The organism is Bacillota bacterium (genome assembly GCA_040757085.1).
Lineage (GTDB): Bacteria > Bacillota > Sulfobacillia > JACIYH01 > JACIYH01 > JACIYH01.
This window is the reverse complement of record JBFLXJ010000001.1, coordinates 1-57,671: the sequence shown is the minus strand read 5'-3', so window position 1 is coordinate 57,671 and position 57,671 is coordinate 1. Positions and strand designations below refer to the sequence as shown.

Genomic DNA, 57,671 nt, shown 5'->3' with positions numbered 1-57,671 from the left:
GTTGGTCAAGCTACCGGCCAGGGCGGCCAGCCCCACCGCCCCGGCGCGGACTGACAGCACCTTCCACACCACGGCAGCCACCACGGCGCCCGTCGCCAGCCCCACCCCCAGAGCGGCTGCACCGTCCAGCATTTCGTAGCGGAACATGGCCTGGTAGCAGGTGTGGGCCACCACGCCTCCGAAGGCGGCCGCAAACAGGCTGCGGGCACCCCTACCGGTGGTCACAGTTGCCCCCCGCTGACAGAACCAGAACACCGTCCAGGCCACCACCCCGATCAGAATCCGCGGCAAAAACGCGATCAGCGGGTCGGTGAACATCATGCGTGCCACGGGATTGGCCTGGGTCTGCGCCCGGTAGAAGGAGAAGGACCCGAAGATTACCCCCACCGCGGCTCCTACGGCGGGCCCTTCCACCACTCCGGCGATGATCGCCGGGATGTGCATGGTGGTGGCGCTACCTGCCGGGGTGGGCACGGGGACAAACCCCAGCGGGGTCAGCCCCAGGGCGATGGTGAGGGCGCCCAGCAGCCCGGCCACCGCCACCTGCCGCGTAGACACTTTGACTAGAGTCATGTCAGAACCCCCCTCGAGCCACCGCGGCGAGCATGGGACCCGCGACCCGACGCCCAAGGCAGGGGTTCGCGAGCCGGCGTACAAGGCAGCGGCCGCACTTGGCCACCCGCTCAGGCGCCCCCGAGCACAAAAAGAGCCTCCTGCCCGTCACAGGCAGAAAGGCCCGGTTTTTGTCCGCCTGTCCCGGTCCTTGCGGATCCAAGCAGCCTCTTTCCCGTACTCGCTCGCTCACGGTGTAGCTCCTCCGTGATCAGGATGCTACCCGTCAGCATCATACACCGGCCGCGTGCCCGGCGTCAATCCACCGGTGCCTCCCCAACTACTCCGGGGGAAGCACCTCCAGCAGCGCTTCGACCCGGGGGGGAATGGTGGGGGCATCGCCACCGGCCGACTGGAGCGCCATTTCAGTATCTTTGAGCCCGCTCCCCGTGAGCACCGCAATCACGCTATCGCCCGGCGCGAACATCCCGCGGGCGGCCAGCTTCTTGACGCCCGCAACCGCTGCTGCGGCCGAAGGTTCCGCGAACACGCCCGCCCGGCGCGCCAGATCGCGCTGAGCATCCAGCATTTCTGTGTCACTCACCGTCACGCCTAGGCCCGCCGTCTGGCGCATGGCCTGCAGGCACTGGCGGGCATTGAGGGTGAGGGTCTGGGAAATGCCACCCGCGATGGAATTCTGAGGACCCGGTACGCCTTCTTCCTTTCCTTCCTCCCAGGCCTTCACAAGGGAAGGAGACCCTTCCGGCTGTACCGCCACCAGCCTGGGCAGGCGGGAAATGAAACCGGCCTCCAGGAGGTCAAGGTATCCCTTCCAGTGCCCCACGAAATTGCAGCCGTACCCCACCGGGATAACCACCCAGTCGGGCGCGCGGTCTCTGCGCGCGCCCAGCTGATACCACTCCTCGTAGGCCATGGTCTTGGCCCCGTAAGACCCGTACGGACAAAGGGGAGAAGTGGCGGTGAACCATCCCAGGCGCCGGGCCGCTTCCAGACACAGATTCAGGCGGTCCGTCTCAGTGGGGCCTACCCGCACCACGTCCGCCCCGTACATCTTGATCTGAGCCACCTTGGCCACGCTGGTCTCCGGTGCCACCACCGCCGTGACCCGCAAACCCGCCACCGCCGCCAGGGAAGCCACCCCCGCCGCCATGTTACCGGAAGACGAAAGGATCAGCCGGCCTGCCCCCGCCTCGAGGGCCTTGGCCACCACCATGGCAGCCACCCGGTCTTTGAAAGAGCCGGTGGGATTGAAGGCTTCGTTTTTCAGATAGAGGTCGACTCCCAACTCCTCCCCCAGCCGCCATGCCCGCAGGAGCGGCGTGTCACCTTCACCTCCGGTGAGCACCTCACCGCCGCAGTTCCTGGGCACCCTCTCCACGGGGAGCATCTCTCCGAAGCGCCATATCCCCCACTCACGCGGAGATCGGGCCAACATCCTTTCCCACATGCCGCGATCCAGTCCGCTTTCCTGCCTCACTTCCAGGATGCTGGGGGATTCCGGACCCCCATCACACACCGGGCAGGTAGTGGCCGCCGGATCGGCCGGGTAAACCTCTCCGCAACGCGTACAGCGCAAAGAAAAACCCAATTTCTCTCCCTTCCCCTCAGCGGAGCACGCGACAGCCTGATCTTAGCACGGTTCAGCAACTGCCTGCAATCACTGCCCCCCTCACTGCCTCGCCGCCTGCCTGTCCCCGCAAGCGCGAAAGCGCTCTCCGGCCAGGCGTTAGCCGAAGTACTGGGCCCTCCAGCAGGCATCAGGGCCCCTCACCGGGCAACCAGCCAGTCCTTCATGCTCTCCAGGGTTTTGGGTCCGATGCCAGGAACCCTGGTGAGGTCTTCCACTCGAGCAAAGGGGCCGTTGGCCTTGCGGAAAGCCACAATGCGTTGCGCCAGAGCAGGACCGATTCCGGGAACGGTATCCAGCTCCTGGACGGAAGCGTGGTTGATATCAACCGGCCGCAGGGGTCCGGTCCCACCGGAGGCGACCGGAGACGCTTGTTGCCAGTTGGTCCCGGCCCCGGACCCCGCCACCTCCTGCCGGGTGGGCACGTAGATGCGATCTCCGTCCAGAACCCGCGCGGCGAGATTCAGGACCCAGGCGGCACCTTCGTCCCTTTCCCCGCCCGCCGCCCGGATGGCGTCCACCACCCGGGCGCCCGCGGGCAGGGTATACACCCCCGGATCTCTTACCGCCCCCGCCACGTGCACAACCAGTCCCCCGTCCGGGCCGCCCGCATCCACACCCCGATAGGGCTCGGGCGCGCTAACCCCCTGCCCCGGCTGAAGACCGTCACCCCCTCCGTGATGCTCTCCCCCCGGCTGAGAGTCGTCACCTGCTCCTGGTGGTTCGGACCCGCCCCCCGTTCCTGGCAGTCGATCGCTGCGGGACGGCGCAGCAGGCTCCGCACGACCATAATCATGCACTCCCAACAGCCCGCTACCCAGGGCACCATGACGCCACAGGGTAACCGGTACCGCCAGCAGGGCCAGGCTGAGCAGCACTACCGTGGCCAGACGCTCAGGCGAAGACACTGCCCCCGCACCTCCCCCCTGCAGCTCAGGCCAGTACAGGTCAGCATAGGCAGACGGCTCCCTCAGCGGGAGCCGCCCCTTTACTGTTTCGCCATCACGCTACCCAGTTCCTTCCACCAGGAAACATGGTCCCCGGCGGGCTGTTCCGGGCCCCGTTCCACCTCAAGGAGAACGGCTACTCCTGTCAGCCAGAGGGACGGTGGCGATGCTCACCAGCTTGCCGGGGACGGTCACCACGCGGGCCACCTCCCTGCCAGCCAGGAACTGCCGCACCCGCGGTGCCGCCAGCGCCTGAGCCTCCAGGTCCTCGGGGGTGGCATCGGCCGGGGCCTGGAAGCGATGACGCACCCGCCCGTCGACCTGCACCACCACGGTCACTTCCTCGACCGCCACCAGGGCAGGATCGTAGGCAGGCCACGGCTGCCTGTGCACGCTCCCGTCCCCTCCCAGGTGGTGCCACATTTCTTCCGCCAGGAAGGGCGCAAACGGCGCCAGAAGACGGGCCAGGCTGTGAAGGGCCTCGGCCACCACCTCCGGGTCGCCACCGGTGCGATCCTCGCCCACGTACGCATACAGGCCGTTGACCATCTCCATGAGGGCGGCCAGAGCCGTGTTCATCATGTAGCGGTCCCGCACGTCCTCCGTGACCTTCTTGATGGTGCGGTGTACCAGGCGCCGTACCTCCCTCCCGGCGCTGTCTACCTCACTCCCGGGCTCACCGGAAACCTGACGGAAGAGGCCGTGCCGCACCTCGCCCAGGCGCCACACCCGCATCAGGAAGCGGAAGGCGCCTTCCACGCCCCGCTCCGACCAATCGATCTCCTTCTCGGGCGGGGCAGCAAACAGCACGAATATGCGGGCGGTATCGGCACCGTACTTTTCCACGATGGGTCCCGGCTCCACCACGTTGCCCCGCGACTTGGACATGGCCGCCCCGTCCTTGAGCACCATCCCCTGGGTGAGCAGGCGGCGGAAGGGTTCCGGCTCGGGGACCAGCCCGGCGTCGTACAGCACCTTGGTGAAGAACCGGGAATACAGGAGGTGCAGCACTGCGTGCTCTATGCCGCCCGTGTACTGGTCAACGGGCAGCCAGTAGAAGGCCGCCTCCTTCTGGAAGGGCCCCGCCGTGTAGCGGGGAGAGACGAAGCGCATGTAGTACCAGGAGGAGCACACAAAGGTATCCATGGTATCCGTCTCCCGCCGGGCCGGCCCCCGGCAGGTGGGGCAGGTGGTCTCCACGAACTCCCGGGACGTGGCCAGGGGAGACATGCCCCTGGGCGAGAAATCCACCACCTCGGGCAGCAGCACGGGCAGATCTTCCTCGGGGACGGGCACGATGCCGCACTTTTCGCAGTAGACCACGGGGATGGGTGCACCCCAGTACCTCTGGCGGGATACCAACCAGTCGCGCAGCCGGTACTGGACGGCGGGCCGCGCCCAACCCTGCTCCTGACCCCAGGCCGTAACGCGGGCCCTGCCCTCTTCGCTGGGAGTCCCGTCGAAGGGGCCCGAGTTCACCATGACGCCGGGCCCGTCGTAGGCCATGGACATGGTCTCCCCATCCAGGTTCCCTCCAGGGGGCTGGATGACCACCCGCACGGGCAGCCCGTGCTGGCGGGCGAACTCGAAGTCGCGCTGGTCGTGGGCGGGAACCCCCATCACCGCCCCCGTCCCGTACTCCATGAGCACGTAATCGGCCACCCAGATGGGCATCCGTTCGCCGGTGGCCGGATTGCGGCAGTATGAGCCCAGGAAAATCCCCTCTTTGGGGCGTTCGGCCACCGCTTCATCCGGTTGCTGCTGCCGCCGGGTGGCCTCGGCCACGAACTCCAGCACCCGAGCCTCATGGGGCTTACCCGCCACCAACCGCTTGACCAGGGGGTGTTCTGGGGCCAGGACCATGAAGGTCGCGCCGTACAGCGTGTCCTGCCGGGTGGTGAACACGGTGATGTCCTCGCCAAGTTCTTCCACCGGGAAGCGGATTTCTGCTCCCTCGGAGCGCCCAATCCAGTTGGCCTGCATTACCTTCACCCGCTCCGGCCACCCATCCAGCAGCTTGAGATCTTCCAGCAGCCGGTCGGCATAGGCGGTGATGCGGAAGAACCATTGCTCCAGTTCCTTCCTCACCACCGGGGTGTGGCAGCGCCAGCATCCCCCCTGCACCACCTGTTCATTGGCCAGCACGGTGGCGCAGCGGGGGCACCAGTTGACGGGAGCACGGGCGCGGTAGGTAAGCCCGCGGCGGTGCAGGAACAGGAACATCCACTGGGTCCACCGATAGTAATCCGGGTGGCAGGTGGATATCTCCCGCTCCCAGTCGTAGGAATACCCCATGCGGCGGAACCAGTAGCGCAGCTTGTCGATATTCCCCCATGTCCACCGGGCGGGATGCATGCCCCGCAGGATAGCTGCATTCTCCGCGGGAAGACCGAAGGCGTCGTACCCCATGGGGTGGAGCACGTTATACCCGTTCATGCGGCGGAAGCGGGCCAGTACGTCCCCGATGGTGTAGTTGCGCGAGTGACCCATGTGAAAGTCGCCCGACGGGTAGGGGAACATCTCCAGACAGTAATACTTGGGCCGGGAAGGATCCTGCTCGGCCCGGTAGAGGTCCCACTCTTCCCAGCGGTCGAGCCAGTAAAGTTCGCGGCTGTGAGGCTCGTAACCCGTGGCCAACTCACTACCTCCCCTGATGGAGGGCACCCCGGGAAAACCGCCCTGGCTACGAAAAATTCCCGTCCCCCATGGGGACGGGAATCCTCCCGCGGTACCACCCCGCTTGATAAAGCAAGAAAAACTCTGGTGGAGCCGATGGGAGTCGAACCCACGACCTCATGAATGCCATTCATGCGCTCTCCCAACTGAGCTACGGCCCCACGCTTTATCCACTCATGGCTGTAACGGGCATCGACCCGGTTGCAGCTACCCGAGCCCTCCCGCATCCCCGCGTGAGGCAACCTGGTGAACTGGAAGCCAGCTCATTCCCTCACGCACCCGACGGGCCCTTCGCTGCATCGGCTCCGGGGTGAGTTCGGCCTGCCGCTCGACCGGTTTGCACCACCCACCGGCTCTCTGACCGGGCAGCCACGGCCTACTGCTCCCCATCACGGCCGTTCGCGTTAATGCAGTTCAAGCCGTATTATATGACGGACCGTCGCAGCCGTCAAGGAAAACGCAAGTCCACTAAATTTGGAATCGCGGCACCGGCTACGCGGGCTAGGGAAGGTGGCCGACGCGGGCTGCCTCTTCCAGCACCTTCTCGAAGCGGGCCAGCGCCTCGTTGCGACCCGCCACCACCAGCACGTCGCCTTCGTTCACCACTTCGTCCGCCAGAGGCAGATATGTGGCCTCCTGGCCCTTTTTTATCATGAGGACGTTGACCCCGTACCGAGCGCGCAGGCTGAGCTGGCGTAAGGTCTTGCCGGCCATTTCTTTGCCGGCGGTGAGTTCCACGAGGCTGAACTCGGGGGACACTTCCAGGTGGTCCACCACCCGGAAGGCGGTGAGATTGCGGGCCACCCGCACCCCCATGTCACGCTCGGGGAACACCACCCGGTCCGCTCCCAGCTTGCGGAGCACTTTTCCGTGGATCTCCGAGGCGGCCTTGGCGATGACGTACTTGGTGCCCATCTCTTTGAGGAGGATGGTGGTAAGCAGGCTGACCTGCAGGTTGCCCATGGCCACCACGACCGCGTCGTACTCCCAGATGGCCAGCGCCCGCAGCGCCTCCTCGTCGGTGACGTCGGCCCGCACCGCCCGTGAGCAACACTGGCTGATGGCAGCCACCTTCGCCTCGTCGGTGTCCACGCCCAGCACGAAATGTCCCTGTTCGAACAGGGCCTTGGCCACTGCACTCCCGAAGCGTCCCAACCCCAGCACAGCGAACTCTCTCATGCGCTCATCCCTGCCCGCCTTCAAATATTATCGCTTTCCTTGCGACTCGGGCAGCCCCCCGCGGTCACCCTGGAGATTTTCAACCCACGGCCACTTTCTCCTCCAGGTAGTGCAGGGGCGGCAGGGGACGGGCACGCTTGGCGAGCGCGATCGCCAGCGTGAGAGGACCCACCCGCCCCGCGAACATGGTCAGGATGATGAGCAGGCGTCCCGGCACGGAAAGGTCAGGCGTCACCCCGGTGGACAACCCCACGGTGCCGAATGCCGACGTGGCTTCAAAGAGCAGGGGGAGGTACTCGCCCCCTTCGGTCAGACTCAGTGCCATGCTCACGGCCATCACCAGGGCGAGGGAAATGAAGGTGATGGCCAGTGCCCTCTGCACCACGTCCCAGGGCAACCTGCGCTCATGCACCGTTATTTCCGGGTACCCCCGCACCGTGGCCCAAACGGCCAGCACCAGGGAAGCAACGGTGGTGGTCTTGGCTCCCCCGCCGGTGCCTCCCGGCGAAGCTCCCACGAACATGAAGATGATGGTCAGCAGCAGGGTGGGGACGGTTAGCCCCCCCACCGGGACCACACTGAAGCCGGCCGTACGGGGGGTGACTGCCTGGAACAGCGCAGCCAGGATTTTCCCCTTCAAGGAAAGCGGGCCCAGGGTGAGGGGATTGTTCCACTCCAGCACCAGGATGAACAGGGTGCCAAACAGAATGAGGAGGGCGGTAACCCTGAGCACCAGGAAGGTGTGCAGGGTGGGCCGCCAGTGACCCCTCCGGATACCCCACAAGTCAGCCAGAACCACGAATCCCAGGCCTCCCAGAATGATAAGAGCAGCGACCACCAGCACCACCCCGGCATCGTCCACGAACGGCTGCAGGCTCACCGAGAACAGGTCGAATCCCGCATTGTTGAAGGCCGAGATGCTGTGGAAGGCCGCCAGGGCGAGGGCACGCGGGGCCGGATACCGCCCCACCAACTGGGAAAACAGCAGCAGGGTGCCCAGGCCTTCACAGAGGGCGGTGGTCAGCAGGACCAGGCGCACGAGGCGGACGATACCGGCCGCGGTAAACCGTCCCAGTGCCTCCTGCATCACCAGCCTCTCCCGCAGAGTAATTCGCTTGCCTATGAGCAGGGCAAAGAACGTGGACATGGTCATGATGCCCAGCCCTCCCACCTGGATGAGGCAGGCGATGATCACGTGCCCCAACCAGGACCAGTGGGTGGCCGTGTCCACCACCACCAGTCCCGTCACGCAGGTGGCAGAGGTGGCGGTAAAAAGCGCGGTGAGGAAGTCCGTGCGCCGCCCGGGCGCAGTAGCAGCGGGAATCATCAAAAGCAGGGTGCCGACCGCAATCACGGCGGCAAAACCGACCACCAGCACCCGGGCCGGACTGTCCTGGATGACACGTAAGGGGCGCACCGTCAATTCCCGCTCTCTACCGCCAGCGCCGGGCTGCCGGCACTGTATACAACCGGGGCGTCACCCCACAGGCGCTCGAGGGCATAGAACTTTCGCTCTTCCTCACACAGGACATGGACGACCACGTCACCGTAGTCCAGCAGCACCCATCGACCACGCTCGTACCCTTCCCGGTGGAGCAAACGGGCCCCCCGCCGGGAGGCTTCGTCCTCCACATGGTCAGCAATGGCGCGCACCTGTATGGGGGTACGCCCGCTGGCCAGCACAAAGTAGTCTGTCACCGTAGTGAGTTCTCGCATCTCCATGACCATGACGTCCCTGGCCTTCCTGTCCTCCGCGGCTCGTGCCGCCAGCAGGGCCAGTTCGAGAGCTTCCAAGTTACGGCTCACTCCCCTGCGCCGTTATGGTTCACTCCCCGGTGCCGCTACATCGTCGCCCAGGATCACGGTAAGCTGGGCGGTTCCGCTGCCGTCCCGGGAGGGTGTGCCCTGTTCGCCACCCTGCCCACCGGCCTGACTGCGACCCTGTCCTCCGGCCTCACCATTGGCCTCACTGGGTAACCTCTGCACGGCGGGCCGGCTCACCATGCCCGACAATGCGGCTGCCACCGCATCGGCCTCCAGATCACCGGCCCCGCGCACCTGGATTACGGTACGGCGGTGCTCCCCGCTGGCGTTACCGATGCGCACTACGGAGAACCCCTGCTTACGCAGGATGTCGCCGGCTCGAGCTGCCAGACCAGGTCGTCCGCTGCCGTTTAACACCTCCACCAGTACGGGGTACTCGATCCCGTACAGTACCTGTCGTACGGTGCGGGCCAGCCCCACCTGGTCCAGGATCCAGTAACTCACTCCCCCGATGTCCCGGGGCACCCCGGGAGCGGTACCCATCCGTATGGCATCCGGGTCCAGACTCAATCCCAGCCGGGCCAGGGCCAGGACCCTGCCCGCCGGCACGTTGGTTTCCACACAGGCCAGCACATCATCCACCAGGAAAGGTAACCGGGCCAGCGTGACCACGGAAAGGGCCTTCCTGGCCGCCGCCATCACGAAGGCCTGTTGCACGCGGATGCGCTCTATGTCCCCATCCGGGTACTGCCGGAAGCGAAGGAGTTTCACTGCCGCTTCCCCGTCAAGCACCTGCCGCCCCGCCTTGAGATGGATGTACAGGTTCTGGTAGGGATCCTCGTAATGCATGTCCCGGGGCACATCGAATTCCACCCCGCCCAGCAGGTCCACCAGGCGGGCCACACCATCGAAACTGGTGCGCACGTAGTAATGAACGGGGACCCCCGTGAGTTCCTCCACCGTGCGCATGGCCAGGCCTGGCCCCCCGTAGACGTGGGCGGCGTTGAGCTTTTCGGAACCGTGGCCGGGAATCTCCACGCGGGAGTCGCGGGGCAAGGAAAGTACACCCACTTCCCTGCGTTCCAGGTCAAAACTGACCAGCATAATCGTGTCAGCACGCCCACGGGATCGCCGCCAGTCCGTGATGGGTTTGCCATGGGCATCCAACTGGAAATCCAGGCCCAGCACAAGCACGTTCACGCGGGATCCCGGTTCCACCAGGGGAGGCGCCACCTCACCCTCCCCCGTACCCAGCCCCTGGCGCAGGCCGGCGTACGTCATATAGCCGGCCCACCCCACCCAGCCGGCCAGCAGCATCAGCACCCCCAGCAGTACCCACTTCCACGGCCGGCGGCCCGGCTTATTCCTTTTCCGTCCGAGTCTCGTTGCTGCCCGCGTGGGCTCGATCATGACACCGGGCATCCTGAGCCCCGCCTCCCCAGGGACGCCACCGACCCTCCTTGACCAACCTGGACAACAGGAAGTTGCGACCCTCCAGCGTCGCCGGGTGGGCAGGCAGGCCCTCCCGGAACAGGTACGTCAGTGTCTTTTCCATGGTCCAAAGTGCCGCCAGTTCCGGGTCCCTGCGTGCCGTCTGCCGCACTTCCTCCACCCCGGGGAAATCCCGGTTCGGCTCTATGAAGTCGGCCAGATACAACAGAAGCGAAAGCGGGCGCAACCCCGCCCCGCCTACCGTGTGCCGCGCCACGGCATCCAGGATTTCCGGGTCGTCCACACCCAACTCCCGTCGTGCCAGTTCCGCCCCCACCGGCCCGTGGAGGAGTTCGGGCGCCTCCCGTTCCACCGTGTCAACCAGTATACCAAAACACCCTGCCAGCGACAACAGTTCTCCCGCGGGCAGGTCACGGGCGATGTCGTGCACCAGCCCGGCGATCCACGCTTTGGCAGGATCAGCTCCCAACCGGGGAGCGAGTTCCCGCGCCACGGTAGCAGTTCCCAAACTGTGGGCCCACCTGTGGGCGGGAAGCCGCCTCGCCACAGCCGCTTCCAGGTACTCCGTCCGGGAATCCCTCCTCGCCGCAAAACGAAGCCTCCCTTGGGGCCTGGCAAGAGAGGCATTCGTTTCTGGGTGCGATAGGTCTCAGTACTTGTTCTGCCGCGGTCTGGCCTCGTTGACCACAATCTCCCGGCCGCCGATAATGGCGCCGTTCATCGCGTGTACGGCCTTCTCCACGTCGCCCTCATCTACCTCCACGAACCCGAAACCACGGGAACGTCCGGTTTCACGATCGGTGATGATGCGGCAACCGCGAACTTCCACATAGGCCGAGAACGCGCGGGCGAGTTCCTCCTCCGTGGTAGCCCACGGCAGGTTTCCCACGTACAGGGTCCTAACCATCCTCTTCACCTGCCTTTCCTGTCAAGATGGGCCCTTCTATGTGAACCACGCCCCAATCAGCAGCCGCCCGGCGCTCTCGGGGCCTGCGGTACAACCCGTGCTTATGGATGTATTCTTCCACAGCCTGGGGTACCAGGTACCTGATGGACTTCCCTTCAGCCACCTGTCTGCGCAGGTCGCTCGAGGACACGGCCAGCGCAGGTACCTCCAGGGGGACAATGCGGCAGAAAAGTTCTTCCCCCACTACATCCGCGAGCCGGCTCAAACCGGCCAGGTCGTAGCCGGGCCTGGTGGCCGCCACGACCCGGCACATAGAGAGCAGGCGGTGACAGTTGTGCCAGGAACAGATCTCCAGTACCGCATCGGCACCCGTAATGAAATACAGGTTGCTGTCCGGATACTGCTCCCTGAAGTACGCCACCGTATCCACGCTGTAAGAAGGGCCTTCCCGGTCGATCTCGATGCGGTCTACATAGAAATCGGGGTGGGAGATGGTGGCCAGCACGGTCATCAGGTACCGGTCTCCCGCCTCCGTAATCACCCGTCCTTCTTTGTGAGGCGGCCTGCCCGCGGGCACGAAGATAACCTTGCGCAAATGAAAAGCCTGGCGAGCTGTCTCTGCAGTCACCAGGTGCCCCAGGTGGATGGGGTCGAAGGTCCCACCCATGATACCGATATTATCCGGAACGGATTGGCTCACTCGATCAACCTGCCGAAACGGTAGTCTACAGAAGCGATTATATCATGGCCGCTCACGCCCGGCAAGAACGCGCGCCACTTCGACGATCATCTCGGGAATCCCTTCTCCGGTGAGGGCGGACACCGCATGCACGTGCCCCAACCGCTCCCTCAGTTCCCGCAATCTCTCCCGCGCCCCCGGCAGATCCACCTTATTGGCTACCACCACCTGGGGACGCCGGGCCAGGTCGGGGTGATACTGCTCGAGTTCCCGGTTGATCGTGAGGTAATCCCGATACAACTCCCGTTCCGGGGGAGCGCCCAGATCCAGCACGTGCACCAGTACGCGGGTGCGCTCGATGTGGCGCAGGAACCGGTGCCCCAGGCCCTTTCCCGCATGGGCCCCCTCGATGAGTCCGGGAATGTCGGCCAGGACGAAGCTGCCGCCTCCCGGAACGGCCACCACCCCCAGCGAGGGCTCCAGGGTGGTGAAGGGGTAATCGGCCACTTTGGGCCGCGCAGCCGATACCCTGGCGAGGATGCTGGACTTGCCCGCGTTGGGCAGACCCACCAGCCCCGCATCGGCCAGCAGCTTCAGTTCCAGCCGTAACCAGCGAGCCTCTCCGGGCTGCCCCGGCTCTGCCCGGCGCGGCGCACGGTTGCGAGGCGAGGCAAAGCGCGCGTTGCCCCATCCCCCCCGGCCTCCCCGCGCCACCACCAGCTCCTGGCCTGGTTCCACCAGGTCACCGAGCACCTCCCCGGTGCTTCCGTCCCTCACCACGGTCCCCACGGGAACGGGGATCAGGACGTCTTCCCCATCCGCTCCCGTGCGGTTTCCTCCCGACCCGTGTTCCCCCCGGCCCGCGCGGAAATGGCGGCGGTAGTGGAAGTCCAGCAAAGTAGAAAGCCCCGGGTCGGCTCGCAGGCGCACGTCACCACCGCGCCCGCCGTCTCCGCCCGCAGGGCCTCCCCTGGGCACGAACTTTTCGCGCCGGAAGGCAACACACCCGTTGCCTCCCGCGCCACCCTCCACGTATATGCGGGCCTCGTCTACGAACATCCCGTCCGGCACGGGAGTTACGCCTGGAGTCCCGCCTCGGGCTGGAACACCCCTACCACCTTGCGATCGCCCCGGGACCCGAACCTGACCACCCCGTCGGCCAGGGCGAACAGGGTGTCATCCCGGCCCACACCTACGTTAACTCCCGGCACCACCCGGGTGCCCCGCTGGCGCACGATGATGCTCCCGGCCGAGACCCACTGGCCGTCGGAAGCCTTCACTCCCAGCCTCTTGGACCGGGAGTCACGACCGTTACGGGAGCTTCCCACGCCCTTCTTGTGGGCGAACAACTGGATATCGATAACCCGCATGGTATTCACCTCCTGTCACCGGCCACCGACCCTTCATGCACGGTCGGGCGCCGTTTTTCGTCACACCCTCTCAGCATTGCCTGCCTGCGCCGGTGTCTTCTTCATCCACCTGCGACATCCGCACGCGACCGGGCTGCGCCTGCGCCACCCCCTGCAATCCCAGCACCATGGTGGCCAGGATGGCCTGTGCGCGCGGGTCTTCCTCCTCACCGGGAGCAAGCTGGCAATCCAGTCGCCCTTGCTCAATGAGAACCCGGGGACGCAGGCCCAGGTGTTCTTCCAGCCCGGCCACGGCCGCCTGGGTGAGGGCAGAGACAGCCGCACATACGATATCTTTGCCGCGCGGGGCAGCCCCAGCGTGCCCGCGCACACTGAACCCCGCCACCCTGCCCGCCCGCCGGCGCACCTCGACGATGATCACGGCCCGTAGACCCGAACCCCGATTACGACGCGGGCTGGATGCTTTCCACCCGCAGGCGGGTGTGCTGCTGACGGTGCCCCGTCTTGCGGCGGTAGTTGACCTTGGCGCGGTACTTGAAGACGATGATCTTGCGGCCTTTGACGTGATCCAGCACGCGGGCCACAACCCGCGCCCCGGGGTCCGTTACCACCTGACCGTCTTTCACAAGGGCCACCACCGGCAACTCTACCTGCTCGCCCGGTTGAGCCGCCAGCTTTTCCACCACCAGCACCTGGCCTTCTTCGGCCCGGTACTGCTTCCCGCCAGTCTGCACTATAGCATACACGCGGATAACCCCCGGGTGGCTATTCTACCATGCCCCCACCTGCCTGTCAAAAACATGGCACCTGCCAGCCTGCGACCGGCGCCCGCCCGCCGGCGATGGGATGTCGCTCCCCCCGGCGGCATCTATGTGCCGAGTCTTGACCAGAAGATCAGCAGATCACAGGAACGTTGAACGGCCGCGCAATATGGGTTATCCTTCGTAAAGTACACGGGGACTTCAGCATTTTTGGTGAGCGCGAGGGGATGCACAGTTGGGAAGTGCGGGGGACAGCGCAGGTGCCGGGGGGTCCGTTGATCGAGCGGCGACCGCTGCCCGTTGCTCGCTAATAGCCTTCCGGCAGCGAACCAGTGAGGTTATAGGGCAGCAGTTGAAGCCGTTGTTGGGCGAAAGGGTGGCTATCGACTGCTTTTCGTTCGAAAAGGGGTTGCCGCATCTCGGGGGATACGACCTGGTACTGGTATCGTCCGTGGAACTGACCAGCGAGGTGGCCAGGCACGTGCAGCCCGGTACGGACATACTGCTGGTTAGACGGACGATCCGTAAAGATTCCTGGGTAGAACTGATGGCACTCCCGCCCGGCACGAAGGCTATGCTCGTGAATGACGATCAGGAGTCGGCAGCAGATACCGTGGCACTGCTGTACGAACTCGGTGCCAAGCACCTGGAACTGGTGCCGGTATATCCCCAGATGCCGCAGCCGCCTTGTCTGGAGATGGCCATCACGCCCGGCGAAGCGCACCTTGTCCCCCCGGGCGTGAAGAAGATTCTCGATATCGGCGACCGCGTCGTAGACGGCAGCACGGTGGTGGACATCCTGAGCAAGTTCGGCCTGTTCGACGAAGCAGCAAACAAAATGGTGTCGCGGTACATGTCGGAGACCATTCCCCGTAGCCCCGGCATGATGGCGGCCCTGGGCCGCCTGGCCGAGATGCGGACACAAATCGAGCAGGTGGTTAGCCTGGTCCGTGACGGGGTGGTGGCATTCGACGCGGAGGGCAGGGTTACACTCCTCAACCGGCGAGCCGAAGCAATTGTGGGCCGGCAGGCATGGGCAGCGCTGGGGCTGCCCGTGGGCGAACTCCTCCCGGGCGTGGAGCTGGAAGAAGTCCTGAACCAAGGTGTATCTGTCCATGACATCCTGGTGAGGCAGGCAGGGAAAAACCTGGTGGTAAGCAAAGCTCCCCTGTCCAGGGAAGGCAATGTCGTAGGCGGGGTGATCACGCTCCGCGAGGCGAGTGAAATTGAGCAGCTGGAAGCTCGTTTACGGGCCGAACTCCGCGGTAAAGGCCACGTGGCCAAGTACTCATTTACCGATATCGTGGGCAACAGCCCGGCGATGAGGGCCGTGCTGGAGCAGGCGCGGAAGATGGCTGCTGGCTCCTCTGCTGTTCTGATTCTGGGAGAAAGCGGCACGGGCAAGGAACTGCTTGCCCACGCCATACACAACGCCTCGGCGCGCCGGAGTTTTCCATTTGTGCCCGTGAACTGTGCAGCCCTTCCCGAAACCTTACTTGAGAGCGAGCTGTTCGGGTACGAGGAGGGGGCTTTTACCGGTGCTCGGCGGGGCGGGAAGGCTGGTTTCTTCGAAGAGGCTCACCGGGGAACGATCTTCCTGGACGAAATCGGAGACATGCCTCTTCGCCTCCAGGCCCGGTTGCTGCGGGTATTGCAGGAGAAAGAGATCGTACGGGTGGGGGGCACCCGCGTCATCCCGGTGGACGTGCGGGTCATCGCGGCCAGCAACCGCGACCTGAGCAGGCTGGTGGAAGAAGGGCAATTTCGGTCGGACCTGTACTACCGTCTGAACGTTCTACCCCTATACGTGCCCCCGCTCCGGGAAAGAAAGGAGGACATCATCCTCCTGGCCCAGCACTTCTTGCGCGCCCGGCGCTCGCGCATGCGCCTGACGGAACAGGTGCTCCAGGCCTTCTTGCGCTACCACTGGCCGGGGAACGTCCGGGAACTGGAAAACTGCATCGAGTACCTGATCAATGTCGTGGAAGGGGATCCCACTATTCAGGATTTGCCCGTGCACATCAGGGGCTCGGTAGCCCGCTCTGCGTCCCCGGGCGCTCTGGTGAGGGATCCGCAGGCACTCGCGCTCCTGCAGAGGCTCGGGGAAGCAGAGCACGGAGGCCGCCGGCTGGGGAGGCGCAGCCTGGCCCGCTCCGGGCTGGGGCTCAGTGAGCACGAAGTGCGCGTTCTGCTCAAGAAGCTGGAGTCTGCGGGACTGGTGCGCATCGGCCGCGGGCGTAGCGGGACGCATCTCACGCCTGCAGGAAAAGAACTTCTGGCTGTGCCACCTGCCGGAGGAACGGGTGCAGAGGGATTAACGGGCGGCTCCCGATAGGCATATGCATCCTCTCTCCCCTGCCGAAAGCGTTGGATGTATGCTGGCCAGGAATGTCACCGCCGATTGGCACGGGGTTTGCTCCTACGCTCCGGCAAGGGGTGGAACGTGTTGGTGCCCGAAGACCTGGTCAGAGAAGCGTATGAACTGCTGCCGCTGCTGACGGCGTGGCGGCGTGACTTTCACCGACACCCGGAACTGGGGCTGGAGTGCCACCGCACAGGAGCAAAAGTCCTGGAACATTTGCAGACGCTGGGTTGGGAGGCGAGCGGGGGATGGGCCCAGACGGGGGTGGTGGGCGTCCTGTACCCTCCCCGTGAGCGCGGTGGGCGGGCAGTAGCACTCAGGGTTGACATGGACGGTCTTCCCCTCCAGGAGGCAACCGGTGCTCCTTATGCTTCCGTCAATCCTGGCGTCGCTCACGCCTGCGGGCATGACGGACACCTGGCCGTGGGTTTGGGTGTGGCGGAGCTGCTGTCCAGGCACCGGGACAAACTGGCGTGCCCGGTGAAGCTCATATTCCAGCCAGGGGAAGAACACCCGGGCGGTGCCGCTCCCATGATCGAGCAAGGGGTGCTGGACAACCCGCAGGTGGATGCTGTCTTCGGGTTTCACCTGTTTCCTGACCTTCCCGCGGGGCATTTCGGCCTGCGGTACGGGGTTATGACGGCCGGGAGCACGGATTTCAGCATCGTGCTCAGAGGAAAGGGCGGACACGCAGGCCACCCCCACCTTTCCGTGGATCCGGTCCCGGCACTGGCCGCCTTCGTGGACGCCGTGCAGTTGCTGGTGTCGCGGGCCACGGGTCCCCTGGTACCGCTGGTTATAAGTTTCGGGCGTATTTACGGGGGTGCGGTGCTAAATGCAATTCCGGAGGAAGTTTGCCTGGAAGGCACGGTGCGTGCCCTTTCGGAGGAAATCGCCCGGTTCGCTGTCGGCCGTATGAGGGAGATCCTTGCCGGTCTGCGCCTCACTCACGGGGTGGAGGGGGAATTCCGAGAGCTCGGGAGTGAGCCCGCCATGTTCTGCGACCCTGCGGTTACTTCCTTTGCGGAAGAGTGCCTTGTGGCCATGTGGGGGCGCGACCGGGTCATCCGCATCACCGAACCGTCCATGGGGTCTGAAGACTTTGCCCGCTTTGCCCGCGCGGCTCCCGCCACCTACATCAGGATTGGCATCAGGGACGCACAACAGGGGTTCCTCCATCCTCTCCATCATCCTGCCTTCGATTTCGACGAGGGGGCGTTACCGCCGGCCGTAGCGGGCATGGCATTTCTGCTCTTGCAGTGGGGAAGGAGGTGATGGGATTGCGTGCGGCCAGGACCGATCCGACGAGGCGATGAGTCTGCGCGGTCAAGCGGAGGGAGGCTGGTTCCGTTGACCAAAGAAGATGTCCTGCGGCTGGTGAAAGAGAATGACGTGTTGCTGGTGAGGTTCCTGTACGTCGACTGTGACGGGGTGACCCGGGGGTACACTTGCCACCGGGACCAGCTTGAGAGCGACATGGCGTCAGGGCACGCCTTTGCGGCGTGCATGCCGTTCTTCAGCGCCCTCGACACGCTGGTTTCCGGGACCAGGTTCGGATGCGTGGGAGAAATCCGGGGGATTCCCGACCCGGAGACGTTCCACCTGTTGCCGTACGCGCACCGCCAGGCGGCCATGATATGCGACTTCGTCGATACCAGGCATCAACCCACGGGGACGTGCCCGCGCACCGCTCTCAAGAACGTGCTCGCCGGTATAGAGTACGAAGTTAAAGCTTGTTTCGAGAACGAATTTTACCTGATGCGGCGTACCGACCAGGGGTATGTGCCATTCGATCGCAGCGTGTGCTTTGCCACGTCCGGCATGAACGGTGCGCAAGACGTGGTCCTGGACATAGTAGAAGCTCTAACCCAAGTGGGCCTCGTCGTCGAGAAGTATTATCCGGAGTACGGACCGGGACAGCAGGAGGTCATCATCAAGTACGACACCGGGCTGAAGGCGGCCGACCACCAGGTCATTTTCAAGGAGACAGTCAAGGGCGTGGCGGCCAGGCACGGGCTGGTGGCTTCCTTCATGCCCAAACCCTTCGGGGGCCTGGCCGGGAGCGGGGCACACCTGCACATAAGCCTGTGGAAGGAAGGGCGCAACCTGTTTTATGACGGAGACGACCCCCTGGGTATCTCCCCGCTGGCCAGGCAGTTCATTGCAGGTGTCCTGCACCACCTGCCCGCGATCCTGCCTTTCACTGCGGCCTGTGTCACGTCTTACAAGCGCATCGTACCCCACAGTTGGGCATCGGCATACGCGTGCTACGGCCCTGACAACCGGGAGGCGGCGATCCGGGTGGTGTCGGGCCAAAAGGGCCGGGAAGCCGAGACCACCAACCTGGAGTTCAAGCCTGTGGACGGCTCCGCCAACCCCTATCTCGCGATGGCAGCCGTGCTGGCGGCGGGAATGGACGGCATTCGCAGGGGCATGGACCCGGGGGACCCGGTGCTCCAGGACCCCCACGACCTGCCGCCCGAGGAACGCAGCCGCAAAGGAATCAGGCGGCTCCCGCGTAACCTGGGCGAGGCGGCAGATCACCTCGAGCGAAGCACCTTCTTCCGAGAGGTATTCGGATCCACCATGCACGACGAGTACGTGCTACTGAAGCGGTTCCAGTGGGAGGAGTACCACCGGCAGGTATCCGCGTGGGAGATCGAGCATTTCGCAGACCTGTTCTAAGGAGGGCGTCGCCATATGTCCAAGCGAGCCGAACTCTTCGAAGTCGAGCCCTTGCGTAACCTGGGCTTCTGGGAGGTATGGGCGATCGGAGTGGGTGCGGTGGTCGGTGACGGGATATTCCTCCTGATAGGTCAGGGGATAGCTACCGCCGGTCCCGGATCCCTCTTCGCGTATCTGTTGGCCGGGGTTTTCCTGGCTTGCCTGATGGTGGCCCTCGGCGAACTGGCCGTGGGCATGAGCAGCGCGGGCGCCATGTCCGTATGGGTGGAGCGCTTCCTGGGCAAATGGTGGGGCTTCCTGTCCGGATTCTCTTTCGCCATCGGTTGGGTGATAGCCGGGGGGAGCGTGGGCCTGGCCATTGGGCGTATCACCACCTGGTTCTTCCCCCAGCTCGATCAGGAGTTGTGGACGGTTATCTTCGGGGTGGCCTGGTTGACCCTGTTCGCGATCCTGAACATCGTCGGCACAGGGCTGTCGGGCAAAGTCCAGCTGTACATGACCGTGGGGCTGGTAGGACTGATGGCAGCCTTTTCGCTGTTCGGAGCACGCGGTGTCAACCCGGCTAATTTCTCGCCCTGGTTCCCCACGGGGTTCTCCGGGTTCATGGCTGCCATCCCGCTGGGGACGTATGCGTACATGGGAGCCGTGACCCTGGCCACCGCGGGTAGTGAGTGCCGCAGGCCCGTTGACCTCCCCCGCGGGCTGGTCTGGTCGAGCATCACCTTCCTTGTTCTTTATACCGCCGCTCACGCGGTGGCACTCGGGCTGGTTCCCTGGACCGAAGTGACCATGGAGGAGTCCCCGTTCACCAAGGCGGCCGGGGTGGCATTCGGGTACGCGGGCGCTTTCGTCATCAACGTGGCTGCTTGGCTGGCCGCCGCCACCTGCCTGCACATGGGGACCCTGTACTCCACCTCACGGGTATTCTGGGACCAGGCTCGGCACGGGTACCTGCCAGCTTTCTTGGGGTACCTCCACCCCCGCACCAGGACGCCGGTCTGGGGTATCGTGGTAATATGGGCCATTTCGGTGGGCCTGATCCTGCTCGGTGTTCGCGACCCCGACATTGTATACGTGGACCTCTCTCTGCAACTGGTGCTGGCCTGGCTGGTCTCATGGTTCCTGGCCGTGGTGGCGGCCATACTGTACAGGTCCCGGTGCCCGCACGAGGTCGCGGCTCTGCCCTGGCGGCAACCTCTTTACCCCCTGCTGCCCATCGTCGGGATCATTGGCATATGTGTTGTCCTCTGGGGTACGTTCGTAGGGTCTCCTGGCGCGCTACTCTGGGGTATAGCCTGGATCACAGCGCTGTGGGTTTACTTCAGGGCCTATGTGGCCCGCACCAAAGCGGAGTGATAGCGCGTGGAACTGCTCAACGGGGACGAGTTTCCGGTAGTGGATGCGCACTGCCATCCCTGCCCAGAGACGTACCCGGAAACCTGGGCAGATTTCTGCAGGTCCTTCAGCCTGAGCGTGCCCCGCCCGGGCAGGAAGGCGCCTGCCGGAGCAGGGCTGGTGGAGGAGCAGATGCTGCTTGAGATGGCGCGGCTTTTCGGATGCGAGCCCGAGCCCGACGCGGTGATGGCAGAGCGCCGGGAGAGGGCGGCGGACCTGGTGGGCTACACCCGGTGGCTCATGCAGGACGCGGGGATCCGGGGGATGGTGGTGGACTTCGGTTACCCGCAGCCACCCCTGTCGCCGAACTACTGGCGGGAAATGACGGGCGTCCCCGTGGGTGAGATCTTCCGGATCGAACCCCTGATCCAGAGGTTGCTGGGTGAGTGCTCCGACTTCGCCTCTTTCCGGGTGCGGTACCTGGAAGGGGTGGCCGGGGCACTCTCCCGGCCCGATTGCAAGGGGCTGAAGTCCATCATCGCCTACCGAACGGGACTGGGGGTCCATCCCGCCAGCGAGCAGCAGGCCGAGCAGTCCTTCGCAGTGAGGGACGGGGAACCGGTCAGCCTGAAGCCCTTGCGTGATTGGTGCTTGCTTCAGGCCATGGAACTATGCCGGTTGTACCGCAAGCCCATGACCATCCACACCGGGGCCGGAGATTCCGAGATCAAACTGGAAATAGCCCGGCCGGAGCTGCTATACGACATCCTCACGAAGGATCCGTACGCGGAAGTTCCCGTAGTCCTGGTGCACGCAGGTTACCCCTGGTGCCGGCAGGCTGCGTTCATGGCCAGGGTTCTCGAGAACGTGTACCTTGACACGTCTCTGCTTTCGCCGTTTTCCGGCTACGGGGGGGTCAAGCTTCTCCTCGAGGAGGTCCTGCACACTGCGACCGTGGAAAAGGTCATGCACGGATCGGACTGCTTTGCGGTACCGGAAGTAGCGTGGTTGGGTGCGATCCTGACCCGCCGGGCCCTCGTCGAGCTCTTTCAGGAGCTGGTGGACCGGGGTTTCGTGCGGGAGGCCTTTGCCAGGTTCGCCATCAGGAGTGTCCTGATGGAGAACGCGCAGAAACTGTTTGCCATGTGATCGCCTCACACTGGTTTCGTTCCGGGTTAGCGAGCAAAGTACGGGGGGAGTAATGGATGCAGGTACCGCCCGGTGAGCGTGCCCGGGAACTTGTTTTCCGGGACGAAAGGTCGGTGGGTAAAAACCTCAAGATCAGGTTCTTTCCTCTGGTGCTGGACCGGGCCCGGGGCTCCAGGCTATGGGACGCAGACGGTAACGAGTACCTCGACTTCACGGCGGGATGGGCCGTGGCTAACACGGGCTACGGCCATCCGCGGGTGGTGGAGGCGGTCCGGAGGCAGTTCGACCGGACTACCTTCAACTCCTTCACCAGCGTCGTGTCCGAGCCCAGCGTTCTCCTGGCTGAGAGGCTGATCGCGCTGGTGCCCGGCGACTTCGAGAAACGCTGCTGGTTCGGCCTCTCAGGGTCTGACGCCAACGACTGCGTGGCCAAAATGGTGCCCATGGCCACAGGGCGGAAGCGGATGCTCTCTTTCGTTGGCGCGTACCACGGTCAGTCGGGCGGCTCGCTATCTCTTTCCGGCCATACCGCCCAGGCGAGGTTCCTGGGCTCGGGTGCCGTGGTCAAGGTGCCGTACCCATACTGTTACCGCTGCCCCTTCGGAAAGGAGCGGCAACGCTGCGGGATCTTCTGTTTGCGTTTCATCGAGGATTACATTTTCAAGACCATTTGCCCGCCCCAAGACACGGCTGGAGTCGTGGTGGAGGCCATCCAGAGCGATGCGGGAGACCTGGTGCCCCCGGACGAATTCCTGCCGGGACTTGCGGATATCTGTCACCGGTACGACATCAAGCTGGTAGTGGACGAGGTGAAGGTCGGGTTCGGCCGCACGGGGAACATGTTTGCGTTCCAGCACAGCGGCGTGGTACCGGATGCAGTTACCATGGCCAAACCCCTGGCATCGGGGTTCCCTCTCAGTGCCGTGGTGGCGAGGCAAGAGATCCTGGACGCCGGCCTTGCCACCCACCTCTTCACCACCGGTGGACACCCCGTGGGATGCGCAGCTGCGCTGGCCACCATCGATGTCATCGAGCAAGAAGGGCTGGTTGAGAACGCAGCCCGGGTGGGTGCGCGATTGAAGACGTCCCTGGAGGAACTCAAATCTCGTTATCCGCTGATCGGAGACGTGCGGGGGCGTGGCCTGATCATCGGTGTGGAACTTGTCCGCGATCGGACCACCAAGGAACCCGCTGATCGTGAGACCGCCAAGGTGGTGTACCGCTGCTTTGAGCTGGGCCTGGTGCTGTTTTACGTGGGTATCCACTCCAACGTCCTCGAAATCACGCCACCCCTGACACTCACGGAGGATGAGGCAGACGAGGGCGTGCGTATCATCGAGCGGGCTCTGGATGACGTCTGCAAAGGGCGCGTGCCCGACGAAAAGGTGGCCTCCTATGCCGGATGGTGAGGAGACCTGACCCTTGCCGGGTGGCGCTGGAGGAGGCCGAGACGTGGCGGCGGCCCAGCTCTGCCCAGATCTCCGCAAGGTCAATGCCTGCATCGGCCAGCAAGACCAGCACGTGAAACAGAAGGTCGGCCACCTCGGCCACCATCCGCTCCCTATCACCACCCATGCTGGCCACTACCACCTCCACCGCCTCTTCACCGACCTTCTGGGCGATGCGCGCCCTCCCCGCGGAAAACAGAGCCGCACTGTACGACCCGGCCGGCCGCTCCCTGCGGCGCTCCCGGAGCAGGGCGGCCAATTCGGCCAGAATGCCCGCGCCGGTCCAGTTTGGCGCCGGCCCGCTCTGCTCGGCCCGAACCATATCCCCCTGCGCCACCCGGGCCTCCTGGCCGGGGGCGCCCGGCGCCGGGCAAAGGGTGCGGTAGAAGCAGGAGTGGTGGCCGGTGTGGCAGGAGGGGCCGCCAGGGTTCACCCGGTACAGGAGGGCATCACCGTCGCAGTCACAGCGGACTTCCACCACCTCCTGGAAATTGCCGGACGTTTCCCCTTTGCACCACAAGCGCCCGCGCGACCGGCTGAAGTACCAGGCCTTCCCCTCCCCCAGGGTGCGGACTAGGGCTTCCCGGTTGGCGAAGGCGAGCATGAGCACCTCGCCGCTCACCGCACTCTGCACCACCACCGGCACCAGGCCGTCGGGGCCAAAGCGTACTTCCGTTACAGCGGCCACGTCAGTTCTGTCCATGTTCTCCCCCTCTGCCTGTGTCGCTACGGCGCCGGTTCTGCCCTGTCCGTCCCGGCACCGCAGTGCGCTCTCCCCTACGCCCGGGCCAGCATCGAAAGGCGTACGGGGACGCCGTGGCGGGCCAGGTACTCCTTGAGATCCGGCACGGTGAGGACCCGGTAGTGAAACAGGGAAGCCGCCAGTGCCGCCGAGGCACCCCCCTCGGTAAGCACGTGCAGGAAGTCCGCGGGACCGCCCGCTCCCCCCGAGGCGATCACAGGCACGGGGACAGCTCCCGCCACCGCCCTGGTGAGTTCCACATCGAACCCCGACCGGGTGCCATCCCGGTCCATGCTGGTCAGGAGGATCTCCCCTGCTCCCAATTCCACCGCCCGTCGCGCCCACTCCACTGCGTCCAGTCCGGTAGGCCGGCGCCCGCCGTGGGTGAATACTTCCCACCTTCCCGGCCCAGTCCGGCGGGCATCGATGGCCAGCACTACACACTGGCTGCCGAGGCGATCAGCCGCCCGGGCCAGCAAACCCGGGTCCCGTACGGCCGCGGTGTTCACCGCCACCCGGTCTGCCCCTCGGCACAGGACGGCCCGCATGTCCTCCAGGGTACGGATGCCGCCGCCGACGGTAAGGGGGATGAAAACCCGGCTGGCGGTCCTTTCCACCACGTCCAGCATTATCTGCCGATCCTCAAAAGAAGCCGAGATGTCCAGGAAGACCAGTTCGTCGGCCTCCTCCTCCGCATAAGTCCGCGCCAGTTCCACCGGGTCCCCGGCATCGCGCAGGTCCCCGAACCTGACACCCTTGACCACCCGCCCCTTATCCACGTCCAGGCAGGGGATTATCCGCCGTGCCAGCATCGTCCCACTCCCCGCACCCCGTCAGTTGTGCCAGCATCATCCCGGTTTCCGGCGCCGTCCGTCCCCTTTCCGGTATCGTTCGCCCCGCTCACCAGGTCCGTCCGCCGGAGGTCGAGAACCCCGGCGTATATAGCCCGCCCCACGATCACGCCTGCCAGCCCGCGCGGCGCAAGCGCCGCCAGGCGTCTCAGATCCTCCTCACCCGCCACTCCTCCCGCCGCCCACAGCCGCCACGGCCCTCCCAGAAAGGGCTCCCACAGGGCGGGGTCGACGCCGGCCAGGGTGCCGTCCCGGTCGGCATCGGTGACGATGAGGTCCCGCAACCCCCGTTCGCCCCAGAAGCGGGCCAGGGCGACGCCATCCATCGCCGCAGTCTTCTGCCAGGCGTCCAGCGCCACCCGACCCCCCCGCAGGTCCAGGCTCACCATGATCCTGTCGGGCCAGCGCTCGAGGCACCTTCCCACCAGGTCGGGGTCCCGCGCGGCAGCGGAGCCCAGGATCGCCCATTGCGCCCCTGCCTCCAGCACCCTGGCCACCTGGGCCTCGGAGCGCAGACCGCCCCCCACCTGAAGGGGTACGTCCACAGCCCGGATCACCCTGGCCACCAGGTCCAGTTGGACGGGGTACCCGCAGGCAGCCCCATCCAGATCCACCAGGTGCAGGCGCCGGGCTCCCGCCTCGACCCAGCGCCGTGCTTCCTCCACCGGGTCAGACGAGTACACGGTGGCCCGGTCCAGGCACCCCCGGTACAGGCGCACCACCTTCCCACCCCGCAGGTCCAAGGCAGGCACGATCAGCATGCACACCGCTCCCCGAAAGCACTCAGCACCCGGAGTCCGGCCGGCCCCGACTTCTCCGGATGAAACTGCACCGCATACAGGGGAGGACTTTCTAGGGCAGCCAGTACGCGTACCCCGTATTCCGTCACCGCCGTGCGCGCCGTTTGACCTCCCACCCGAAGCAGGGATGAGCCATCCACAAAGTAGGCATGAGAAAAGTAGAACCAGGTTCCGGGTTCCAACCCCTGCAAGATATCCAGGGGACCGCTCCAGTAGACCTGGTTCCAGCCCACGTGAGGGACGGGTCGTCCCGAAGGCAGGCGGCACACCCGCGCATCCACCAGTCCCAGACCGGATGACCCGCCCCCCTCCTCTCCCCAGGAGCACATGACCTGCATCCCCAGGCAGATGCCCAGCACCGGTCGACCGCGGGCCAGGAATTCCCGCACCAGGGTGGCACCGCCTCCCGAATCCAGCCTGCGCGCGGCAGCAGCGAATGCCCCCACCCCGGGCACGATGAGACCAGCCACGTGCTCCAGGTCGGCCGGGTTCTGACTCACCCGGACGGAGAACCCCACCGCTTCCACCGCCCGCGCGACGCTGGCCAGGTTACCCAGGCCCATGTCCAGTACGCCGATGGTGCACCCCGGTTGACGGCCCTGAGGTCGGCTCATAACCCCCTGTCCTCCCCGTGACCACCCGCCTGCTGGACGGGGACGGAGTGGCCGTCCTCCGATAGGTTGAAAACCGCACCCGGTGGCACCGATCGGGATGTAGGGACGTCTTTGCAGGCAGGCGCACCTTTGGTCGATGGGACCCCCTGCAGGCGGGGCTCAATCCGCACCGCCTGACGGAGGGCCACGCCGGCTGCCTTCCAGAGTGCCTCCAGGATGTGATGGACGTTTTCCCCCTGCCGCAGGTGAATGTGCATGGTGGTACCCGACTCCCGGACAAAGGCCCGCCAGAACTCGGGGGCCATCTCGGTGTGGAAAGCTCCCAGGGAGCGAGGCACCACGGGTACCCGGTACGCCAGGAACGACCGCCCCCCCGCGTCCACCGCCACCTCCACCAGGGCCTCGTCCATGGGGAGGAGGCACCACCCCCACCGGGATATCCCCTCCCCACCGCCCAGGGCCCGGCGCAGAGCATGCCCCAGACACATCCCCACGTCCTCCACGGTGTGGTGCCCGTCCACCTCCAGATCCCCGCGCGCCGTGAGCCGGAGGTCAAACAGCGCGTGCAGGGCAAACGCCGCCAGGAGGTGGTCGAGGAAGGCCAGACCGGTGTCCACCTGCACCTTCCCGGAACCGTCCAGTTCCAGATCCACGGTCACCCGTGTTTCTCGTGTGTGTCGTTGCACCTGTGCCTGCCGCATTTTACCTCCCCTCCGCCCGGGGTACCCCGTCCCCTCCCCCATGGTCTGCCAGCAATCGGTGCAGACGCTCGACAAACATGGCGTTGTCTCGGGGCAGACCCACGCTCACCCGGAAAAAGTCGCGCAGCCGGGGCTCGTCCGGCCAGTATCGTACGCGCACCCCGCCCTCGGCCAGGTCTGCCACCACATCCGCTGCCGGCCGTCCCGCCTCGGGCAGCACCTCCACCAGCAGGAAATTGGCCCGGCTCGGCCACGGCCGCACCGGGCCGAGGGCCTGAAGGGCTCGCGCGAGACGGTCGCGATGGGCGCAAATGGCCCGCGCCCAGCTCCTGGCCAGGTGGGCGTGCTCGAGGGCCACCAGGGCGGCAGCCAGGGAAAAGGCGTCCACGTTGTAAGGCTGCATCACCGACCGGAGCAGGGCCAGGGTGTCGGGATGAGCGAGGGCGTAGCCCACGCGCAGGCCTGCCAGGGCAAAAGCCTTCGAGAGTGTACGCATAACCACCAATCGGCCATACTGCCCCAGGAGATCCGTTACCGTCTCCCCGCTGAACTCATAGTAAGCCTCGTCCACCACCACCCACGCTCCGGCCTCCAGGGCGGCCAGCACCAGTTCACGTCCGAACAGGTTGCCGGTGGGGTTGTTGGGGCGGCAAAGCACCACCATTGCCTCATTCCCCTGCCCCAACCCCGCCAGCAGGTCATCCAGGGGGAGGGAAAAGTCCCCCTTCAGCTCCACGAAGCCCAGGGGGAGATCGAGCGCTCTCCCCACGTGACGGTAGAACCCGAAGGTGGGCCAGGGAAGCAGGATGCGCCGCACCCGACGGCCCAGCGAGGAAAGCATGGCAATTATCAACTCATCCGACCCGTTGCCCGGCAAAACCCACTCCTCCGGCACCCCGGCGTACGCCCCCAGCGCGCGGCAGAGCTGCCGCCTGTTCCGGGGATAACGGTGCGGGCCCTGGGACCGGAAGGCTGCCCAGGCCTGAGCCAGCAAGTGCTCGGGCCACGTGTAGGGATTCTCGTTGGCATCCAGCCATATGACATCCCCGGCGCTGGGCCATATGGCGTCATCAGGGGGTGCGAACGACATGACGGTCTTCCTTTCCCGGGGGGCAGACGCGGGCCAGCCGGTCACACAGCGCTTGCACGGCCGCTGCCTTCCAGCGAAAACTGACGGTGTTGACCACGAGGCGGGTAGTTATGTGCTCGATCAGGTCGTACTCGGCCAGGCCGTTCTCCCGCAAGGTACGGCCGGTGGCCACCAGGTCGACGATAACGTCCGCCAGCCCCACCTGCGGGGCCAGCTCGACGGCCCCACTGAGCTGGATCACGTGGGGCGAGTATCCCCGGCGCGCAAAGTAATCCCGGGTCGCCCGCGGGTAGCGGGTGGCGACGCGCAGGCCATCCCCCCGGGCCAAGAGGACGTCGGGCCACGCTGAAGCCAGGGAGGATGGCCCCGCCACGCTCAGGCGACAGGCGCCAATGCCCAGATCCAGGATCTCGTACACTCCGCCGCTATCCTCCAGCAGCACGTCCTTACCCACCAGGCCCACGTCGGCAACCCCCTCCCGCACGCAGGTCACCACGTCGTGGGGGCGGACCAGCAGGTACCGCCATCCCCCGTCAGCGGCCCACACCAGACGCCTACTGTCGGACAGCATCCCCACACCGGCCAGCCCCGCTCGCCCCAAAAGGTCGCGGGCCTCGGGGAAAACCCGTCCCTTCAGGACGGCCACGGTCAGGCCGAGTCCCTGGTCGTCCATCGTCCCGGCCGCCCCTCAGTGAATGGCAGCGACCTGCAGGCGGCCGCCCACGGTGACCGCGGGCCACGGGCCCCTCCCCCCGGCCGGCCCGGTGGCGGCTCCAACCGGGGCCACGGCCAGCACCGCCCCCAGGTCGAAAGCGAACCCGGTGGCCGGCTCCGGGCTCAACACTCCGTCGTAGCGACCACCCCCACCTGCCGGCTGGCTCAAGCCGGGCACGCACATTTCGAAAACCATGCCGGTGTAATACGTCCTGTCCCGCACCAGGCCCAGATCCACGAATACGTTGTTCTCCTCACCGCAGGCCTCCAGCAACCCGCGCAGATCCTCCAAAGCCGCTCTTGCCTTGTCCCCCGGAATCCCAAGCGCGGGCAGCACGCCCAAGAGGGCGGCAGCTCTGCCTCTCCAGGTGAGGAATTGCGTCAGCCTGTGCGCTTCCTTCTCGGGGAGCACCGCGGCGATCAAACTGTGCAGCTTCACATAATCCCGAGCTTGCAGCGCCGCCAGGATCTGATCACGTTCCTCCGGACCCAGGCCCGCCTCGCTCAAGATCTCTTTGAGGAGCCCCACGTGTCCAACCGAAAGCTGAAATCGGGTCAGCCCCAGGCTGCGCAGCGCAACCGCAGCCAAAGAAAGGATACCGGCGTCCTCACCCGGCCCCCGGGTACCCACCACCTCGACACCCACCTGCAACAACGCCACCGGTCCGCGCTGCCCCGGCACGCGGCGGTAAACCTCGGCCATGTAGAAAAGCCGTCGCGGGCGGGGCCCGTCCGCATCCCGGCTCCAGAGCAATCGCGCCAGCCCCGGCGTCACGTCCGCGCGCAGCGCCCAAACTCTCCCCTCCTGGTCGAGGAAGCGGTACGCTCCTTCCCCATCTCTCGCCGCCGCCGGCCCTGCCCCACCGGCGAAACCCCCCTGCCCTCCACCCCGGGGCACCAGCCGATCTTCTGCCTCCTCTATCGCGGGCAGGTTAACCTCCCGGTAACCCCGGTCCAGAAACACTTCCCGCAACACACTCTCGGCAGCCCGCACGCACGCCACCCTGTCCAGCCAGGCATCAAGGCCGCCATCCCCAATCACCATCCCCGGCACCCCAGTCGTCCCAGGGAACACCATGACCCCTACCCCGTCCCCTCTCCCACTTTATGTCTTCATCGCTTTAATGTGATATCACATTAAAGGCGACACACGTAGTCTAGCGCGCCTGGCCGCCCCCTGTCAAGGCCCCGAACAGACCCGACAGACCCGAAGAGCGGCAGCCGGCGCGGCAGGGAGACGGGTCAGCCCGGGAGCGTGGCCGGCGGGGCGATACCTTCTTTCTCCAGGCGCGAGAGTATCAGACGGTAGCCGTCCGCACCGTAGCGGAGGAAGCGGTTGATGCGGGCGATGGTGGCAGAACTCATCCCCGTAAGCTTCTCCACCTGGTCATAGGTGGCACCCTTTTGGAGGAGGGCAGCCACCTGGAAACGCTGGGCCATGGCGCGCAGTTCTCCCACGGTACACAGGTCTTCGAAAAACCGGTAGCACTCCTCCACGCTTTGCAGGCGCAAAACGCCCTCGAAGAGAAAGTCCAGGGCCGGGTCCTTAAGGCGGCTCTGGTATTCCACGCGTCCTCCCCCCATGGGACCGTATGCGGGTATTCCACACGTCCTCCCGGCCGTCTCAGGTGACGGCCTGGACGTCTGGCTCAGCCACGGGGGCATCGAGTAACCTGGCGCGGGCGAAGGTACGGAAAGCCTTGGTGATCTCCACCCGGACCCGCTCCCCCACCCGGGAGCCGGCCCCTTCCACATCTATCACATAGCCTTCGATGCGCGCAATGCCGTCCCACGGGTTGGTAACGTGGGGTTCTTCCACCCGCAGTTCCAGGATCTCCCCCTCGCGTACGGGACAGGCTTTGGCCTCCACCTCCTCCCGCGAGCCCACCGCCTTCAGGTTCATCGCCTCCAGGTGTAGTTCGGCTGAACCCCGCACGAACACCGACTTGCCGGTGGCGCGCTCCAGTTCCCGGAGATTGGACCCGCCGGGGCCGATCAGGAGGGATGCCACCCGCGGATTGGCCTCCACCAGGATAGCCTCCGCGTCCGTGGTACGGAGGATGCGCTTGATCTCCCGCCGGATACGGGCAGCCACCGTCTCCTCGCTCAGGACCCGTCCCGTACCCTCGCAGTACGGGCAGGGACGCTGCAGTTGGGCTTCCAGGCCGGGCCGCACCTTCTTGCGGGTCATCTCCACCAGGCCCAACTGGGTAAATCCCAGCACCGTGGTGCGGGTGCGATCCTTGCGCAGGGCCTCTTCCAGCGCGGCCAGTACCTTCTGCCGGTGCGAGGCCCTTTCCATGTCGATGAAGTCGATGACGATGATCCCTCCGATGTCCCGCAACCTGAGTTGCCTGGCAATCTCCACGGCTGCCTCCAGGTTGGTGCGCAGCACCGTATCCTCCAGGCTGGTCTCTCCCACGTACTTCCCCGTGTTCACGTCGATGATGCAGAAAGCTTCCGTCTGATCGATGACCAGGTATCCCCCCGAGCGCAGCCACACTTTGCGCCGCAAGGCCAGTTCGATTTCCCGATCCAGATCGTAGGCCTCGAATGCCGACCCCGCATTGCGCCGGTGGAAGTGGACGCGCGGCTTCAACTCCGGCGAATAAGCGTCCAGGAGGTCGAGGATGCGCTCGTATTGCTCCCGGTCGTCCACGGTGAGCCGATCCACGTCCTCGGTGAACTGATCGCGCACCAGACGGAACACCAGCCCCAGGTCCCGGTGCAGGAGGGCAGGTGGCTCGGAGGTGCGGGCCCGTTCCCGGATGCGCTCCCAGATCCGGACCAGGAAGTCACGGTCCCGGACGAGGTCCGCTTCCTCCTGCCCCTCGGCCACCGTGCGTACGATGATCCCCGCCCCGGGGGGCTTGATGGAGCGGGCGATGCGCCGCAGGCGGTCGCGTTCGGCGGCATCCTCAATGCGGCGGGAAACACCCACGTAGTCCAAGTTGGGCATCAGCACGAGGTACCGTCCGGGAAGGGTGATGTGGGTGGTCACCCGTGCCCCCTTCGTCCCCAGGGGCTCCTTCACCACCTGTACCACGATGGACTGGCCTTCATGCAACAACTCCGTTATGCCGGGGCGGCGCCGGGCACGACGCACCCGGCGTCGCCCGGTCTCCTCCTCGGCGTCGATGACGGCGTCGGCGTCGTCCACGTACAGGAAGGCGTTGCGCTCCAGGCCGATATTTACGAAAGCGGCCTGCATACCGGGCAACACGTTTTCCACCCGTCCCAGGTAAATGTTCCCGGCCGCCCGGTGGACCAGGGGGCGTTCCACGTAAAGTTCCACCACCTTGCCATCCTCCAGGACCGCCGCCCTGGTCTCGTCCGCGTCAGAAGACACCACTATTTCTTTGGACAAGCAAATCACTCCTCAAAATTGAGCTTGCGGTTGCGGTGGAAGTTCCGCCAGGCTTCTTCTCCCAAACGAGCCGGGTCAACCAGGGTACCGTCCCTCCGCGCGTAGACCTGCAGGAGGTGCACCCGCAGGCGGCGCAATTCCCAGCCCCCCCCTTCGGCCAGCAAACGGGCGAACTCGGCCGCCCGCAAGGACGGGTTCCCTGCTGCCAGCACCGCTTCCACCCTTACCTCCTGCCCGCTGCCGCCTCGCACCCGGGCCGACAGAATGAGGGGACGGGCATCCAGGGTGCGGATCTTGCCTTCCTTTTCCCGCACCAGGGGCAAGTGGGGCTGTTCCAGGATGCGCGAGAGCGCCTCCTCCACCCCCTGCGGTTCCGGGGGCAGGGCCGGCGGCTGGGGAGCGAGCTCCAGGTCAAGCAGCCACCTGGCGGCCCCCACCTGGGACTGCAAAGGCGGCGTGCCCACGGGGATCTCCTGGACCTGCCTGACCCTGATGCCGGAAGGCAGGACCCGGTTCAGTTGCCGCGCTGCCTCCATGGCGTCCACGGTGCGGTCGAGTTCCACGTCAGCGTATTCCGCCTCGCTGGACGCCCCCAGGGGCAGGGCCAGTGCAAGAGAAAACCGTGGGTGGGGGTGAAAACCCTGGGTCAGGGATACCGGAATCCCGGCCCGCACGAAAGCATGGGCCAGGGTACGCACGAAGTCGAGGTGGGATATAAAGCGGGCATCCCCGGACTTTTCCAGCCGCAGGCGGAGTACCTGCCTGGTCACGCCCGTGCCTCCCCCTGCAAGGCAATCCCTACGCCCAGTTCTGGGCAGACCCCACAACCGGGACAGGCATCCCACCGGCAGTCAGGAGTAGTTTCCCCCCGGTAGGCCTTCTCCCTCTCTTCCCACAGGAATTCCCTATCCACGCCCGCATCCAGGTGATCCCACGGGAACACCTCGTCACAATCCCGCTCCCGGTGCGCGTAAAACCCCGGATCCAGCCCTTCAGACCGAAAGGCCTCCTCCCAGCGCACAAAGTCCCAGAACTCCGTCCACGAATCGAACCGGCAGCCGGCCCGCCACGCCCGTTCCAGTACCCGGCCCAGGCGCCTGTCCCCCCGGGAGAAGACGGCTTCCACGAGACTCATGCGGGGATCGTGCCAGGAGAGGTTGACTCCGGGGATGCGCAGGCGCCGGCGCAGGATGCGGAACTTTTCTTCCAACACCTGTATGCTGTTCTGGGGCTCCCACTGGAAAGGAGTATGCGCCTTGGGCACAAAAGGTGACACGCTCACGCTCAACCGCAAGCGCCGTCCCCCCTGCCCTCCGCGGCGGGAAACGGAATCCACAAGGTGTGCTATTCCTTCCAAATCCCCCTCGCTCTCCGTGGGTAATCCTACCATAAAGTAAAGCTTCAGGCTATCCCACCCCGCCGACACGGCCGCGTCCACGGCCCCCAGTATTTCCTCATCGGTCAGGTTCTTGTTGATCACGTTGCGCAGCCGCTGCGTCCCCGCCTCGGGCGCGAAGGTCAGCCCGGCCCGGCGCACCTGCGCGGCCTCCCGGGCCAGTTCCACGGAAAAGGAGTCCATGCGCAGGGAGGGCAGGGACACCCCGATTCCGCAGGGGCCGAAGCGTTCGTTCAAATCCCGCACCACCCGGGTGACGGCGGAGTAGTCGGCAGATGCCAGCGAGGCCAGGGAAATCTGGTCGTACCCGGTCGCCCGCACCAGTTGTTCCGCCAGGCTCACCACCGCCTGGGAAGACCTCTCCCGCACGGGGCGGTAGACCATACCGGCGTGGCAGAAGCGGCAGCCCCGGCTGCATCCCCGGAACACCTCCACCATGATGCGATCGTGGATGACGTCCAGGTAGGGAACCGGCGGGCGCACGGGATAGCTAACCGCATCCAGCGACGGTAGCACCCGCTTCTTCACCCGGGGAGGGGCTCCGGCCAGCGGCGTAATCGACCGCACCCTGCCGTCCGGGAAGTAACCCACATCGTAGAAGCAGGGCACATACACCCCGGGGATACCGGCTACCCGGTGCAGGAACTCCTGCCTGCCCCCTGGCCTCCCGGCCCGCTTCCACTCCCGGTAGAGGTCCAGGATGTCGTCCAGGACCTCCTCGGCCTCCCCCAGGACCATGAAATCGAAGAATTCCGCCAGCGCTTCGGCGTTGAAAGCGCACGGACCGCCCGCGATCACCAGGGGATCGCCACCACCACGCTCGGCCGACCGCAGCGGGATGCCGGCCAGGTCGAGCATGTTCAGGATGTTGGTGTAGTTGAGTTCGTACTGCAGGGAAAACCCCACGAAGTCGAATTCCCGTACGGGACGCCAGCTTTCCAGGGCAAACAGTGGGATGCCCTTCTCTCGCAACCGGGACTCCATGTCCACCCAGGGGGCGTAGACCCGCTCCCCCGCCGTGTCATCCCGCCGGTTGAGCAGGTGATACAGGATCTTGGAACCCAGGTGGGACATCCCCACCTCGTAAGCATCGGGAAAAGCCAGCGCGAAAAGGATTTCGACCTTTTCATGATCCTTGTGGACGGCGTTCCACTCCGTGCCCAGGTAACGGGCAGGCTTCTCCACGGTCTCCAGCAGCCACTCCCTAACGCGAGCCTTCTCTCCGGGCTCAATCATGGGTCGCGACTCTCACCCCGCTTCCTGCGTTCCGCGCAACATTATACCCAAGGCCCGGTGCTGACGCATCGTCAGGGACGCCTGGAAAATGGGGCTAACGGCAACCCACCCTCTGCGGTGAGGGTTTTGTGCCTCAAGACTGCCGTTTGAGGATGTCTGCCAGGGTGGCGGAAGGGGAGGCCCTGAGGCCCTCCCAGACCTGCTCTTCGGTGAGCAAGCCCAGGGGCTCTCCCCGGTCGACCACCAGCACCACATGGTAGCGGTGGGGCAAAAACTGGCGTACCGTTTCCAGCAGCCTGGTCTGGGGGGTGGCCACAAGACCCGCGGAGGGCATGAACCCCCGCCAGCGCAGCCGGCGGTGCTTTTCCTCCACGTGCCGCAGGAAACGATACATGCCCCACTCCTCCTCCTGCCCCGCCGCCAGTAACAGCACCCAGGCCAGTACCAGCAGGGGGACCAGCATCCGCCCCTGCAGGAGGGCGACGACCGCCACTGCGGTGAGCACCCCGCTCCCCCACCTGCCCAGGCGGATCAGTCGCCAGGTAGCACGCCGCCACCCCAGGGAGAGGGCCCAGCGGGCGCGTAACATGCGTCCCCCGTCCAGGGGCAGCAGAGGTAAGAGGTTGAATACGCCGAGAGTGGCATTGAGTTCCAGGAACCAGGAGGCCAGGTCAGGGTTGGGCACGCGGGGAGCAGCCAGCCAGCCCGTAGCCACCAGCACCAGGCTGTGCAGGGGTCCGGCCGCCGCCACCATGAATTCCTCCCCCGGTTCGAGGGTGGGTGCCAGGGGAGTAATCACGCTCCCGAACGGCAAGAGTTCCACACGGGCGACTCCCAGGCCCTGACCGGTGAGTACGGCCAGGTGCCCCAACTCATGGATCGCCAGGCTGAAGAGGAAAATCCCCACCTCCACCCCGCCCCGGCCTGTCCAGAACAATATGAGGGTGATGAGAAAGAGGGGGTGTACTTCCACCACCACCCCCCGCAGCTGAAAACGCAAGGAAACGGCCCCCTAGGGCGAGGTGCCGGGCAGATAGGTGAGGGGATCCACCGGTTTTCCGTCCAGACGAACCTCAAAGTGGAGGTGGGGAGCACGAGCATTTCCCGTCTGACCCACGCTGGCCACCTGTTCACCCGCGGTCACCTTCTGTTTTTCCTTCACCACCACCTCGGCCAGGTGGGCGTATACGGTGGTCATGCCGCCTCCGTGCTCGATTTCCACCACCTTCCCGTAAGCGGGGCTGGAACGCACCGCCTTCACCGTACCGGCCCCGGCTGCCAGCACCGGCGTACCGGCAGGGGCCGCGATATCCAGGCCTTCGTGGAACTCCTCTTTTCCTGTGGCGGGGTCCTTCCGCCACCCGAAGCCGGAAGTGACCTGGCCCCGCGTGGGCCACAGGAGTGGAAGTTCCTCTGCGGGCTGCGTTTTCTTGCCACCAAGGATGTTTCTCCACGCTTCCAGGCTGAAGTAGCGGGCCATTACCTCACGCGCTTGCCCCGATTGGTACCAGGCCACGGGGTCGTAGTCGGCTTCTGCCACGTAGGATATGGCCCGCCGCAGGTGGTGAGAATTGTCCGCGGGCAACTGGTACAGAGCTATCAGCAGGGAGAACAGGGCCAGGGATATGGCCGCCTGCCTCACCCATCCGGCCAGGGGAGCCCGCTGCACCTCGCGGGGAGAAAACCATTCCTGGGGTGGATTCCATCTCTGCCGCAATCTCCTCCACCGCCGCCGCCAGGCCCGCAACATGAGGGGCACCTCCCTCCCTGTCCCATGTATATTGGCAGCCTGCTGGTACTATGTACCTGGGATGCCGGCCGCCTAATCTGGTCCTGGCGAGGGAAAATATGGTGGGGGGGATGGGGTGGAACCCGAGGCAATCAGCAACATGCTGGCCGAACTGGCGCGGGAGCACGCCCCGGAGGCAACCTTCTCCCCGCCCTTGCAGGTGGGGGAGACCACTATCATATGCGCGGCGACGGTGAGTTGCCTGGCAGGAAGCAGAGGCGCGAACCTGGTGCTCAGCCTCCGTTCCACCCCGTGCGCCGTGATCGTCATCCAGCCGGGACAGTGTACGGTCCTGCCTGTCGCCGCCTCGGGCCCGGTGGAGCGGCTGCTTGACCTCGTTCCCCGGCTACTCGAACTCATCGATGCCCGTTCTGACTGCTCGCACGAGACCCGCAGCGGCATACAGGAACAGGCCGGGTGGGACGAAATCGAAGAGACCCGGCCGGTGGCCGGGTCTCCGTCCGCGCCCTCCCAGGACTCCTAGGCCGACCGCCCCAGGGGCTGCCAATTGTCCGCGTTCTCCGGCTCCTTGCCGGGATTCAGGCGCTGGAACTTAGCCAGCAATTCGTCCTTGCTTTCCTTGTGGTCGGGATCCTCCAGGCAGGCGTCGGTAGGACATACCGAGGCACACTGTTGTTCGGCGTGCCAACCGTAGCATTCCGTGCACTTGTCCGGGTCGATGACGTACACATCGTCCCCCGGGCTGATGGCCGAGTTCGGGCACACCGGCTCACACGCCCCACAGCTCACGCAGTCCGCCGTGATCTTCAGAGCCATCGTCTCTCCTCCTTCTCGCCCCTTGCGGCGCCATATTACCCACGTCCACAGCCTAGAAACGAATCCTCTGCCTGCGGCCGTAGACGTTGAGGACCAATCCGATGCCCATCATGCTGGTGACCAGGCTGCTGCCTCCGTAGCTGATGAAGGGCAGGGGAATACCTGTAATCGGCATGATCCCCATCGTCATCCCCACGTTCACCAGCACGTGGAAGGCCAGCATGGAAGCTACCCCCACACACAATAGACCCCCGTGGACGTCACCGGCCAGCCGAGCCACCCGCAACACGCGGTACACAAGATAACAATACAACCCCAGAACAGCGATTCCTCCTGCAAACCCCAGTTCCTCGCCGATGACCGAAAAAATGAAGTCCGTATGCCGGTTGGGGAGGAAGTTGAGCTGGTTCTGGGTACCGTAGAACAGCCGCTTGCCCCAAAAGTCTCCGGAGCCGATGGCTATTTTCGACTGCAGAAGGTGGTAACCCGCCCCCAGGGGATCGCGACCGGGCTGCAGGAAAACCAGCAGGCGGTTCAACTGATAGTCGCGCAGGGGAAGGGGAAAACCCCAGGTCAGATGAGCCCATATGGCCAGGGCGGCCACAGACAGCCCCGCCCCCACCATCGCCACCAGCCGGCCCCCGGGAACTCCGGCAGCGTAGAGCATGCCCAGCAGCACTGCTCCCAGCACCAGGGAAGTTCCCAGGTCGGGCTGCACGACGATAAGCAGCAGGGGCACGAGCACATGCGCCACGTAGGGCAGGGCCTCCCGCAGGCCTCGCAGCGGGACTTCCCGGCGGCCAAGGTGAGCCGCCAGGGTCACGATGGTGAGGAGCTTGGCCAGCTCGGAAGGCTGAAGGTCAAATGGTCCCAGGGGAATCCAGCGCTGGGCCCCCTGAGCCTCCCGCCCCACTACCAGCACCGCAGCCAGGAGGGCCAGATTCACCAGGTACAGGGGTGCAGCCCAGGCCACGATGACCCGGTAATCGACCAACCTTGTCAGCACGGCCACCGCCACAGCCACCAGCAGCCAGAGAGCCTGCCTGCGCACGAAGAATAACCGGTCGTCGGGGTTCATGCTGTACGAAGCACTGGCGATGGCGGCCAGAGAGAACACCACCAGGCCCGCCGTCGCGCCCACAAGTCCCAGGTCGAGATTGCGCAACCACGCCCGGGGCCGAGAAACCGTAAGGGTCATACGGACACACCAGCTCGCCGTACCGCTCTGATAGGGATATTGGCTGCGAGCATTGCCTGCTTCTCGCCCGATACAAGCCGGATCTCGATTCCCTCCCTCTCAACCTCCAGGTACCTGGAAATGGCCATCACCATCTCCTCCTTGAGGGCCTGCAATAGTTCGGGAGAGCAGCCCGCCCGGTCGTGCACCAGGATCAGGCGCAGGCGTTCTTTGGCTACCTCCCTGCTGGGGGAAATCGTCGGCTGGCCACGCCCCCTCCAGTTGAACACGCCCGCTCCCCCCTTCCCCTCAACGGTTTCCTGCCCCGATCAGTCGCCGCAGCTTGAGCAGCCACCCGTCCGGTTCCCAGACGTTGGGCAGGGAGACATCCTCGCCCAGCAGCCGCCGGCAAACCAGGCGGAAGGCCTGTCCGGCCCGAGAATGCGGCATGAGGACAGCAGGCTCCCCCCGGTTGGTTGATACTATGATCTGCTCGTCCTCCGGGATGGCCCCCAGCACTTCGATGGCCAGCACTTCGATCATGTCGTTGATGTTCATCATGTCGCCCCTGCGCACCATGTCTCCCCGCACCCGGTTGATGAGCAACAGGGGAGGGGCCATCTCCGCCGCCTCCAGGAGCCCGATCACCCGGTCGGCGTCGCGCACGGCCGCCACCTCGGGGGTGGTGACGATGAGAGCCTTCTCTGCTGCCACGACAGCGTTGCGGAATCCCTGCTCTATGCCCGCCGGGGAATCGACCAGCACGAAATCGAACTCACGGGCCAGTTCCTGGCACAGACTGCGCATTTGCTCCGGGCTGACTGCCGTCTTGTCCTTGGTCTGGGCCGCAGGCAGCAGGTAAAGCCCCTCGACTCGTTTGTCCTTAACCAGGGCCTGCTTGAGGCGGCAATACCCCTCCGCCACGTCCACCAGGTCGTAAACGATCCGGTTCTCCAGGCCCATCACCACATCCAGGTTGCGCAGACCGATGTCCGCATCGACCATGGCCACCCGCTTGCCCAGGAGGGCCAGACCGGCTCCCAGGTTGGCGGTGGCCGTGGTCTTGCCCACCCCGCCCTTACCCGACGTGATCACCCATATCTCGCCCATCCCCATCCCCCCGCAGATCGGCGACTCCTGGGTACTACAGGGATTCCACCACGATTTCCGACTCCCGTACCCGGGCAAGCTCGGGCCTGTGTTCCCGCTCGCGGTCGCCCTCGGGAGCACGCCGGATGAGGTCAGCGATGCGCAGCTGAGTGGGACACAGCCGCAGGGCCGCTACCACCGCCCCCCGGGAACCGTCCGCTCCCGCGTGAGCCACCCCCCGCAGGGCCCCCAGGACGATCACGTCCCCGGTCGCCACCACCTGGGCCCCGGGATTCACATCCCCCAGGATGACCACATTGCCCCGGTAGTGGATGACCTGCCCGGAGCGCAGGGGCCCTCTCCTCACCAGCGTGCGCTCCCCCGGTTCTCGCACCCGCCCTCGCCCGCGGGGAGCACTCTCCGCCCCACCCGCTGCCACGGCCCCTTGGTCCCTCGCGCTCAGGGCTGGCCCCTGTCCGCCCCCTGCGGCGGGGCAGCGGCTCTCAGAGGCACGCCCTCCCGCCTGGGCCGGTCCGTGCACCACCCGCACCAGCCGGTACCCCCGCGCGCTCAGGATGCGCTCCAGTTCCACCAGCTGCCGGGCGCCCAGGACCTGGGGTCCCGTATCGAGGATGACTTCCTCGCCCCGGCCCTCTTTCAGTTCGTTGAGGATAGTCATCATACGCTGCCACCCTGCCTCCGACGGGACCCGCATCACCAGGCAGCGACCCACGTTGAGCAACGCCGGACCTTCCTCCATCGGCAGCCAACCTCCGGTAGCAAACCACCACTTGCTACCAATTCTGCGCAAGCCCGCCAATTCCTGCCGATCACTCACCGGTGGTGATAGTGCTGCCGGGGAGGATGGTGGCTTCCACGTGGAAGAACTGGGTCAGGACGTCGCGTGCCACCGCCGCTGCCGCCGTCCCGTGGCCGCCCTGCTCGATCAGCACCGCCAGCGCAATCCTGGGCTCCTGGTAAGGCGCGTAACAGACGAACCAGGCGTGGTCGTCACCATGAGGGTTTTCCGCTGTCCCCGTCTTGCCCGCCACGGCCACGGGGAACCCGGCAAACACTCCTCCCGCCGTGCCCCCGGGCAGGGTAACCGCCCGCATCCCCGCGCGCACCGCGTCCCAAACCGGGCCGGGCAGTTCCACCCTCCCCTCCTCCTGGGGCGCGAACTCTTGCGTGTTCCCGGCCGCATCCCTCGCCTCCCGCACCAGCTGGGGACGGTACCTCACCCCGCCGTTGGCCAGCATACTCGTGTACACCGCCATCTGCAGGGGGGTGAAGCTATGGAATCCCTGGCCGATGGCCGCGTCCATGTCCTCGGCCGGATACTGCCAGCGTGGCGTGTCGATCCAGGGGAAGAGGCGACTGCCGTCACTCGTGCGGGCGTGATATGCCCACTCCTTGTATGCCGTGCTGGCCACCACCCCGGCCGCCTCGCCCGCCAACCCAATGTGCGTTTTCTGCCCCAAGCCAAAGGCAGTCGCCCATTTGGCAATGCCATCCACTCCCACCCTCCGGGCCATCTCGTAGAAGTAGACGTCACAGGATTTGGCGATGGCCTGGTGCAGGTCTACCGGGCCGTGCCCCGCCCGCACCCAGCACCGTTTGGGTCGCGACCAACTCGCGCTCACCGGGTGAAAGCCCCGGCACACCACCTTTTCTTCGGGCGTGACCTTCCCTTCCATCAGGGCGGCGATGGCGGTGACCATCTTGAAGGTGGACCCGGGAGCGTACACACCTCCGATGGCGCGGTTCCACAGGGGACGGTCGGGAGAGGTGAGCTGGGCCCACTCGTCCGCCGCCACGGGCCGGGTGAACACGTTGGGGTCAAAGGCGGGGTAACTCACCAGGGCGAGCACCTCGCCGGTGTGCACATCGAGGGCTACCACCGCCCCCGCCCGCGCCCCCGGATACTTCTCCTGCAGCCGCCCTATGGTCCGGGCCAGGGCATTTTCCGCCGCCTGCTGCAGCTCCAGGTCGATGGTGAGGTAGACGTCCTTGCCGGGCACGGGGTGGGTAACCGGGGGAATGTCCCGCACCGGGAACCCCCGGTGGTTGACCTCCACCTGCCTTCCCCCGTCCTGCCCCCGCAGGGACTCTTCGAGGGCAGCCTCCAGTCCCGACCGTCCTATCATGTCCCCCAGTTTATACCCCTTCTGACTCAGTTCCTCCGGGCCGACCTCACGCAGGTACCCGAGCACGTGGGCAGCGGTGGTACCCAGGGGATAGTACCGCCGGGGACGCACTTCGATCACCACCCCGGGCAATTCGGAGCTGTGTTCCTCCACCACCGACTGCTGCTCGGGAGTAAGGTCGTCCAGGATGCGGACGGGCTGGTACAGCCGGTACCCCTGCGCCCTGACGCGCTCTTGCACCCGCGCTGGGTCCAGGCCCAGGAGTTCCCCCAGCCTGGCGGCACTCTGGCGCACCTCGTCCCACCCCAGGAACACGAGGGAAAGCCCGAAAGCCGGACGGTTGGTGGCCAGGGCGCAGCCGTTGCGATCGAATATCTCACCCCGGGGGGCGGGAATGTCCAGGATGCGGATGCGGTTGCGGTCGGCCAGACGGCGATACGTCTCGGAGGCAGGACCCAGTTGCAGATAGGCAAGGGATAGAGCCAGGACCAGGAATACCCCCATGACCACGAACACCAGCCGGTGTATGCGCCTGTCCCATCCCTCAGGCACCGGCCCTCACCTCGTGCCCCCGTTGCTCGCGCCTCACCCACCATCCCGGGATCAGGGGAGCGATCAGACCGTTATACAGGCTGGCCGGCAGCACCACCCGCACCAGGCCCGTCCCCAGGGGGAGGGGCAGTCCCAGAATCCGCCACATGGCCCAGCTCGCTAACTCGGCCAGTACCGTGCCCCCCACGGCCGCCACCACTGGCACCAGGGGTTGATCGCCGAAGATGCGGGCACGGGCCCGAGCGGTGCCAAGACCGACCAGCGCGAAGGATAGAGCCCGCACCCCCAGGTACTGCCCCGCCACGATGTCCTCGACCAGCCCCGCGCCAGCGCCCAGCAGGCAACCGGCCACCGTCCCCCGGCAGAGGGCAAACCCGATCACGGCAAGGAGGAGGAAGTCGGGTTTCACCCCCAGAACGGCCAGGCGCGGCGCCGCACCCAACTGGAAAACAGCCACCAGGGCGACCATGCCCACTGCAGCGAGCACCCTCGTCATCGAGGTCCCCCCGCCCCATAAGCGGCGCCGGGAGGGGGAGCACCCCCGGGGACGGAAGCGCCACCCGGTACCGGCGTGCCGGCGGGGGTGGGTACCAGGACCAGCACCTCCCCGAGACGATTGAGGTCGGCGGCGGGCCTGACCGTGGCATACTGCACCAGGCCGTAGTCGCCGCGGAAGGTTTCCACCACCGTGCCCACCATCAGGTGGGGAGGAAACACCCCACCCAGCCCCGATGTCACCACCTGGTCGCCGGGGGCCACGCGGGCGTCCCGGGAGAAAAAGCGCATGCGCAAAAGGTCGGTGCCCACCTGCCCGTAACACACCCCGGCGTCATGGGTGCTGGCCACCATGGCGGCCACCGCGCTACCTGGGTCGGAAAGGAGGGTGACCACAGACTGGTACGGTCCCGGGGAAGACACCCTACCCACCAGCCCCTCTTCTGTCAGCACTGCGGCGTCCCTGCATATGCCCGCTCCGGTCCCCTGGTCGATCACCACCCGGCTGAGCCAGTTGTCGGCATTTCGCCCCACAACCCGTGCCCCCACCACCTGCCCCGGCACCGGGGGCCGGAAACCAAGCAGTGCCCGCAGCCGGCGGTTCTCTTCTTCCAGCACCGCCAGCCGTCGCTCCAGGTCGCGGGCTCGGGCCGCCTCCCGCTCGAGTTCCTTTTGCCGCTCCCTGATCTCGGGCAAAGAGACCAGAGTGGTAACCGTCCCCTTCAGCGTGTCCGACGCCCGGGCCACCACAAGCAGGGCGGGACGCAGGCCTTCCCGCACCGCCTGCTCAAACGCAGTGACCCGCTCTCTCTCGGCGGCGGTGAGGCCGGCCAGGAAAACTACCAGCAAGCCCACCCCGAGGGCGGCCGCGATCCTGGCCCCGGCGATCCGCATGGCGTCTCCTCCCTGCCGATCACCCTCTGCGAGGGCTAAGGAGCACTTTGCGCAGGGTGTGGATCTCCTCCAGCGCCTTCCCGGTCCCCCGGGCCACACACAACAAGGGCTCCTCCGCCAGGTGCACGGGCATACCCGTTTCCTCCGCCACCAGGCGATCCAAGCCCCTCAGGAGAGAGCCTCCGCCGGTGAGGAATATCCCCCGATCCATGATATCCGAGGCCAGTTCGGGAGGAGTACGCTCCAAGGTGGTACGGATGGCCTCCAGAATGGCCCCCACCGGCTCGCTCAGAGCCCGCCTGATTTCCTCCGCCGTGACGCGCAGGGTGCGAGGCAGGCCGGTGACCAGATCCCGCCCCCTCACTTCCATGTCCTGATCATCGTACCCGGGGAACGCTGAGCCGATCTGGATCTTTATCTCCTCGGCTGTCCTTTCCCCGATGAGCAGGTTGTACGTGCGCTTGATGTACGACACGATGGCCTCGTCCATCTCATCCCCGGCCACCCGGATGGAACGGCAGGTAACGATTCCCCCCAGGGAAATGATGGCCACCTCGGTGGTACCGCCCCCCACATCCACCACCATGTTGCCGGTGGGCTCCTCCACCGGAAGCCCCGCCCCGATGGCCGCAGCCATGGGCTCCTCGATCAGATAGGCCTCCCGGGCTCCCGCCTGCAAGGTGGCATCCACCACAGCCCTGCGCTCCACTTCGGTAACCCCGCTGGGCACAGCCACCACCACGCGGGGACGCACCAGCCCGCGGTTGGGCAGGGCCTTGTGGATGAAGTAGCGCAGCATGGTCATGGTAACGTCGAAGTCGGCGATCACCCCGTCCTTCATGGGACGCACGGCCACGATGTTGCCGGGTGTGCGACCGATCATGCGCTTGGCTTCTTCCCCCACGGCCAGGACCGCCCTGCCGTCCCGCTCCATGGCCACCACGGATGGTTCCTGCAGGACGATCCCCCTTCCCCGTACGTGCACCAGGCTGTTGGCGGTGCCCAGGTCGATGCCCAGGTCGTGCGACAACCACTTGTAGATCGTCGAAAACACTGCTATTCCCCTTTCTCCCACCCGAACCCCGCTTGACGCAGGCTGATGTATCCGTGGTCAGACAGGATGACGTGGTCCAGCACTTCTATCCCCAGCAACTTCCCGGCCGCGATCATACGTTGGGTTACCTGCACGTCGTCCTCGCTGGGCCGGGGGTCACCGGAAGGATGATTGTGGGCCAGGGCAACCGCAGCCGCGTTGCGCCGGATGCAGGGCTTGAACACTTCCCGCGGGTGGGCAATAGAGGAGGTGAGATCACCCACAGACACCGTCTCCACCCCTACCACACGGTTGGAGGCGTCCAGCATGACCACCAGCAGGTGTTCCCGGTCGAGGTAACGCAGCCTGGGCACCACCAGGGCAGCCAGGTCCTCGGCATTGTGCACCACGGGGCGTGAGCCCGCCTCCTCCGCCCACAGCCGCCGTGCCAGCTCCACCGTGGCCCGCACCCGGGCCACCTTGGCAGGTCCCATACCGTGCCACCGCATCAGATCCTGGACGGACAGGGTAGCCAGACCGGACAGGGTGCCCCCGGCTTCCTCCAGAAGGCTACGGGCCAGACTCAGGGCCGACTGCCCCTCGCTTCCGCTTCCCAGTACCACCGCCAGCAGTTCGGACGTGGACAACACCTCCGCACCGTGCCGCATGAGCTTCTCCCGCGGGCGGTCGTCCGGTGGGAGGTCCCTCATGGTGTACCGGTTTTCCAGGGTAGGGCGCTCCTTCCCTCTCTCTTAGACGACCGGGATGGGGAGCCGCCTTGCGCAGGCCACCCGCGCTTCCATCGCACAGGGCTACCTCACCACCCCTGCGCGATTCCTCCCCCTTGCCCAGGACTACCTGCGCCACCAGAGGATGATCCCCACCAGTGCCCCTGCCGCTCCCAGGAGGTTGACCTGCAAGCCCAGGCCTACGGTGAAAGATATCACCCGCAGGTCAAAGGAGCAGGGTCCGAGGGCAATTCCCCTACTCTGGGATAGCACGGCCAGAGCGGGAAATCGAGCCCCCAAGATCTCCCCCACCAGGGTGCCCAGGACGAGACCCGCCAGGAGAAGGACCACCAGGGACACCCCCTCCCTCGTCCGGCGCCGCATGGGATTTCCCCCCTTCCCTCACCAGGAACGGACACACGCCTACAGATTTCGCCACGCCCGACGGGATTCCTTTCGCAGACTGATATGGCATCATCTGGTATTATTGGCCACCGCTGGCGCTTTATGCGCACGTCGGACTGGCGCTCGAAGCCAGACGGGCCCGCAACAGGGCCCGGGCCGGCCCTACCAGGTAGATGGACCCCGCCACCAGCACCATGTCATCGGGGGAAGCAGCTGCCAGTGCCAGTTCCAGCGCCAAAGCCAGGTCGGGTTCCACCGCCACCTTTCCACAAAGGGGACGGGCCAGATCGGCGATGCGTTCCGGATTCCCGGCCCGCGGTCCGGCCGGCGAGGTGGCCACGAGCAGGTCGACACCGGGAGCCAGGAGCTGCACCATGGCCTCGGCATTCTTGTCTTTGAGGATGCCGAGCACCATCACCAGCCGCCGCCGGGGAAACAGTTCCAGAGCCTGCCGCAGGGCAGCTGCGCCGTCGGGATTGTGGGCGGCGTCTATTACCACCAGGGGATGTTCCCCCAGCACCTCCAGCCTGCCTGGCCACCGGCAACCCGCCACCCCCTCCCGCACCGCCTTTTCGGGCAGACCGGGTACACCCACCTCCAGGGCCGTGACCGCACAGGCGGTGTTGGACTGCTGGTGGCGACCCACCAGGGGGATGTAAAGGTCGCGGAAATCGCGGCCCGGGCAACGGAGATCGACTTTCTGGCCCCGCCAGTCACAATACCTCTCCTGCCACGTGAAATCCTGCCCGGCCACGAAAAGGGGTGCCCCCTTGTCGCGGGCCACCCGCGCGATGACCTCCAGGGCCTCGGGATCACGGGCACCGGTCACCACCGGGCGGCCGGGCTTGATGATGCCGGCCTTCTCGAAGGCAATCTCGGCTATGGTCTGACCGAGCCGATCGGTGTGGTCAAGGGCGATGTTGGATATGACGCAGGCCAGCGGCTCCGCCACCACGTTGGTGGCATCAAACCGCCCGCCCAGTCCCACTTCCAGCACCACGTAGTCCACCCGCCGGGCAGCAAAGTAACACATGGCCAGCAGGGTGATGAACTCGAACTCGGTGGGGTGGTCAAGGCCGCCGTCCACTACCCTCTCTACCAGGGGGCGCAGGCGTTCCACCCAGGCGGCCACTTCGCGCTCCGGGATACACTGGCCGTCCACCTGTATGCGCTCCCGGAAATCCTCCAGGTAAGGCGAAATGTACATCCCTACCCGGTGCCCTGCGGCTCCCAGCACGGAAGCGGCCATGGCGGTTACCGACCCTTTGCCGTTGGTGCCAGCCACGTGTATCACCCGCAAATCGGCCTGCGGGTGGCCAGCCAGCTCCAAAAGCCTGCTGATGCGCTCCAGCCCCAGCCGGGAACCAAAGCGGCCCAGACCGTGGATGTACTCAAGCGCTTCTTCGTAATCCATTCCCCGGCTCCTCTCCCTGCCCTGCCCGCACCCCCGCTGCTTGTTCTCGCCCCTCGCAGGTCCCGCAGCGCCCGTGCGTGCGCAGCCTCCCCTTGCAGAGCTCGCCAGGCCGACCCGCACCGGGGTTAGCCCTCCAGCAGCTGCAGTCGCTCCCTGAGTTTCCGCACCTTCTCCAGCGCTTCCTGCTGGCGGGCCCGCATTTCGTCCACCACTTCCTGTGGCGCTCTCTCGAGGAATTGGGGATTGCAGAGCCGGGCTTCCACCCGCTCCAGTTCGGCTTCGGCCTGCCGGATCTGGGCGCGGGTGCGTTCCACCTCGCGCGCCACGTCCACCACGCCTTCCAGGGGGACGAACACTTCCACCCCCCGCACCACGGACGCCACGGCGCGCGCGGGTCGTCCTTCGTCGGCCCGCATTACCTCAAAGGGCGCGCTCCAGGACAGGCGGGAAATGATGTCGCGCCCCGCGGCCAGGACCCGCACCGTCTCGGGATCTGCGTGCGCCAGAGCCGCGGCCGGCTGTCCCGGCCCCACGCCCACCTCGGCCCTCAGGTTGCGGATCGCCCGCGTCACCTCCATCCACAGGGTCACCTGTTCCTCAGCCGCCTGGTCCACCAGATCGGGCCTGCTCCCCGGCCAGGGCGCCACCACCAGGGCGGGACCCTCGTGGGGAAGCCGCTGCCAGATCTCTTCGGTGATGAAGGGGATGAATGGGTGCAAGAGGCGCAGGATGCCCTCCAGCACCAGCCACAGGGTGCGCTGGGCAGCCGCCCTGCCCGGACCGGGCTGGGCCAGGCGACCCTTGCTCATCTCTATATACCAGTCGCAGTACTCGTCCCAGATAAAGTCGTACAGCACCCGGGCCGCCTCTCCCAGTTGGAATTGCTCCAGCAACCCGGTGACCTCGTCGCGCACGCGCGCGTAACGGCTCAGGATCCAGCGATCCGCCAGAGCCAGGGGAGCCCGGGCCTCCGGGTCGAAGTCGTCCAGGTTCATGAGTACGAAGCGGGCGGCGTTCCACAGCTTGTTACAGAAGTTACGGGCACCCTCCACTTTCTCCCAGTAAAACCGGAAGTCGTTCCCGGGCGTGTTGCCCATGATCAGGGAAAAGCGCAGGCTGTCTGCCCCGTACTTCTCGATGGCGTCCATGGGATCGATGCCGGTGCCGCGTGATTTGGACATCTTCTCGCCTTCGGCGTCGCGCACCAGCCCGTGCAGGAGGACGAAGTGAAAGGGCTTCTTGCCCATGAACTCCAGGCCCATGAATATCATGCGGGCCACCCAGAAGAAGAGGATGTCGTACCCCGTCACCAGCACCGAAGTGGGATAGAAGTACTCAAGTTCCGGGGTGCGATCGGGCCATCCCAGGGTGGAAAACGGCCACAGGGCGGAAGAAAACCAGGTGTCCAGCACGCTCTCGTCCTGCTCCAGGCGGTCGCTGCCGCAGTGGGCGCAGGCCGCAGGATCGGTGCGCGACACGGTGATTTGGCCACACCGGAGGCAGTGCCAGGCGGGAATGCGATGGCCCCACCAGATCTGGCGGGATATGCACCAGTCCCGGATGTTCTCCAGCCAGTTCAGGTATACCCGGGTGAAGCGTTCGGGGACGATGACGATGTCACCCTGTTTGACCGCCTCGATGGCCGGTTCCGCCAGGGGCTTCATGCGCACGAACCACTGCCGGGAAAGCAGCGGCTCCACCACCGTGTCACAGCGGTAGCAGTGGCCCAGGGCCAGGGTGTGCTCTTCCTCTCTTTCGATGAGCCCGGCCGCCCGCAGGTCATCCAGGATCGCCCGCCGGCATTGCTCCCTGGTCATCTTCGCGTACCGCCCGGCCTCTGCCGTCATATTGCCGTCGGCGTCAATGACGGCGATGGCTGCCAACCCGTGGCGGGCGGCCACCTCAAAGTCGTCGGGGTCGTGCGCCGGGGTGATCTTAACCGCCCCGGTGCCAAAGTCAGGATCCACCGCCCGGTCGGCAATGACGGGGACGGGCCGGTCCACCATGGGTACCACGACCGTCCTCCCCACGATGTCCCGGTAGCGCCCATCGTCGGGGTGCACCGCCACCGCCACGTCTCCCAGGATGGTCTCCGGGCGGGTGGTGGCCACCGTGAGGTACCCGGACCCATCGGCGTAGGGGTAGCGGACGTACCACAGCCGGCCGGTCGCTTCCTCCCGTTCCACCTCCAGGTCGGAGAGGGCCGTGCGGCACTCCGGGCACCAGTTCACGATGTACTCGCCCCGGTAAATTACCCCCTTCTCCCACAGCCGCACGAACACTTCCCGCACCGCCCGCGAGCAACCCTCGTCCATGGTGAAGCGGGTGCGGGACCAGTCGCAGGACGCCCCCAGGCGGCGCAACTGGGAAATGATGGTGGACTCATACTCGTTTTTCCACTCCCAGACCCGCTCCAGAAACTTCTCCCGACCCAGGTCGTGCCGGCTCAGGCCCTCCCTGGCCAGCCTCTTTTCCACCACGTGCTGGGTGGCGATGCCCGCATGGTCGGTGCCGGGCAGCCACAGAGTTTCGTACCCCTGCATCCTCCGCCACCGGATCAGGATGTCCTGCATGGTGTTGTCCAGCGCATGCCCTATGTGGAGCGAACCGGTCACATTGGGAGGCGGGATGACGATGCAGAAGGGCTCCCGCGCCCGGTTCACCCGGGCCGCAAAGTAACGCCCCTCCATCCAGAACCGGTAACGCTGTTCCTCCACCGCCTTCGGGTCATACACGGGAGGCAATCTCGCCTGCACGGGTCTCCCCCTCCTCGTCACTCTGCACATATCATGGGAAAGGCCTCTCCCGTGCAAGGACGGAAGAGGCCCGCGGTACCACCTTGCTGCTGCCAGGGCAGCCCTCTCTTCTCGTTAACGGGAGAACCCGGTCCGACCTACGGCACCGGGGACACCGGCCAGGGCTGATGTCCCCCGCGGCTCGGCCGGACTGCTTGGGGGGCGACGTTCGGACCTTCCCGTCAGGGGACCTCGCAACCAGGGATCCCCCTCTCTGGGGCGGGACACGGCCCTACTCCTCCCCTTCATCGCCTTTGCGTCATTATATCTTTTCCCCCCCGCCCCAGGCAAGCACCGCGTTGAGCAGGATTCGGCAGGATTTCAGCGAACGAGAAGTCGAAGGCTGTCGAGAGGCGGACACGGTGCCACCTCTATTGCCGGAGACGGTGGTAGCTCGCCTGTGTTGCAGGAGGCGGTCGGCATGCCACCCAAGCGCCTGGGGGAAATCCTGGTCCAATCAGGACGCATACATAGCGCCCAGCTTCAGCAGGCGCTGGAAGAGGCACGGCGGTCCGGGGCCAAGCTGGGCGAAACCCTGATGCGGATGGGGTTCATCACCGAAGAAGACCTGGCCAGGGCCCTGGCCGAGCAGCTGGGCCTGCGCTTTTCCCCTACCGTGGCGTACGAGCGGGAGGCGGTCAAACTGATCCCCGAGCAGGTGGCCAGGCGGCACCGGGTGATCCCCCTGGCCCGGCGGGGCAATGTCCTGGAACTGGCCATGGCTAACCCCCTGGATCTGCTGGCCCAGGAAGACGTCAGGCTGCTCACCGGCCTGGCGGTACAGCCTGTCGTCGTACCCGCCCGGGCGCTCGAGGAAGCGCTCCGACGCGCGTACCAGCTGGAGGCCCTGGAAGAGACCCTGCAGGCAGCCGGGCCCCAGGAGATCGAAGTCTTCCGGCTGCGCGAACTGGTAGAACAGGCACCCGTGGTGAAGCTGGTCAGCAGCATCATCGAACAGGCCGTTTCTGCCCGGGCGTCGGACGTGCATATCGAACCGCACGAGAATGGGGCTCGGGTGAGGTTCCGGATCGACGGGCTCCTGCGTGAGGTCCTCGAAGTACCCCGGGGTGCCCAGGCCCCCGCGATTTCGCGCATCAAGCTCATGGCCGGCATGGACATCTCCGTCCGGCGCCTGCCCCAGGACGGTGGTTTCCGGGTGGAACACGAGGGGCGGTCTGTGGACCTGCGTGTCTCCACCCTACCCACCGTCTACGGTGAAAAGGTGACTATCAGGGTCCTGGACCGGGCGCAGGCCATCACCCGGCTGGAAGACCTGGGCTTCCTGCCCGACGTGCAGGACGCCTACCGGGAAACCCTGCAGCAGGTACGCGGCATGGTGCTCGTCACCGGGCCCACAGGTTCGGGCAAAACCACCACCCTGCACGCTTCCCTGAACTGGCTGAACGACCCCGCCCTCAACCTGGTCACCGTGGAGGACCCCGTGGAGTATCACATCCCGGGCGTTAACCAGGTGCAGATCAACGAAAAGGCAGGGCTGACCTTCGCGACGGCGCTGCGCGCCATCTTACGCCAGGATCCCGACATCATCATGGTCGGTGAGATCCGGGATCCCGACACTGCGGAGATAGCCGTGCGGGCCGCCCTCACCGGGCACCTGGTGCTGAGCACCCTTCACACGGGCCGGGCAGCCCAGAGCGTGAGCCGGCTGCTGGACATGGGCCTGGAGCCGTTCCTGGTCGCGTCTTCCCTGCGGGCGGTGCTGGCCCAGCGGCTGGCCAGACGCCTGTGTCCCCACTGTGCCGCAAGCTACCTGCTACCCGAAGACGCCCCCGAGAGACTCTCGCTGGGATTGCCCGCCGGGCCCCTTGAGGTGAGGCGGGCAGAAGGGTGCCCCCGCTGCGAGGGGCGCGGTTTCCTGGGCCGGGTGGGGATCTTCGAACTGTTGACCGTGGACCAGGGGGTACGCGATCTGGTTCTCGCCCGGCAACCGGCGGCGGCCATTCACCAGTACGCGGTAGAGCACGGCATGCGCACGCTGGAGCAGGACGCGGTTCAGAAGGCGTTGCTGGGCCTCATTTCCCTGGAAGAGGCCAGGCGGGTAGCATTCGGAGGAGAGTGAACTCTACCCGTGACGATGAACGATCTGCTGCGTCATGCTGTCGCCCGCGGGGCTTCGGACCTGCACCTGGGTGCGGGTCTTCCTCCCGTGTTGCGGGTGGACGGCAGGCTCGAGCGCACTTCACTACCGGACCTGAGCCCCGAACAGGTGAGGGGGTTCGTCGACGAAGTCACCACCCCCGAGCAGCGGGCTCAATTCGAGAGCCGGGGCGAACTCGACTTCTCATATGGCGTTCCCGGACTGGGCAGGTTCCGGGTCAACGTGTTCATGCAGCGGGGCACGGTGGCGTTCGCGGTGAGGCTCATTCCCACGGAAGTGCCGTCCCCCGAGGAATTGGGGCTCCCTCCTGCCCTGGTCCGGATGGCATTTTCTCCCAAGGGCTTCCTCTTGGTCACCGGGCCCGCGGGCAGCGGCAAGTCCACCACTCTGGCGGCTCTCATCGATACCATCAACCGGAACTCAGAACGCCACATCATCACTCTGGAAGACCCTATCGAGTATCTGCACCGCCATCGGCGCAGTGTGGTGCACCAGCGGGAGGTCGGTGGCGACACGCGCAGTTTCGCCGACGGCCTCCGGGCCGCCCTGCGGCAGGACCCGGACGTGATCATGATCGGGGAGATGCGCGACCTGGACACCATGGCCACCGCCATCACCGCAGCCGAGACGGGCCACCTGGTCATGGCGACCCTGCACACCATCGATGCCGCCCAAACAGTGGCCCGTATCGTGGACGCTTTCCCGGCAGCACAGCAGAATCAGGTGCGCGTCCAGCTGGCCGGGTGCCTCCTGGGCGTAGCCGCTCAGCAGCTGATCCCGCGGGCGGACGGGTCGGGGCGGGTCGCCGCCTTCGAACTGCTGGTGTGCACCGCGGCCGCAGCCAACCTGATCCGGGAGGGAAAGATCCACCAGCTCGCGACGGTGCTGGAAACCGGGGGCTCCATGGGGATGATGACCATGCGCCAGTCTCTGGCCCGCCTTTGGCAAGCGGGGATCATTTCTGAGGCCGAATACACCCGGCGAATAGCGGCGCCGGGCGGGGGGATCGGGCGTGCCCTCGTGGAGTTTCCGGGCGCGAGATAAGGAAGGACGGGTCGTCCGGGGGCGGCTGGAGGCACCGGACCGGCAGGCGGCACTGGCCCAGTTGAGATCCCGGGCTCTGGTGGTTACGCACCTGGAGATCGACCGGGACCTGGGCACCGTAGTTCGGCGAGAACTGAGGCTCCCCGGCCGGCCCCTGGGCAGGGCAGAGCTGGCAAGGTTCTGCCGCCAGCTCGCCACCATGCTGGCGGCCGGCATCTCCCTCATCACCTCCCTGGGCGTACTCCAGCACCAGTACCGCGGCTCCCGCCTGGGCACGGTGCTGGGCCGGGTGATATCCCGGCTGGAAGCAGGGGACACCTTCAGCGCAGCCCTGCACGCCCAGGGCCCCGTGTTTCCCGAGGTCCTGTCCAACATGGTGGCGGCAGGGGAGGTGGGCGGCAACCTGGAAGACGTGCTCAACCGCCTGGCCGATCACTTTCAGCGCGAGGAGGCAGCGGTGGCCAAGGTGAAGGCTTCCCTCACGTACCCTGTCATCGTGCTCGTGGTGGCCTGCGCGGCCGTGTTTTTCCTCATGTTCTTCGTGGTGCCCAGGTTCCTTTCTCTGTTCGAAACCCTGGGGGCCCCGCTACCGCTCCCCACGCGCATCCTGGCATCCGTCAGCTTTTTCTTGCGCCGTTTTTGGTACGGGGTCGTGGCACTGATTGTGGCCGCCGTGGGGCTCTGGCACGTCCTGCGGGGGCGCGGTGCAGTCACAGAAACCTACGAACGGCTTCTCCTCAAACTGCCCCTGGTGGGGGAGCTACTGGTGGATCAGGCCTGGTCGCGTACCGCTCGCACCCTGGCCGCCATGCTGGAAGCAGGCGTGCCCTTACCGGTTGCTCTGGCCGTGGCCCGCCGCGCCGCCGCCAACCTCGTGCTCCGGGACGTCCTGGAACGCACGGAAACCAGCGTGCAGCAGGGACGCGGCCTTTCCGGCGGACTCGTGCCCGGACCGTTCGTGCCGCCCATGGTGACCCAGATGGTGGCCGTGGGCGAAGAGAGCGGGGCCCTGGACCGCATGTTCGTACGGGTCGCAGAAACGTTCGAGACGGAAGCAGAACGATTGTCCCAGCGTCTAACGGCCCTGGTGGAACCGGTGGTGATCGTCCTGCTGGGCCTGGTGGTGGGCGGTATCATGATCTCTATCTTCCTGCCCATGTTCTCGGTTCTCCGCTACGTGGGCTGAAGGCGGCTCGAGCACGGATCGCCGGCGGGCAAGCGAGGAGGCGGCAACATGAACGTGGCAGCCTGGTTGGTGGCGGCAGCGATCCTGTTTTCCCCCTGGCCGCTGGGGTCCTGGTACACGGGCCCCCGCACCCTGATCTACCTCCTGCTCACATTCGCCGCCTACCTCCTGGTTCGCCCCCATGTCATGGCCAATGCAGCCAACCCCTGCCAGATTCGCACAGCACTCCTGCACTGGCCCGATGCCTGGGCAGGACTCCCCCTGGTCATGGCCCTGAGCATCTCCTGGTCGGTGGCTCCGTCGGATTCCTACGAACAGGCCCTCTTCTGGGGTGCTGCCTTTACACTGTACCTTTGCGTCTCGCGCCTCCTTGACCAGAGGTCAGCTGGCCGTTTGACCTGGGCCCTTACCCTGCTGGGCGGTACCCTTGCCCTGTACACACTCTACCAGTACTGGTGTGCCTCCGCATCGTTTCCCGCCGTCAGGATGAGCGGCCCGTTCACCTATCCCAACAGTTACGCCGCCTACCTCCTCGCCCTGACCTTCGTGCCCCTGGGGCTGGCCAGCACCTATCAGGCGAAACGGAACGTCCTTGCCCTGGTTGCGGCCGCGGCGCTGGTCGCTTCCTTTCTGTACACCGGGTCCCGCGGTGCCCTGCTCACCGCCCCCATCGCAGCCGGCGTTTTCCTCTGGCTGGCGCCCCACCGCCGCCATGCCGCTCGCAGCCTGGCTGCTGCGGCCATCGGCGGCACTGCCATCTTCGTCACTCTCCTTTTCCTGCAACCCGCGGGCCGCGGGCTTCCTGTCTCGGCTCACGCCTGGGGATTATGGACGGCCGGCGAACGGGTGGTAACGACGGTCGGGAGCCCCTCCTGGACGGGACGGCTCGAATTCTGGTGCTCCGGCCTCCGGGCGTTCCTGACGAGTCCCTGGATCGGCCTGGGGGCCGGATCCTACCACCAGGTGGCCACCGCCTTTCAGCTCACTCCGGAATTGTTTGCCAACCGGCTGCATAATGATTATCTGCAGTTCCTGGCCGAGCTGGGTTTGCTGGGGGGTGGGGCGGTGCTGGTCGCAGTGGCGGGCACGGTCCGGGGTATGTACCGCCTGGGCTTCCGCCGTCGCGCTGCCGTGGCTTCCGACACGGCTTCGGCTGCCGCAGGTGTCACCGCCATCCTGGTGCACAGCGCCGTGGACCTCGACCTGCAGTTTCCGGCGGTCGTGCTGCTGCTGTTCACCCTCCTGGGGATCATGGTGCGCGCCGGCGCACCCGAGGCAGCAGCATACCGCATCCCCATTCCAGCCCGGCCGGGAGCATACTTACGACGGGCACTTCCGGTGGCACTGCCCCTGGCGCTTCTCGTGGCCGTGCTCCTGGGGGTCAGGCCATATGGCGCCCTGGTAGCCCGTCAGCGAGCCCAGGATGCTCTGGAGGAGGGAAACCTCGTCCTTGCCCGGCAGCGGGCGGAGATAGCACAGTGGGTTCTGCCCGGACATCCCCGCACCGCCATGCTGCTGGCCCACATCCTGCGCCAGATGAGCGACCACGAGGATGATGCACAGGATCACTCTTACTGGCTCGCCCGGGCTCTGGACACGGCCATCAGAGGTGCGCACGACAACCCCTACGATCCTTACCTGCGGGATCTGGTAGGGTGTCTGTACCTTCACGCAGGTAACACACCTGCAGCACTGGTGCATCTTGAGCAGGCCGTGGCTCTGTACAGGTGGGAACCGCAAATCCGCCTGCACCTGGCTCTGGCTTACGAGGCCGCCGGGCAGAAACGGCGGGCAGTGGAGGAGCTGGCCTTCTTACTGTCCCACCGAACGCAGTTCCAGAGCACCGTCGCCGCCTCGCCCGAAACACTGGAGAGCGTGTTCCGCGAGGCCGCCCGCATCCTCGTCTCTTTGACGGTGCCTCCCGCCGGGCAGCGCCCGTAAGCGTGTTATCGGGAATCAGTAACAACCTGGAGGGATTTTTACCTGAAATGGCGAATCATGCTGCATCGATTACAGGGGCGGGACGCCCCATGAGCGAAGGGAGCGGATCAAAAATGAGGTATCTGCGGAGGGATCGGCGGGGCTTTACCCTCATCGAGCTGGTCGTCGTCATCACGATCCTCGGCGTCCTCGTCGCCATAGCCGTGCCCATGGTGGGCGGTTACGTCGACAACGCCAAGAAGAAGGCAGCCAAGACCGACGCCAAGAACATCCAGACCGCCATGGTACTATTTGCCTCAAAGCAAGGGGACTACCCGGCGGAAAGTGCTATCCAAAGCTATGCGAATCTCCGCGATGTGCTTGACGACTATATTGCCCTCCCGCAGCAGGAGGCGCGAGCTACTTTCTCGTTCGGCAGCTACACCAGGGTTGGCAACGACTTCAAACTCTGGATATACGGCAAGGATAGGGGGACGATCGACATATACATCTACGAGGGTGACATCATCGAGATTGAATAGGGGCGACGTGAGTAACCCGTAGCTCCGCTGCCGCCTCGGGTGCACGGCCCAGGGAAGTTCAGCAAACAGATGCTGCCGAGTGCGGGGTTGCACGGTGTCCCAACGCTGAATTGGGCGCGCAAGCAGCCAGAATCAGCGGGCGTGAGTGTGCCCTCGTACCGGCAGCGTTTATTGCTGCCGGATTTGGTGTGCCGCGCCTGTCGCTGCTCGTATGGGCGAGCAGTGATGGCAAACGAACAGTGGCCGAGGTGGTCCGGGCCCAGGCATCGTATCTGGCGGAGCCGGGAGTTGCCGGGCCACTGTGTTGCTTGCACTCTCGCACACTGGTCTCCTGTGTCCCGACTGGTACGGCGACCACTGAGGGGTTGCTCGCAGCGAGCAAGACACTCAACAATCTCGGCAGGTTCCCAGCAATAGTTGCAAGAGATCAGGCGACAACCAAGCGACGAACAGGTGCTGGCACGGGGTCATCCCCCAGGTATAATGCATACGAACCGATGTGCGGAGATGGGCCCGGCGCAGGGTTTGTCCGGGGTAACTGGCAGGTGTGGTGGCGTGAAGGTAACCTTTGAGACCAGAATCAAAGACAGGTCTTTGTATCCCCTGCTGGAGGCCTTTGCCGCCCTCTTTGGCTGCGTCGAGCGGACCCTCTTCCGTGACCATTACGTCCGGGGTGAACCCCTGCCCGACTGCAAGCGCCGTTACCTTCCCGCGTTTGGCATCACCGCCCGCATGTTCAACGCCGTGGCCTCGGTACTGGGGGGCAAGGTGAAGGCCGCCCACGAAGCCAGGAAGAGGCACGCGCGCAGGCTGAAAGATCAGATCCGTTCACTGGAGGAATCCCTGGCCGGCCTCAAGGAGCGACTGGAGCAGGCCGAAGGCCCGGGGTCCAGGTGGGGGCTGAGGTTCGAGATCCACCACAAGAGGCGCCGGCTGGCCCAACTGGAGTCCAGGCTGGCGCTGGTGGAACAGGACCTCAACCGTGTGGTGCCCCGCATGTGCTTTGGCTCAAACAGGCTCTTCCGCCGGCAGTTCCACCTGGAGGAAAACGGCTACCGGACGCACGATGAATGGCTCAAGGACTGGCGCCGTGCCCGCTCCTCCCAGTTCCTGTGCCTGGGCTCGGGGGACGAGAGGCGG

General features: G+C 65.8%; 54 protein-coding genes, 1 tRNA gene and 1 pseudogene (1 of these 56 running past the window's edge). 13 read left to right on the top strand and 43 right to left on the bottom strand.

Features of this window, described 5'->3' with window-relative positions:
- The 16 genes and pseudogenes from AB1446_00280 to rplU all read right to left on the bottom strand — a co-directional run.
- Nucleotides 1-573, bottom strand: partial view of an ECF transporter S component gene (locus AB1446_00280; protein MEW6545339.1) — the 5' portion only. It extends 150 nt beyond the left edge of the window; 573 of the gene's 723 nt are visible here — the first part of the coding sequence; its start codon is at nucleotides 571-573; its stop codon lies beyond the left edge, outside the window.
- A gap of 319 nt (nucleotides 574-892) precedes the next feature.
- Nucleotides 893-2,161 carry a threonine synthase gene (locus AB1446_00275; protein MEW6545338.1) on the bottom strand — a complete coding sequence of 423 codons (1,269 nt, stop codon included), beginning with the start codon at nucleotides 2,159-2,161 and terminating at the stop codon, nucleotides 893-895.
- A gap of 179 nt (nucleotides 2,162-2,340) precedes the next feature.
- Entirely contained in the window at nucleotides 2,341-3,108 is a 768-nt protein-coding gene (locus AB1446_00270) for a helix-hairpin-helix domain-containing protein (protein ID MEW6545337.1), read from the bottom strand.
- Between the two features lie 162 nt (nucleotides 3,109-3,270).
- Nucleotides 3,271-5,784 (bottom strand): leucine--tRNA ligase, encoded by a 2,514-nt coding sequence (gene leuS, locus AB1446_00265; GenBank protein ID MEW6545336.1) that lies wholly within the window; start codon nucleotides 5,782-5,784, stop codon nucleotides 3,271-3,273.
- Between the two features lie 124 nt (nucleotides 5,785-5,908).
- Nucleotides 5,909-5,984: transfer RNA gene (locus tag AB1446_00260), tRNA-Ala, on the bottom strand.
- A 340-nt stretch (nucleotides 5,985-6,324) separates the two neighbouring features.
- Nucleotides 6,325-7,002, bottom strand: a complete 678-nt coding sequence (locus AB1446_00255; GenBank protein ID MEW6545335.1) for a TrkA family potassium uptake protein — start codon at nucleotides 7,000-7,002, stop codon at nucleotides 6,325-6,327.
- Nucleotides 7,003-7,081: 79 nt separating this feature from the next.
- Entirely contained in the window at nucleotides 7,082-8,419 is a 1,338-nt protein-coding gene (locus AB1446_00250; protein MEW6545334.1) for a TrkH family potassium uptake protein, read from the bottom strand.
- A gap of 2 nt (nucleotides 8,420-8,421) precedes the next feature.
- A complete protein-coding gene (rsfS, locus tag AB1446_00245) occupies nucleotides 8,422-8,796 on the bottom strand; it encodes a ribosome silencing factor (GenBank protein ID MEW6545333.1) in 375 nt (124 codons plus the stop codon).
- A gap of 24 nt (nucleotides 8,797-8,820) precedes the next feature.
- Nucleotides 8,821-10,188 (bottom strand): LCP family protein, encoded by a 1,368-nt coding sequence (locus AB1446_00240; protein MEW6545332.1) that lies wholly within the window; start codon nucleotides 10,186-10,188, stop codon nucleotides 8,821-8,823.
- Nucleotides 10,127-10,765, bottom strand: a complete 639-nt coding sequence (gene yqeK / locus AB1446_00235; GenBank protein ID MEW6545331.1) for a bis(5'-nucleosyl)-tetraphosphatase (symmetrical) YqeK — start codon at nucleotides 10,763-10,765, stop codon at nucleotides 10,127-10,129. Before yqeK ends, AB1446_00240 begins: the two co-directional genes overlap by 62 nt.
- Nucleotides 10,766-10,867: 102 nt before the next feature.
- Complete coding sequence (locus tag AB1446_00230) at nucleotides 10,868-11,125, bottom strand: RNA-binding protein (protein ID MEW6545330.1); 258 nt, start codon at nucleotides 11,123-11,125, stop codon at nucleotides 10,868-10,870.
- Nucleotides 11,118-11,825 carry a nicotinate-nucleotide adenylyltransferase gene (gene nadD / locus AB1446_00225; GenBank protein ID MEW6545329.1) on the bottom strand — a complete coding sequence of 236 codons (708 nt, stop codon included), beginning with the start codon at nucleotides 11,823-11,825 and terminating at the stop codon, nucleotides 11,118-11,120. The genes AB1446_00230 and nadD overlap by 8 nt, the downstream gene beginning before the upstream one ends.
- A gap of 63 nt (nucleotides 11,826-11,888) precedes the next feature.
- Nucleotides 11,889-12,863, bottom strand: a pseudogene (obgE, locus tag AB1446_00220) (GTPase ObgE).
- Between the two features lie 17 nt (nucleotides 12,864-12,880).
- A complete protein-coding gene (gene rpmA / locus AB1446_00215; protein MEW6545328.1) occupies nucleotides 12,881-13,174 on the bottom strand; it encodes a 50S ribosomal protein L27 in 294 nt (97 codons plus the stop codon).
- Between the two features lie 70 nt (nucleotides 13,175-13,244).
- The gene (locus AB1446_00210) at nucleotides 13,245-13,595 is read right to left on the bottom strand and encodes a ribosomal-processing cysteine protease Prp (protein ID MEW6545327.1); all 351 of its coding nucleotides are present in this window, start codon (nucleotides 13,593-13,595) and stop codon (nucleotides 13,245-13,247) included.
- 22 nt (nucleotides 13,596-13,617) lie between these two features.
- The gene (gene rplU / locus AB1446_00205; protein ID MEW6545326.1) at nucleotides 13,618-13,920 is read right to left on the bottom strand and encodes a 50S ribosomal protein L21; all 303 of its coding nucleotides are present in this window, start codon (nucleotides 13,918-13,920) and stop codon (nucleotides 13,618-13,620) included.
- A gap of 367 nt (nucleotides 13,921-14,287) precedes the next feature.
- Here rplU and AB1446_00200 point away from each other — a divergent pair, with 367 nt between their 5' ends.
- From AB1446_00200 to AB1446_00175, 6 genes are all read left to right on the top strand, one after another.
- A complete protein-coding gene (locus AB1446_00200; GenBank protein ID MEW6545325.1) occupies nucleotides 14,288-16,270 on the top strand; it encodes a sigma 54-interacting transcriptional regulator in 1,983 nt (660 codons plus the stop codon).
- Between the two features lie 114 nt (nucleotides 16,271-16,384).
- Nucleotides 16,385-17,572 carry a M20 family metallopeptidase gene (locus AB1446_00195; protein ID MEW6545324.1) on the top strand — a complete coding sequence of 396 codons (1,188 nt, stop codon included), beginning with the start codon at nucleotides 16,385-16,387 and terminating at the stop codon, nucleotides 17,570-17,572.
- Nucleotides 17,573-17,647: 75 nt separating this feature from the next.
- A complete protein-coding gene (locus AB1446_00190; GenBank protein MEW6545323.1) occupies nucleotides 17,648-18,982 on the top strand; it encodes a glutamine synthetase family protein in 1,335 nt (444 codons plus the stop codon).
- A gap of 15 nt (nucleotides 18,983-18,997) precedes the next feature.
- Nucleotides 18,998-20,338: an amino acid permease gene (locus tag AB1446_00185; protein MEW6545322.1), complete on the top strand. Its 1,341-nt coding sequence runs from the start codon at nucleotides 18,998-19,000 to the stop codon at nucleotides 20,336-20,338.
- A 6-nt stretch (nucleotides 20,339-20,344) separates the two neighbouring features.
- Nucleotides 20,345-21,466, top strand: coding sequence for an amidohydrolase family protein (locus AB1446_00180; protein ID MEW6545321.1), 1,122 nt, complete (start codon nucleotides 20,345-20,347; stop codon nucleotides 21,464-21,466).
- A gap of 56 nt (nucleotides 21,467-21,522) precedes the next feature.
- Nucleotides 21,523-22,875, top strand: coding sequence for an aspartate aminotransferase family protein (locus AB1446_00175; GenBank protein ID MEW6545320.1), 1,353 nt, complete (start codon nucleotides 21,523-21,525; stop codon nucleotides 22,873-22,875).
- On the opposite strand, the gene hisIE is transcribed toward AB1446_00175, so the two are convergent.
- From hisIE to AB1446_00105, 14 genes are all read right to left on the bottom strand, one after another.
- A complete protein-coding gene (gene hisIE, locus AB1446_00170) occupies nucleotides 22,799-23,617 on the bottom strand; it encodes a bifunctional phosphoribosyl-AMP cyclohydrolase/phosphoribosyl-ATP diphosphatase HisIE (GenBank protein ID MEW6545319.1) in 819 nt (272 codons plus the stop codon). The genes AB1446_00175 and hisIE overlap by 77 nt on opposite strands.
- Nucleotides 23,618-23,691: 74 nt before the next feature.
- Nucleotides 23,692-24,468 carry an imidazole glycerol phosphate synthase subunit HisF gene (hisF, locus tag AB1446_00165; GenBank protein ID MEW6545318.1) on the bottom strand — a complete coding sequence of 259 codons (777 nt, stop codon included), beginning with the start codon at nucleotides 24,466-24,468 and terminating at the stop codon, nucleotides 23,692-23,694.
- Complete coding sequence (locus AB1446_00160) at nucleotides 24,450-25,268, bottom strand: HisA/HisF-related TIM barrel protein (GenBank protein MEW6545317.1); 819 nt, start codon at nucleotides 25,266-25,268, stop codon at nucleotides 24,450-24,452. Before AB1446_00160 ends, hisF begins: the two co-directional genes overlap by 19 nt.
- On the bottom strand, nucleotides 25,262-25,921 hold the full coding sequence (gene hisH, locus AB1446_00155; GenBank protein ID MEW6545316.1) for an imidazole glycerol phosphate synthase subunit HisH: 660 nt from the start codon (nucleotides 25,919-25,921) through the stop codon (nucleotides 25,262-25,264). The genes AB1446_00160 and hisH overlap by 7 nt, the downstream gene beginning before the upstream one ends.
- On the bottom strand, nucleotides 25,918-26,622 hold the full coding sequence (hisB, locus tag AB1446_00150) for an imidazoleglycerol-phosphate dehydratase HisB (GenBank protein ID MEW6545315.1): 705 nt from the start codon (nucleotides 26,620-26,622) through the stop codon (nucleotides 25,918-25,920). Before hisB ends, hisH begins: the two co-directional genes overlap by 4 nt.
- Nucleotide 26,623: 1 nt before the next feature.
- Nucleotides 26,624-27,712 (bottom strand): histidinol-phosphate transaminase, encoded by a 1,089-nt coding sequence (locus tag AB1446_00145; GenBank protein MEW6545314.1) that lies wholly within the window; start codon nucleotides 27,710-27,712, stop codon nucleotides 26,624-26,626.
- The gene (gene hisG / locus AB1446_00140; GenBank protein ID MEW6545313.1) at nucleotides 27,693-28,385 is read right to left on the bottom strand and encodes an ATP phosphoribosyltransferase; all 693 of its coding nucleotides are present in this window, start codon (nucleotides 28,383-28,385) and stop codon (nucleotides 27,693-27,695) included. The genes AB1446_00145 and hisG overlap by 20 nt, the downstream gene beginning before the upstream one ends.
- A gap of 15 nt (nucleotides 28,386-28,400) precedes the next feature.
- Entirely contained in the window at nucleotides 28,401-29,471 is a 1,071-nt protein-coding gene (locus AB1446_00135) for an ATP phosphoribosyltransferase regulatory subunit (GenBank protein MEW6545312.1), read from the bottom strand.
- 197 nt (nucleotides 29,472-29,668) lie between these two features.
- A complete protein-coding gene (locus tag AB1446_00130) occupies nucleotides 29,669-29,995 on the bottom strand; it encodes a YerC/YecD family TrpR-related protein (protein ID MEW6545311.1) in 327 nt (108 codons plus the stop codon).
- A gap of 55 nt (nucleotides 29,996-30,050) precedes the next feature.
- Nucleotides 30,051-31,793 (bottom strand): Rne/Rng family ribonuclease, encoded by a 1,743-nt coding sequence (locus AB1446_00125; GenBank protein MEW6545310.1) that lies wholly within the window; start codon nucleotides 31,791-31,793, stop codon nucleotides 30,051-30,053.
- Between the two features lie 5 nt (nucleotides 31,794-31,798).
- Nucleotides 31,799-32,563, bottom strand: a complete 765-nt coding sequence (locus AB1446_00120; GenBank protein MEW6545309.1) for a TIGR03936 family radical SAM-associated protein — start codon at nucleotides 32,561-32,563, stop codon at nucleotides 31,799-31,801.
- A complete protein-coding gene (locus AB1446_00115; GenBank protein ID MEW6545308.1) occupies nucleotides 32,560-34,425 on the bottom strand; it encodes a TIGR03960 family B12-binding radical SAM protein in 1,866 nt (621 codons plus the stop codon). The genes AB1446_00120 and AB1446_00115 overlap by 4 nt, the downstream gene beginning before the upstream one ends.
- 133 nt (nucleotides 34,426-34,558) lie before the next feature.
- Nucleotides 34,559-35,425 carry a site-2 protease family protein gene (locus AB1446_00110; protein ID MEW6545307.1) on the bottom strand — a complete coding sequence of 289 codons (867 nt, stop codon included), beginning with the start codon at nucleotides 35,423-35,425 and terminating at the stop codon, nucleotides 34,559-34,561.
- A 12-nt stretch (nucleotides 35,426-35,437) separates the two neighbouring features.
- Nucleotides 35,438-36,175, bottom strand: a complete 738-nt coding sequence (locus AB1446_00105; GenBank protein ID MEW6545306.1) for a M23 family metallopeptidase — start codon at nucleotides 36,173-36,175, stop codon at nucleotides 35,438-35,440.
- Between the two features lie 115 nt (nucleotides 36,176-36,290).
- On the opposite strand from AB1446_00105, the gene AB1446_00100 reads away from it, so the two are divergent.
- Nucleotides 36,291-36,698, top strand: coding sequence for a GerW family sporulation protein (locus AB1446_00100; protein ID MEW6545305.1), 408 nt, complete (start codon nucleotides 36,291-36,293; stop codon nucleotides 36,696-36,698).
- On the opposite strand, the gene AB1446_00095 is transcribed toward AB1446_00100, so the two are convergent.
- From AB1446_00095 to AB1446_00035, 13 genes are all read right to left on the bottom strand, one after another.
- Nucleotides 36,695-36,991, bottom strand: a complete 297-nt coding sequence (locus AB1446_00095; protein MEW6545304.1) for a YfhL family 4Fe-4S dicluster ferredoxin — start codon at nucleotides 36,989-36,991, stop codon at nucleotides 36,695-36,697. The two genes, AB1446_00100 and AB1446_00095, sit on opposite strands and share 4 nt — an antisense overlap.
- 52 nt (nucleotides 36,992-37,043) lie before the next feature.
- Entirely contained in the window at nucleotides 37,044-38,189 is a 1,146-nt protein-coding gene (rodA, locus tag AB1446_00090) for a rod shape-determining protein RodA (protein ID MEW6545303.1), read from the bottom strand.
- The gene (gene minE, locus AB1446_00085; GenBank protein MEW6545302.1) at nucleotides 38,186-38,458 is read right to left on the bottom strand and encodes a cell division topological specificity factor MinE; all 273 of its coding nucleotides are present in this window, start codon (nucleotides 38,456-38,458) and stop codon (nucleotides 38,186-38,188) included. Before minE ends, rodA begins: the two co-directional genes overlap by 4 nt.
- Nucleotides 38,459-38,477: 19 nt before the next feature.
- Nucleotides 38,478-39,278: a septum site-determining protein MinD gene (gene minD, locus AB1446_00080; GenBank protein MEW6545301.1), complete on the bottom strand. Its 801-nt coding sequence runs from the start codon at nucleotides 39,276-39,278 to the stop codon at nucleotides 38,478-38,480.
- 34 nt (nucleotides 39,279-39,312) lie between these two features.
- On the bottom strand, nucleotides 39,313-40,017 hold the full coding sequence (locus AB1446_00075) for a septum site-determining protein MinC (protein ID MEW6545300.1): 705 nt from the start codon (nucleotides 40,015-40,017) through the stop codon (nucleotides 39,313-39,315).
- A gap of 70 nt (nucleotides 40,018-40,087) precedes the next feature.
- Nucleotides 40,088-41,956 (bottom strand): penicillin-binding protein 2, encoded by a 1,869-nt coding sequence (mrdA, locus tag AB1446_00070; protein MEW6545299.1) that lies wholly within the window; start codon nucleotides 41,954-41,956, stop codon nucleotides 40,088-40,090.
- Nucleotides 41,949-42,452: a rod shape-determining protein MreD gene (mreD, locus tag AB1446_00065; GenBank protein ID MEW6545298.1), complete on the bottom strand. Its 504-nt coding sequence runs from the start codon at nucleotides 42,450-42,452 to the stop codon at nucleotides 41,949-41,951. The genes mrdA and mreD overlap by 8 nt, the downstream gene beginning before the upstream one ends.
- Entirely contained in the window at nucleotides 42,449-43,345 is an 897-nt protein-coding gene (gene mreC / locus AB1446_00060; protein ID MEW6545297.1) for a rod shape-determining protein MreC, read from the bottom strand. Before mreC ends, mreD begins: the two co-directional genes overlap by 4 nt.
- A 19-nt stretch (nucleotides 43,346-43,364) precedes the next feature.
- Nucleotides 43,365-44,399 (bottom strand): rod shape-determining protein, encoded by a 1,035-nt coding sequence (locus AB1446_00055; GenBank protein MEW6545296.1) that lies wholly within the window; start codon nucleotides 44,397-44,399, stop codon nucleotides 43,365-43,367.
- A 2-nt stretch (nucleotides 44,400-44,401) separates the two neighbouring features.
- Nucleotides 44,402-45,106, bottom strand: coding sequence for a DNA repair protein RadC (gene radC, locus AB1446_00050; GenBank protein ID MEW6545295.1), 705 nt, complete (start codon nucleotides 45,104-45,106; stop codon nucleotides 44,402-44,404).
- Between the two features lie 126 nt (nucleotides 45,107-45,232).
- Nucleotides 45,233-45,490 carry a DUF4321 domain-containing protein gene (locus AB1446_00045; protein MEW6545294.1) on the bottom strand — a complete coding sequence of 86 codons (258 nt, stop codon included), beginning with the start codon at nucleotides 45,488-45,490 and terminating at the stop codon, nucleotides 45,233-45,235.
- A gap of 121 nt (nucleotides 45,491-45,611) precedes the next feature.
- Nucleotides 45,612-46,925, bottom strand: coding sequence for a folylpolyglutamate synthase/dihydrofolate synthase family protein (locus AB1446_00040; GenBank protein MEW6545293.1), 1,314 nt, complete (start codon nucleotides 46,923-46,925; stop codon nucleotides 45,612-45,614).
- A 125-nt stretch (nucleotides 46,926-47,050) separates the two neighbouring features.
- Complete coding sequence (locus tag AB1446_00035; GenBank protein ID MEW6545292.1) at nucleotides 47,051-49,711, bottom strand: valine--tRNA ligase; 2,661 nt, start codon at nucleotides 49,709-49,711, stop codon at nucleotides 47,051-47,053.
- Between the two features lie 430 nt (nucleotides 49,712-50,141).
- Between AB1446_00035 and AB1446_00030 the strand changes: the two genes are divergently transcribed.
- The 6 genes from AB1446_00030 to AB1446_00005 all read left to right on the top strand — a co-directional run.
- A complete protein-coding gene (locus AB1446_00030) occupies nucleotides 50,142-51,800 on the top strand; it encodes an ATPase, T2SS/T4P/T4SS family (protein ID MEW6545291.1) in 1,659 nt (552 codons plus the stop codon).
- Between the two features lie 15 nt (nucleotides 51,801-51,815).
- Nucleotides 51,816-52,883, top strand: a complete 1,068-nt coding sequence (locus tag AB1446_00025) for a type IV pilus twitching motility protein PilT (GenBank protein MEW6545290.1) — start codon at nucleotides 51,816-51,818, stop codon at nucleotides 52,881-52,883.
- Nucleotides 52,852-54,069: a type II secretion system F family protein gene (locus tag AB1446_00020; GenBank protein MEW6545289.1), complete on the top strand. Its 1,218-nt coding sequence runs from the start codon at nucleotides 52,852-52,854 to the stop codon at nucleotides 54,067-54,069. Before AB1446_00025 ends, AB1446_00020 begins: the two co-directional genes overlap by 32 nt.
- Before the next feature lie 48 nt (nucleotides 54,070-54,117).
- Entirely contained in the window at nucleotides 54,118-56,010 is a 1,893-nt protein-coding gene (locus AB1446_00015) for an O-antigen ligase family protein (protein ID MEW6545288.1), read from the top strand.
- A gap of 89 nt (nucleotides 56,011-56,099) precedes the next feature.
- Nucleotides 56,100-56,531: a prepilin-type N-terminal cleavage/methylation domain-containing protein gene (locus AB1446_00010; GenBank protein ID MEW6545287.1), complete on the top strand. Its 432-nt coding sequence runs from the start codon at nucleotides 56,100-56,102 to the stop codon at nucleotides 56,529-56,531.
- 555 nt (nucleotides 56,532-57,086) lie between these two features.
- Nucleotides 57,087-57,671, top strand: a 585-nt coding sequence (locus tag AB1446_00005; GenBank protein ID MEW6545286.1) for an IS200/IS605 family accessory protein TnpB-related protein, incomplete at its 3' end; no start/stop codon positions are given.

Bases quoted from the DNA above. Each gene is read 5' to 3' on its own strand.
- AB1446_00255 (MEW6545335.1), bottom strand. From the start codon at position 7,002: ATGAGAGAGTTCGCTGTGCTGGGGTTGGGACGCTTCGGGAGTGCAGTG.
- AB1446_00240 (MEW6545332.1), bottom strand. From the start codon at position 10,188: ATGCCCGGTGTCATGATCGAGCCCACGCGGGCAGCAACGAGACTCGGA.
- AB1446_00230 (MEW6545330.1), bottom strand. From the start codon at position 11,125: ATGGTTAGGACCCTGTACGTGGGAAACCTGCCGTGGGCTACCACGGAG.
- rpmA (MEW6545328.1), bottom strand. From the start codon at position 13,174: ATGCGGGTTATCGATATCCAGTTGTTCGCCCACAAGAAGGGCGTGGGA.
- AB1446_00185 (MEW6545322.1), top strand. From the start codon at position 18,998: ATGTCCAAGCGAGCCGAACTCTTCGAAGTCGAGCCCTTGCGTAACCTG.
- AB1446_00175 (MEW6545320.1), top strand. From the start codon at position 21,523: ATGCAGGTACCGCCCGGTGAGCGTGCCCGGGAACTTGTTTTCCGGGAC.
- hisIE (MEW6545319.1), bottom strand. From the start codon at position 23,617: ATGGACAGAACTGACGTGGCCGCTGTAACGGAAGTACGCTTTGGCCCC.
- hisF (MEW6545318.1), bottom strand. From the start codon at position 24,468: ATGCTGGCACGGCGGATAATCCCCTGCCTGGACGTGGATAAGGGGCGG.
- AB1446_00160 (MEW6545317.1), bottom strand. From the start codon at position 25,268: ATGCTGATCGTGCCTGCCTTGGACCTGCGGGGTGGGAAGGTGGTGCGC.
- hisH (MEW6545316.1), bottom strand. From the start codon at position 25,921: ATGAGCCGACCTCAGGGCCGTCAACCGGGGTGCACCATCGGCGTACTG.
- hisB (MEW6545315.1), bottom strand. From the start codon at position 26,622: ATGCGGCAGGCACAGGTGCAACGACACACACGAGAAACACGGGTGACC.
- AB1446_00145 (MEW6545314.1), bottom strand. From the start codon at position 27,712: ATGTCGTTCGCACCCCCTGATGACGCCATATGGCCCAGCGCCGGGGAT.
- hisG (MEW6545313.1), bottom strand. From the start codon at position 28,385: ATGGACGACCAGGGACTCGGCCTGACCGTGGCCGTCCTGAAGGGACGG.
- AB1446_00135 (MEW6545312.1), bottom strand. From the start codon at position 29,471: ATGGTGATTGGGGATGGCGGCCTTGATGCCTGGCTGGACAGGGTGGCG.
- AB1446_00115 (MEW6545308.1), bottom strand. From the start codon at position 34,425: ATGATTGAGCCCGGAGAGAAGGCTCGCGTTAGGGAGTGGCTGCTGGAG.
- AB1446_00105 (MEW6545306.1), bottom strand. From the start codon at position 36,175: ATGTTGCGGGCCTGGCGGCGGCGGTGGAGGAGATTGCGGCAGAGATGG.
- AB1446_00095 (MEW6545304.1), bottom strand. From the start codon at position 36,991: ATGGCTCTGAAGATCACGGCGGACTGCGTGAGCTGTGGGGCGTGTGAG.
- rodA (MEW6545303.1), bottom strand. From the start codon at position 38,189: ATGACCCTTACGGTTTCTCGGCCCCGGGCGTGGTTGCGCAATCTCGAC.
- minD (MEW6545301.1), bottom strand. From the start codon at position 39,278: ATGGGCGAGATATGGGTGATCACGTCGGGTAAGGGCGGGGTGGGCAAG.
- AB1446_00075 (MEW6545300.1), bottom strand. From the start codon at position 40,017: ATGGAGGAAGGTCCGGCGTTGCTCAACGTGGGTCGCTGCCTGGTGATG.
- mreD (MEW6545298.1), bottom strand. From the start codon at position 42,452: ATGACGAGGGTGCTCGCTGCAGTGGGCATGGTCGCCCTGGTGGCTGTT.
- mreC (MEW6545297.1), bottom strand. From the start codon at position 43,345: ATGCGGATCGCCGGGGCCAGGATCGCGGCCGCCCTCGGGGTGGGCTTG.
- AB1446_00045 (MEW6545294.1), bottom strand. From the start codon at position 45,490: ATGCGGCGCCGGACGAGGGAGGGGGTGTCCCTGGTGGTCCTTCTCCTG.
- AB1446_00040 (MEW6545293.1), bottom strand. From the start codon at position 46,925: ATGGATTACGAAGAAGCGCTTGAGTACATCCACGGTCTGGGCCGCTTT.
- AB1446_00035 (MEW6545292.1), bottom strand. From the start codon at position 49,711: ATGTGCAGAGTGACGAGGAGGGGGAGACCCGTGCAGGCGAGATTGCCT.
- AB1446_00030 (MEW6545291.1), top strand. From the start codon at position 50,142: ATGCCACCCAAGCGCCTGGGGGAAATCCTGGTCCAATCAGGACGCATA.
- AB1446_00025 (MEW6545290.1), top strand. From the start codon at position 51,816: ATGAACGATCTGCTGCGTCATGCTGTCGCCCGCGGGGCTTCGGACCTG.
- AB1446_00015 (MEW6545288.1), top strand. From the start codon at position 54,118: ATGAACGTGGCAGCCTGGTTGGTGGCGGCAGCGATCCTGTTTTCCCCC.
- AB1446_00010 (MEW6545287.1), top strand. From the start codon at position 56,100: ATGAGCGAAGGGAGCGGATCAAAAATGAGGTATCTGCGGAGGGATCGG.